Below are 57671 nucleotides of genomic sequence, written 5' to 3'. Positions count from 1 at the left end.
CAGCAGCGGCTGCACCACATCGACCGCCTGCAGGCGGTCCAGACGGGCCTGCCGATGCTGCTTCATGAGGATGCCCTTGCGCTCCTCCACCGCAGTATCCGACAACCGATACTCATTCACCCGCCACTGCGCGTACCCCATCGCAATCACGATGCCAATGAGGAGCAACACCCCCACCGCAACCCACAGGATCGAGCCCCAGATATAGGACACCGTGTCCTTCACCGCATCCGAGCCACCCAGCCACTCCGGCAAGATGTTGTACGCAGCAATCGCCACCACGGCACCCATCACAGCCCAGCCACCCAGCAACGGCGACACAGGATGCAAACGCGTCCACTCCCGAGGGGCCCGGAACACCAACCCCGGCTGCGGATTCACCACAAAAGGATCGTTCATAGTCCAGCCAACTGCGCTTCGCCACGGCTCGACAACCGGTCACGCAAACGCGCCGCTTCCTCCGCCGGAACCCCCGCAATAGCCGCATCAGTACCCGGCGACGCCGTGTGCAGCTGGACCGTCGCAATGCCAAACGCACGCGCCAACGGGCCCGCCGACACCTCCACATACTGCATGCGCCCATAAGGCACCACCGTGACCGACCGCCACAAGCGACCCTTCTTCACTACCAGGTCGTCTTCGCGCTCCATCCACGCATGCGCCGTCACCTGACGCACCACCACCCACGAGCCCCACAACCCCACGAGCAGCAACACCGCCAACCCCGCAAACACCCACGGAGACGTCAACGCACCCACGACCACAAGCGCAATCGCAGGAACCGCAATCCAGATCCACAACGTGATGATGCGCGCCGGAATCAACGAACGCGACACATACGTCCAGTCAGTGCTGTCAGGGTGATACCAGGTCATGGCACAAGTCTGCCAGGTGGCGCCGACGCCGCAGGCGCGCTAGGCGGGACTTGCTTCCTTGCGGTCATCGTCCTCGTCGCTATGACGGCACCACCGCTCCGCCACCACCCCGGCAGCCATCAACACCAACGCGGACCCCGCCGCAATCAACGCTGACACAATCACCTCGCGGCGAGGAGTATGCGACCAGCCGTCCAACAAGCCCAACGCAAAACCGCCATAGCCACCGGCCAACACCACACCCACCAGGGCACACGCTTGCGCATACACCGCAGTCCGGGCAGCCCTCAACGGCGACAGATCCGGGCGCTTACCCTTCAAGAAACGTCGCACCTGCCACCCCAACCACAAAGCGACACCGCCAGCAACCAACGCGATCACCGACGCACTCCACGGCACATGAGGCGGCGTGCTACCTGAAGAATCCCACAAACGGATCCCCAGCCACACCAGCGCAAGCGACACCAACCCCACCAACGTGAGGCGCTGCCACGTCAACACCTGCATGCCGCAGTCCTACTGCGCAGGAGGAGCCGATGCGGCCGACGGGGCGGTCGGGTCGGCCTGCGGGCGCGGCCACCGGTCATCGACCAACGCCACACCCTCCGTACCGGCCGTCCGCGCCAGATCCGCCACACGACCGTGCGGAGTCAACACAGCATCGGGCTCCATCGCCGACCATGGCAACAACACAAACGGGCGCTGATGGGCACGCGGATGGGGCAACACCAAATCCCACGTAGTCGCCACAAGATCCCCATACGCCACGATGTCGATATCAAGAGTGCGGTTACCCGTAGGGTCCGTGCGGTCCCGACCATGCACCATCTCAATGCCCTGGCATGCGGCCAACAGTTCGCGCGGAGACATCGACGTCTCAATGCGCACCACCGCGTTCAAATAATCCGGCTGATCAGCCCCACCCTCAGGAGTCGACCGCACCAACGGAGACGCGGACTTGACCTCAACACCAGTCACCCGATGCAAATCGCTGACAGCCTGACGCAGCGTCGGCTCCACATCCCCCAAGTTGCCGCCCAACGCGAGCAGCACCTTCGCGGGCTGAAGCGGACGGCGATCCAACTCATCACGCACAGGACCCGCACCCGGATCGAACGGATCATCCGAAGCACCCGCCGACGAACCAATGCGCTTGTCCGCCCACAACCCGCCATCACGCAGATCACGACGGATCGTGACGGCCACATCCTTAAACTCCACATGCAACGGCGCCTGCGGCTTGTGGACCGTCACATCAGCGCAATACACGCCATCAAACTCCAGAGCCACGCGCGCAATCCGCTCCGCCACCGACTCAATCAACAGCGCCGGCTGCCCCGCCAAAACCTCAGCCACGGCATCGGCCAAATCCGAGTAGTTCACCGTGGCCGTCAAGTCATCGTTGGCGCCAGCCGTGCGGGCATTCACATGCACCACGACATCGGCCATAAACACCTGACCAGTCTCACGTTCCGCGTCAAACACTCCGTGATGACCGGTGACGCGGATCCCCTCCACCGCGATCTGGTCCAGCTCGATGCCGTCTTTCACATACGGGCGCACTTGCACTGTCATGGTCGTTACTCTTCCGTGTCAAAGGCGTTCTGCCAAGCAGACACGACCGCAATTGCGTCAGCCGCCGCCTGAGCATCGTGAACTCGAACCCCCCACACACCACGGTCCGCACACAAAGTCGTCACCGCAGTCGTCGCATGATCGCGACCCTCCGGCTCCGGGTGTGCCAAACCCGGCACCGCAATCGCGGCCCCCAGAAACCGCTTGCGCGACGCACCGATCAGCACCCTGGCATCCCCCGCCCACGCGCCGATGTTCGCCAACAGCGGCCAGTTCGACTCACCGACCTTGGAGAAACCAAGACCGGGATCAAGAATGATCCGCTGCGCGTCAATACCCGCCGCGGTCAGCGCGTCAAGCCGCGCGGCCAGTTCATCACGGACCTCCGCCACGACATCGACATACGAGTCGCGCGCATCCATGAGGGCTGACGGGGCCCGCCAATGCATCGCCACAAAGTCACAGCCCGCATCCGCGACCGTGGACGCCATCACCGGATCGGCTAGACCCCCCGACACATCGTTGACGAGCGAAGCGCCAGCAGCCACGGCAGCCTGAGCAGTTGACGCCCACATGGTGTCGATCGACACCGTCAGACCTTCAGCCGTCAGAGCCTCAACGACCGGCACGACCCGCGCGTGTTCCTCGGCACGGTCTACCGGCGCCGCGCCCGGACGGGTTGACTCGCCGCCCACATCGATGATGTCCGCACCCTGCCGGGCGAGCCGAAGGCCCTGCTCAATCGCGGCATCGGCCGACGCCCACCGTCCCCCATCGCTGAAACTATCCGGGGTGACGTTGACGATGCCCATGACGAGCGTCACGACCGCCTACTTTCCGACGATGAGACTCATGGCCTCCGCACGGGTGGCGGCGTCTCGCATAATGCCGCGCACCGCACTGGTCACCGTGCGCGAACCCGGCTTGCGGATCCCACGCATCGACATGCACAGGTGCTCGGCCTCCACGACCACAATCACGCCGCGGGCACCAAGGTGCTTGACCAGCGCATCCGCCACCTGCGTGGTGAGACGTTCCTGGACTTGGGGGCGGCGCGCATACAACTCAACCAAGCGAGCCAACTTACTCAAACCAGTGATGCGACCGTCATCGCCCGGAATGTACGCGACATGCGCGACCCCGTGGAAAGGCACCAAATGATGCTCACACATCGAGTACAACTCAATGTCCTTCACCAAGATCATCTCTTCATGACCCAGCTCAAACACCGTGCTCAAGACCTCACCCGGATCCTGATGCAAGCCCGCGAAGAACTCCTCATACGCCCGTGCCACGCGCGCAGGAGTGTCCTTCAAACCGTCACGCTCAGGGTCCTCCCCAATCGCGAGCAGCAACTCGCGCACCGCAGCCTGGGCACGCGCATGATCCACACCATGCGCAGACGAGACCACCGGATCAGCATCCACCGGCACCCGGGACTCACCACTAGCGGCACCACCGTTCGCCGTCGTCGGCTCCGTCATGACGTCGCGTCCTTGCCCGACGCTTCGCCACCATCCTGAGCCGCGCCATCCTGCACCGGGCGGTCCTGCACCGGGCGGTCCTGGCTGGCATCGTCCGCCACGGACGTCGCAGACGCATCCCCAGCATCGGCCCGTACTGCCGAGGCCTCAACAGCGTCCACCGGCTCCTCCGTGCCCACCGTGTCCTTCGGCTCTTCCTTGGGCGGTGCGGGAGCAGTCACCGGCCTCTTGCGCGGCGCCGTCTTGGGGGCCCAGTCACCCGACACCCAGTGCTTACGCTTCGCGATCTTCTTGACGTCCTTGAAGAGCTCCGCAAGCTCCTTCTCATTCAAGGTCTCCTTCTCCAGGAGTTCCTTGGCAAGCACGTCCAAAATGCCACGGTTGGCCTGCAACGCCTTCGTGGCCTCAGCCATCGCGTTGTCCATCAAGGTGCGAACCTCGCGGTCCACGATCGCCGCGCTCGACTCCGAGTAGTCCCGGCCATGACCCATGTCACGACCCAAGAACACCTCGCCAGAGCTTCCCGCCAGACGCACCGAACCAATGTCAGTCGACATGCCGTACTCCGTCACCATCTGACGTGCAGTGTCCGTCGCCTGAGAAATGTCGTTGCTCGCACCGGTGCTCGGGTCGCCAAACACGAGTTCCTCCGCGACACGGCCACCCATCGCGTACGCCAAGTTATCGAGCAACTGGTTACGCGTCTTGGAATAGCGGTCCTCCTGCGGCATCACCATCGTGTAGCCCAAAGCACGACCACGCGGCAGAATCGTCACCTTCGTGACCGGATCCGTGAAGTTCATGGCTGCCGCCACCAACGCGTGACCGCCCTCGTGATACGCCGTCACCGTCTTGTCATGATCGTTCATCACACGGGTCCGCTTCTGCGGCCCAGCGATGACACGGTCAATGGCCTCATCCAACTCGTGAGGCCCAATCAGCTGCGCATCCTTACGGGCCGTCAACAGCGCCGCCTCGTTCAGCACGTTCGCCAAGTCCGCACCCGTGAACCCAGGCGTACGGCGCGCAATCGCGTCCAAGTCCACCTCTGGGGACATCGGCTTGCCCTTGGAGTGCACCTCCAAGACCTTCAAACGACCCTTCAAGTCAGGGCCATCAACGCCCACCTGACGGTCAAAACGACCGGGACGCAGCAACGCCGGGTCCAGAATGTCGGGACGGTTCGTTGCCGCAATGATGATGACGTTCGTCGTGGAGTCGAAGCCATCCATCTCCACCAGCATCTGGTTCAGGGTCTGCTCACGCTCATCGTGGCCACCGCCCATGCCCGCGCCTCGATGACGACCCACCGCGTCGATCTCATCGACAAAGATGATCGCCGGAGCGTTCTTCTTGGCCTGCTCAAACAGGTCGCGAACGCGGCTCGCGCCCACACCCACAAACATCTCGACAAAGTCAGAACCAGAAATGTGGAAGAACGGCACGCCCGCCTCACCCGCAACAGCGCGGGCCAGCAGAGTCTTACCCGTTCCGGGCGGGCCATACAGCAGCACACCCTTGGGGATCTTGGCGCCCACCGCCTGGAACTTCGCGGGGCTTTCCAAGAACTCCTGAATCTCACGCAGCTCGTCGACAGCCTCGTCAACACCAGCCACGTCATCAAACTTCACAGTCGGGGTGTCGGGGCTCACCATGGAAGCCTTCGACTTACCGAACTGCATGATCTTTCCGCCGCCACCCTGCATCGACGACATCAAGAACCAGAACAGACCCACCAGCAGCAAGATCGGCAGGAACGTGAACAGCAGCGTGCTCCAGATCGAGGTCTGCGGCACCTCCGAGTCATACCCCTGCGGCGGATCAGCAGACGCGACCGTGTCAACAATCTGCTCACCCTGCGGCGCCACATAAAAGAACTCAACCTTGGCCGGGTAGTCAGCCCACTCCTCGGGCGCGTCCTCGGGCAAGTTGTCCGCCCACGACTCGCTCAGGACCAGTTCAACGCGCTGATCGCGATCGACAATCTTGGCTTGGTCCACCAAGCCCGTCTCCAGGACCGCGAGGCCCTGAGACGTGTCGATGCGCTGCACTTGGGGCGCAAAGAGGCCAGAAATCAGCCAACCCAAGAGGACAGCAAGCAGGATCAGCGGAATGAGACGACGCAGACTGAAGGCATTCTTCATGGTGGTCCGAGCCTACGCGAGTGTGACGGGGCGCTGTCCAACGTTTCGCTCAGGGCGTTCGTGTCAGCCCCGAGTGAGAGTCGGTTTGACACAGAGGTGATGCGCAGGTGACGCATGTGGCAATCGAGACTCCCCCATGCGGCACACCTGAACCATCAGTCACAGGCGTGTGCCAAAGCGACTTGAGATCGCCTCTACACACAAGACGGATTGCACCTCGTGGACCGATGCACGCGTGTGGTGGACAGCATCGGCGTACGTGAAGCGCAGCACGCGATATCCGAGTGCCGACAGCGCCCGGTCCCGACGGCGGTCCAGGCTGAACTGACGCTCGTCGGAGTGATAGCGGCGTCCGTCACACTCAACAATCAGTCTGCGGTTCACAAGGAAATCGACACGGCCAACACCGCGAAAGCTCACCTGCGGCTCCACATGCAGCCCTGCCGCCCGCATCCCGACCCTCATGAAAGTCTCCGGTAGCGACCCTGCCGTGGGCGTCGAATGCTCCCTGAGATACGCGACTCTGCCGGCGTCAGAGACCTCCATCGCCTCCAGATCGCTTGGCGCGATCTTGTTCAAACGCAAGGCCGCGTCAACCATCGCCAAGTGTTCCACTGTGCCCGCGCATCGGCCCGCAACGTCGAGCGCACGCAGTGGCGACACCAACCACGGACCCGGCGTGTGACTCGCAAGCCTGTGCATTGTGGTCGCATCCCGCGCCGCGGATGGGGCATAACGTCCTCCCCGGTCCGAGTTCACTTCAAGATGCACGTGAGACGGCACGCTTACCAGGGGAAGTTCATGACGTAGGGCCGCCGATACGCACGTCATACGAGCACGGAAATAGCAGGCGAGCACACGGTCTGACGGCGTTCCCGGGAGCATGAAAACGCCGCGATGCGGGCGGACCACGGCTCCGCACTGCATCGCATCGGCAATAGCATCAGCGGCCACACCACGCCTTTCCAGCGTCGCCCGATGCGCAACTCCCCCGAAGGATTGAAGCACGCTCACGATCTTCACCCGGCAAGGCTGGATCACGCCGCTAGCCGCGGCGGCACAATCCCGCCGATTCGTGGACAGGCCGGTACCGGGCTTGCGCCTGTGCACAACGGGGCCTGCGGCGGGGCGATACCTGGACTCAACTTCCAGCGATCTCACGTGCCCACAGAGTCGGTTTGACACATACGTGTGGCGGGTGTGGCACGTGTGCGTGGTGTGCCTTGCACACCCGGCACTCGGCTCACACCAGTCACAGTCGTGTGCCAAACCGACTTGACGGCAAGTAGCACTACACCAGGCAGTTAGTCGCCCTGGTAGACCTCGGGCTTGAGGATGGCGACGAACGGCAGCGTGCGGTACTTCTCCGCAAAGTCCAAGCCATAACCGACCACGAAGTCGGATGGGATGTCGAAGCCCACGTATTTGACGTCGAGCTCGACCTGGACGGCATCCGGCTTGCGCAGCAGCGACATCACCTCAACGGACGCAGCTCCGCGTGACCGCAGGTTGCCCAACAACCAATGCAGAGTGATGCCGGAGTCGATCACGTCTTCCACGATCAAGACGTCACGGCCGGTGAGGTCCGTGTCGAGGTCCTTGAGGATACGGACCACGCCAGAGGACTTGGTGCCCGAGCCATAGGAAGACACCGCCATCCAGTCCATCTGGAACGACGGGGGCATACGGCGAGCAAGGTCCGCCATCACCATGACGGCGCCCTTCAGGACACCTACGAGCAGGACGTCACGGCCTTCGTAGTCAGCACGGATCTGCTCACCGAGTTCGTCGAGTTTGCGGGAGATCTCGTTTTCGCTGACGATCACCTTGGTGAAGTCGTCCATGTCGTAGTGGGCATCCACGGGGTTTTCCTCCATGCGGTGAGGGTGGGCTACACGGGCCGATGCGGTTACGGGCGGTCGTTTGAGCGCCGCGACGGGTGGGAGATGACAAGCCTGCCATACTCGCGCCGCGCTTCGAATCCTCCGGGGAGGGAAACGGCGCCTTGGCCGCGGTATCCGATGACGAGTTGGTCGATGGCTCCCACGTGGGCGGCGGTGAGCGGCCCGACGCCGCGTCCTTCCACCATCATCTTGATCATGCGGGAGCGGATCGCGTCGGGTAGGGCCGCGAGGGAGTCGCAGGTCCATTCGTCTGGACCGGTGCTGCCGGCGCCGAGCGCGGACCGGGTTTGCCGGTCGAGTTCGTCGGCGTCGGCTTGAAGCAACGCTGCGGAGCGTGCGAGTCCAGACACGACTCCGGGGCCGAGCACGTCTACGAGGGCGGGCATGACTTTGGTGCGCAACGCGGACCGGCGGGGCCCGTCGGTGGCGACGTTCGTGGGGTCATGCCAGGGGTCGAGCCCGAGCGCCTGGCAGGCGGCGATGGTGTCTTTGCGGCGCAGCGACAAAAACGGACGGACGATGCGGCCACGGCGGGCGGGGATGCCGGCGAGGGCGCGTGCTCCGGAACCACGGGCAAGGGCAAGCAGCACCGTTTCGGCTTGGTCGTCCATGGTGTGACCGGTGAGGAGTTGTGGGTTGAGTCCACCTTCGGCGTCGATCCGGTCGTTAAGCGCCTGATACCGCGCGTTGCGTGCTGCGGATTCGAGCCCGCCTTCGCGTCCGACTGTGACGCGTTCGATGAACACGGTGTGGACCCCTGCGCGGCGGACTTGGGCGGCGGCACGCTCGGCGACTTGAGCGGAGTCCGGCTGGAGCCCGTGGTCGACGATGATGGCTCCAGTGAGGTAGCCATCTTTGCGTCCCGCGAAGCCTGCGGCGGCAGCGAGGGCGAGCGAGTCAGGCCCACCGGAGCATGCCACCCAGATGCGGGTGCCGATGTCGCACACGTCGAGTGATTCGCGTACGGCGTTGCGAATAGCGGCGACTGAGGGGTGTGGTCCCGTCATGCGTCGCCTCGAGCGTTGAGCGCCCCCTTAACCTTCACACCCACATTGTGCCAAAGCCACTAGGAACTCGTCCAAAGCAGCCTTGGGCCGGTCCTGTCCGTAAGGCATTCCGTCCATGAGGGTGGCGAAGGCGAGCCAGCGACCGTCTGCTGTTTGGATGGCGCCGGCGAGGGTGGTGACCCCGGTCAGTGAGCCGGTCTTGGCGCGGACTTGGCCGGCGGCGGAAGTGTCGATCATGCGGGCGTCGAGGGTGCCGGTGAGGGCGGAGATGGGTAGCCAGTCCAGGATGTCGGCGGTCGCGTCGTGCGCGTACGCCAGGCGGACGGTGTCGGCTAAATGCAGGGGTGAGATGCGGTTGTTTTCGGAGAACCCGGCGCCGTCGTAGAGCTTGAGTCCGCTGACGTTGACGCCCATGTTCTTGAGCGCGGCGATGGTGGCGGCTGCCGCACCTTCGGCGGTGGTGGGTTTGCCCACTTCAAGCGCGTGGACGAGTGAGACGATCTCGGACACGGTGTTGTCGGATTCTTCGAGCAGTAGTTGGGAGACGAGCCACAGGGGTGCACCTTCGACACTTGCGATGGCCGATGCGGTGGTGGGCTCTTCGGCCCGAGAAGCAGCACCTGCGTCAATGCCACGTTCCGTGAGGCGTCCGACGAACACGTCTCCGGCGGCCAGTGAGGGGTCTTCGAAGCGTGGTGCGTAGTGTTCGTCGGTCTTGCGTGCCACGTTGACGGCGAGCCCGGAGGCGGGAGCGACGTAGCCCACGTCGAGTGCGTACTGGGGCCATTCGGGGTTGATGGCGGGCGCTTCGAACACGGAGTCGTCGACCTCAACACGGATGGCGCCTGACGTGAGGACGTCCTCGCCCACAGCGCTCACGACTGCGTCGGTGAGGTCGCCCATGCCGGCCCATCCGTTGGGTGACGCTTCCGCTCCCCCGTGCCCGGCATCGGCCGCCAGCATCATGTCGCCGCCGGCGATGAGGGTGAGGGTGCGGGTGGTGGCGTCCCAGGCGACGGAGGTGGTCATCGTGTAGTCGGGCCCAAGTTCCGCGACGGCGGCGACTGCGGTGAGCAGTTTGGTGGTGGAGGCCGGGACTTGGGTGTCGGTGGCGTCCAGGTCCACGATGGTTTCGCCGGTGAGGAGGTCGATGACGGAGACGTTCGTCGATTCTCCGGTGCGGGCGTCGTCGCGCAACGCTTGAGCAAGTTCTTGGACGGCCGATGCGTCAGGCATCGGAGCGGTGTCGCTGACCTCTGTCACGGCAGACGCTTGCGGCGATGCGGCGGTGACGGGTTGGGCGCTCAGGAAAGGCGCGGGAGACGGCGGAATGGGTGCCGCGGTGACCCATCCGGGCACGATGTCGTAGGCGTCCGCAACCGCATAGCCTCCAACACCAACGACCACTAAAGCCGGGACCAAGATCCCAACTGTCACCTTTGTGCGCACACATCACCCTTCTTCATGGGCCACACTAGTACCCAGCACACTCATCGACGACGCTTAGGAATGCTATGGAATTCGATGTCACTATCGAGATCCCTAAGGGATCGCGAAACAAGTACGAGGTTGACCACCACACCGGTCGAATCCGACTTGATCGCATGCTCTTCACCTCGACTCGTTACCCCGACGACTATGGGTTCATTGACGGCACCCTCGGTGAAGACGGCGACCCCTTGGACGCCCTGGTACTTCTTGAAGAGCCCACCTTCCCCGGCTGCCAGATTCGGTGCCGCGCGTTAGGTATGTTCCGCATGCGCGACGAGGCCGGCGGTGACGACAAGGTGCTGTGCGTGCCGGTGGGTGACCAGCGCCAGACGTGGCGTCGCGAGCTGGACGATGTGTCGGACTTCCACCGCCTGGAAGTGCAGCACTTCTTCGAGGTCTACAAGGACCTGGAGCCCGGCAAGTCCGTGGAGGGCGCACACTGGGTGTCCCGCGAGGAGGCCGAGCAGGAGATCCGCGGCTCATTCGAACGTGCCGCTGGCACCGAGTTTGCGCACATGAACCCGCTGTACCCGCCGCAGCACTAGGGACCCCACTCCCCGAGCATCTTTTTCACGCCAAATGGCACCATCTCGCTGTTACGTAGAGCGATAACAGCGAAATGGTGCCATTTCGCGTTGCGGGGGCGGGGTGGTGACCCGTGCGCTTAGGGCCGGCCCACGTACGGCATCATGTCGCCCACAGCCCAGTTGTACATGGAACGAACCTTGGCGGTGTTGCCTGGTGTGGTTGCTTCCATGACCTTGCCACCACCGATGTAGATCGCGACGTGGTAGATCCGGGACGCATTCTTTCCTGATCCCCAGAACACGAGGTCTCCGGGACGGATTTGGGAGTACGACACGTGGTTCACGGCTTGGTACTGCGAACGCGATGACCGGGTGATGTAGTGCCCGGCTTGGCTCCACGCGGCCATGGTCAGACCTGAACAGTCGTATGCAGGGCCGTTGCCGCCCAGTTGGTAGGGCGCACCCACCTTGGTTTGCGCCCAGGCCGCGGCCGATGCGCCTTGCGAGGCGGAGGACGACCAGCCGGGTGCAGGTTCGGGGTCAGTGGTGGGTTCCGGGTCCGGAGTTTTGGTCGCGGTGGGCTTGGGTTCGGGAGTCTTGGTCTCCGTGGGCTGCGGGTCCGGAGTTTGAGTTTCAGTGGGCTCCGGTTCGGGGGTCTTGGTCTCCGTAGGTTCCGGTTTCGACGTGGAGGTGGCGGTGGGCTTGGGGGTCGATGTTGCGGTCGGCTTGGGAGTCGACGTGGACCCTGTGTTGCCTGAGTTGTTCGACCCACCTGCATTGTTTGACGTTTCGGAGGCGTTGTTTTCGGCCTCTTTTTCCAACCGCTCTTGCTCGGCTTCGAACTCGGCTTGAGCCCGTGCGGCCCGCTCTGCTGCCAGTCCGTCTTGGCGTTCTTGTTCCAGTTCCTCGGTGACACCACGGAGTTGCGCAAGGCGGGTGATTGCGGCGGATTGTGCCGCAGCGGCATCGGAGACGGCTTGGTCGGCTGCGGAGCGGGTGGCTTCGGCGTCCTGTGCGGCAGTTGCGGCAGCTTCTTCAGCGTCCTTGGCTTTGGTGGCTGCGGACTCGGCGCGCTTGCGCATTGTTTCGGAGACGAGCTCTGCGGCACGTACTTCTTGGACCGTGACGTCGGCTTCGGCGCTTGCGCGGTCGATTGCTTCGTGGCGGGTGATGACCTCGTCAAAGCCGTTTGCTTGGGTGATGGCTTCGAGTTGGTTCATCGAACCTGCGTTGCGGTAGGACGCCATCGCTGCGCCGGCGAGGCCTTGCCGTGCGAGTGCGAGGGCAGCATCGGCGTCGTCTGCGGCTTTTTGTGCGGCAGCGAGTTCTTCTTGGGCGACTGTGGAGGCTTCTTGGGCGACGATGAAGTCTTCTTGGGCAATGAGGGCCGCGACTTGCGCGTCCGCTAGTGCGGCTTCGAGGCCGGCGACCGCTGCGTCGAGGTCGGCGACGGTGGCGGCGGCGTCCGATGCTGCGGCGCGTGCCGCGGCGATGTCGTCTTCACCTGGGTAGTCCGAGGCCAGGGCCGGGGTGCTGGGGATGGCTGTGAGTGTGCCAACGGCAAAGGCGGTGACGAGAGTGGGCACGGCAACGCGCGCGATCATGCGGTGGGTGCGGTCTCGAAATGCCATATTGCTCGCCTTCAGGGGCCCCTCAGCCCAGTCGTCACAGTTGTCACACCTGTCACATGCGACTCATCTGTCAAATGATAAACACGACAGGGCCGGATTCGCTACCCCTCTGTGAGCCTTCGCACAGGCCAAGCCTGACCCAGCATCGGGCCGCCTCCGTCACTTACCCGCAACCAGGAAGGCTACGGACACCGGCCCACGTGCCCTAGTGTGGTTTCCGGTATGGATGACGACGGCATCGAATCAGACGCATGGGCGGCGGATCAGGGGCCCGGCCCCGGCGCGCCCATTCCCGCATCGGCAGCATGGCGCGAAGGCGACCATCCAGGCCGCCGACAGTTCTTCGCACTAGGCGACCTCCCGCTTGAGGCAGACCCCATGGGCGTCCTTCCCAACGTCACCGTGGCATACGAGACGTGGGGCGAACTCAACGCCGCCAAAGACAACGCCGTCTACATTGCACACGCACTGACCGGCGACAGCCATGTGTGGGGACCCGCGGAACCCGGCCACCACACCGGCGGCTGGTGGAACGCCATGGTGGGGCCAGGCAAGCCCATCGACCCCGCACGCCACTTCATCGTGTCCGCCAACGTCGTTGGCGGCTGCCAGGGCACCACCGGCCCCGCTTCCGCACACCCCGAAGACGGCAAGCCGTGGGGCTCCCGCTTCCCCTACGTCACCATGCGCGACATGGTCTCCGCAGAGATCCGCCTCGCAGACCACCTCGGCATTGACCGCTGGCGCCTCATCGCCGGCCCCTCCATGGGTGGCATGCGCGCCATCGAATGGACTGTGATGGCTCCCGGCCGCGTGGGTGCCATCGCACCTGTGGGCTCCACCGCTGCCACGAGCGCCGACCAAATCGCATGGTCCACAGCGCAGGTGGCAGCCATCATGGCCGACCCGAAGTTCCGCAGCGGCGACTACTACGGAGCCGCTGACGGCGACGGACCACACGTGGGAATCGGCATTGCGCGCATGATCGCGCACACCACCTACCGTTCCGAAAGCGAACTCCAGGAGCGGTTTGGGCGCAACTACCAAGAAGGCGGCGACCCCCTGGGCAAGGGTGGACTGTTCGCCATCCAAAGCTACTTGCAGCACCACGCCAGAAAGCTCGCGCGGCGCTTCGACGCCAACACCTATGTGCGGTTGGCACAGTCAATTCAGTCCCACGACGTGGGCCGCGACCGCGGCGGCGTCGAGACCGCGCTCGCGCGGTACACAGATCCCGCACTCGTCATCGCGGTGGACTCCGACCGCCTGTACCCGCTCAAGAACTCCCAGCGCCTCGACGCCGCAATGTCAGGATCGCTGGGCGTGAAGGTCGTGCACTCCCCTGTGGGCCACGACGGGTTCCTGGTGGAATCCGGGCAACTCAACGCGTTCATGGAAGAGTTCGAGCGCGGACTGTAGGTTCCGCCGCGGCTAGACGACCGTGACCGTCTGCACTTCCTCGGTGGTGGTGTAGTAGGTGGTACCCGTCTCCGGGTCCGTGACAGTGGCCGTCACCGTGACCACAAACGTGTAGTCCCCCGGCGGCACGTCAGTGAGTTCAAACTCGTGGTTCGCGCTCGTGCCCGCGTTGGGGAGGTACTCAGTGCCTCCCGCGGAGAGAGAAACGTCAGGGTCGTCATTCTTGGTTGCCGTGACATTCCACGTGCACTGCGCCAGTTCACCTTCGGGGAAGCCATCCGTCCAGTCCACACGGTAGGAAAAGTTGCCGCCAATAGCGCCATTGTTCTCCGGGTAAAGCGTCACATTGTTGAAGATCAGGACGTCGTCGACATACACGTTGTCGCCAGACGCTGCACGCGCGGGCACGCCCGTCGCCACCACGATGGCCGGCGCGGCCCACAGGGCAGCACCCAGCACCGAACGGCGCGACATGCGCATCGGTTCGTCGTGACTCACAGGGGCCTCCTCAACTGGCAGGTACCCTTCAGGTTACGACGAGCACCCTGGAAAGTCCCCCAGACGTGAGTCCCACGCCCGGTGTGAGCATTCTCACCACGGTCAGGTGTTGTCGGGCGAAACCGCGACGAGGCCCGCATCACTGCTGGTGTCCCCGCTTTCGTGAATGGCGCTGACGTTACCGGAGACGTTCTCGCCCACGACTTCAGGGCCCGACACCTGCACCCACACCGTGGGCTGATCACCTTGATACGCCGCCAGTGATCCCGTCCAGTGGAAAGTGAAATGGGCGTATCCACCAGAGATCGTGGGCCCACTGACACCCGCTGGAAGACTCCAACCGGTTTGGTCGACGCCTTCATGCCGATCCGAGTTCAAGCCCCACGCGGGATCCGTCAGCGTGCCAACGGGCATCGATACCGTGAGCACCATGGAGTTCACGGGCGACGCGTCCACGGGGTAGACCTGCTGATTCTGGATGTTGACCTGGGCGGACACCGCGTGGATGGTCTCGCCAGAGGTGGAGTTGCTGAACGCGTCCACGTATACCGCTGAGGCGCTCAAGAACTCGACGCCACTACCGCCAGTGAGGGACGCTGCTGCTGCAGGCGCGGCCGATGCGAAGACAATCGCGGGTGTAGCCCAAGCGATGCCGCGAACGACGTTGCGGCGTGACACCTGAAAAGAAGAAGCGTTCGGCGAGGCAGACATGGTCAACATTCCCTGACATGAGTTGTTGGCGCAGCCCCACAGGAGGCCGCGCCCCCTTGCTTGAGTCAGTCCATTTTAACCCGGAATGTTGAGGTAGGAAACAGAGTCCGACATGCGGTCAGAGCACACCCCGCTAGGCAATCACCCCGGGCGTCACCAACGTGGCACCATTCGCATCAATGGCATACGCATTGAGGCGCACACGAGTTGCCGCACTCGACACCCGCACCCACAAGTTGTCAAGGTTCCCACCCGACCACGGCGGGATGGGATACGTCACGGTGCCGCCCACAAAGCCCAAGGTGGCAGTAAACACGCCATTCACCAGCTGAGGAGTCCCCCGAACCTGCCAGGCGTAGGTGGACGGGATCCCTACAGCATTGTTGATGCCCCACATCAGCGGACTGGTGACGTTGTTGACCTCGATCGTCACCCACACGTCCACCAGACTCGCGGCGGGGGGGTTTTCCTGGAGCGGCTTGTACTGCAGATATGTACTGAGCGTTTGAGCCCTGACAGACCCCACGCCATCGACGCTGTAGCTCTTGCGGTCATGACCGCGCACATTGTTCACCAGCGTGCCTTGTGGCGAAGGCGCTTCTGAGGCGGCGAACGCCGGCGCAGCAGACGCCGCCACGATAGTGGGGGCCAGCCAGGCCGCTCCCACCAAAACACGGCGTCGAGAAAGTCCACCTGCGTGTGCGGGCGCAGGCGCATCAAAATCAAGTGCGGTTGCCATCGTCCTCAGCGTTCCCTCATATCCGGCCTTGCGACCGGGTCACAGCGTGCGACGGACAGGCGCACGCTGGTGCGAAAAGTTCTCGCGGTTGCTCATCTTAAGCAATGAGAGGTGTGAGAAAACTCACTATGACGCGATTCGGCGTTTCCAATCGTGAGAACGGATAAAACGGGCACCACTCATCGACCGGATGAATGCACCATCAACCCCTGGTCGACCAACGGCGCAAGAATCGCCATCAGCACCTCATGAATATTGCCCGTACTGGGCTTACCAAAAACTTCCACCAACGCCACCTGAAGCTCTGCAACGGGCACCCCACCCCACGCCACACGCATCGCTTCCGCCGCCACCGGCGACAGCAGGTACACATGAGAACCCGCCAACACCAGCATCTCGCCGTCCCGTTCCAAGAAGTCGTCAGCCCGCGACGTCACCACGGCATCGGCCGGCAAGGACAACGGGGGCTGCGGAGGAGGTGGCTTCATCGCCCCCCACCTCCCTGCTCGCCCGCCACAAGCGCAGGAACCACGCCCACCACATCGGCAGCATCGGCGTAAGTCAGCCGCACCAGACCCCCCACCGCCTCGGCAAGATCCGCGAGATCATGCAACTTCCCGGGTAGACGCGGCAAATACGACACCTGAGACGCAACCTCTGCGAGGCCCCGAAGCAACGGAATGCCTTCAAACCGCGGCGGCCCCACCCGGCCAGGGATGCGTTCCAACAACACCAACCGCGTCAACCGGACCTGCGCAGGAGCAGGCAGAAGATCCAACGAGTCCGCCGACCACTGCTCCTTCATCCCCAACTCCGGGTCCGTAATGATCGACAACGGCTTGGGGTACGGGAACACCCGCTGCCGGAAGTCAACAGCCAAGGTTTCATCCGTGACATAACCAAAGTGTGCGCCCAAGACACGAGCCAGGGTGGTCTTGCCAGTCCCCGACGGCGCCACGAACCCCACCGCACGCCCATCCGGCAATGCCACGGCCGCCGCATGCAGCATCACCAGTTGCCCCGCCCGCGCATCAATCGCCCGCACCGTCACAGTCGACGTCAGATGGTGGAGAGCCTCGTCTATCGTCGCGTACGCCAGATGCCCCGCACGACGTGCCCCCACACGGTCCTCATGGCGGTCAAGAACCGACACATGAACCGTGACCTCAGGCTCACGAGGGTCCTGGCGGACCAGCCGGCTCCACACCAGACCCACCGCCCGCGCTAGGCGCTCAGGATCGTCCCCGTCACACACCAGCCGCACCGCCACACCAAAGGCATCGATGTCGACCGTCGTGGACCGCGCAGAGCCCGTCCCCGATGCCGCACCGGCTCCGGGGACGATCGCGGCCCACACATCGGCCAGCCAGTCGCACGCGAAGGCAATGCGTTCGAAGAGCCGGCGCTCCTGCTCGTCGTCGTAGGCCTCGTCATCAAGGTCGAAGTCCGGGTCCACGGCCACAGCAGAACGCCTCCGACTCAACAACCCAGGGTGTTCTGCGAGCGGCGCCATCTCTGCGACCTCGCTGTAGAGATGCCCAATCTCCGAAATGGTGAAAGTGCGGGACTCCGCACTGGGGAACTGCTCGACCACATCGTCGTGAACGTCCATACGGGCAGTGATGATCATGTCCGCACGATCAACCAACGCGCGGTTCAGTGTGCGCGCCACATAGCCATCAGGGTTGCCGCCGTGACGCGTAATTGCCTCGGCGCTCCGCACCTCCATGGGTTTTCCATCACACACCTCCACACCAGCACTGACAACGCGGATGGCGTTCAGGGGAATGGCACGTTCAGCGAGCTGAAGTCGCATCAACCGTTCAGCGACGGGAGCCATGAACACACCCGTGCGACCCACCATCAGCACACGAAACGGGGCATGCGCAGCGGTGGACATGGCTACCGTCCCGCGCCCGGCGCCTTAGACCGCTTGACTCGCGGCCTGCCCGGCTTTCCCGCGTCGGCATACTCATAGGAGTAGCCGTAATAGTGCGAATCAGGCCCCTTGCGAGACATCCCGGTGAGGATGACGCCCAGGGCGCGACCCTTCACCTTGTCGATGCTCTGGAGCGACCTATCGAGGATGTCAACGGTGGTCTTGCCTGCCCGCGCCACCACCAAAGCGCCATCGGTACGTGCCGTCAGGATCGCCGCGTCGGTGACGGGGATCAGAGGCGGGGCGTCGATCAGGATGATGGCGCTCGAGTCCAGGCTCCGCAACGTGTCCTGCATGAGGGTTGACCCCAGCAGCTCAGACGGGTTCGGCGGCGTAGAACCGGAGCCGAGGACCCACAAGTCTCCGGACGTGCCGTAAGGCTGCAACACATCATCGAGCGTGGCGCGGCCAACCAACACATCCGTGAGGCCAGCCCCCTTCACCAAGCCCAAATAGTCCACCACTCGCGAGCGCCGCAGATCACCATCCACGATGATCACCTTCTGCCCCGACTCTGAGATCGCCTGAGCGAGCTTGATGGTGATCGTGGACTTGCCGTCTCCGGGAAGCGGGCTCGTCACCACAATGAGGCGCGGCGGATTGTCCACATCCATGAACTGCAAGTTGGTCCGCAGTTCGCGGATCGACTCCTCCGTCGCAAAGTCCGGGCTCGCCTTCACAATGCCGTTCTTCGCGATGTCCGCATCAAACGGCACCGCGCCAAGCACCGGCAGCGTGAACTCCTTGGTCACCGACTCAGGAGTGCGCAGTCTGCGGTCCAGCGCCGCACGGATCAAGGCGTAGGTCACACCCGCCGCGAATCCCAGCACCAGTCCCAACGCCACGGCAAAGCGGACGTTTGGCGAACTCGGAGATCCGGGCAGTGTCGCCGAATCCAAAGTCTGCAGACGCACCACGCTCGCGTCGTTTGCTGGAAGATCGGCGGGGTCGGTCACGCCGTTCTCCAACATGGCCACGGCCTGACTCATCCCCGCCACCCACGACTCGGCCAACTCTTGCGCTTCTTCCGGCGAGGCCCCAGTCGCACTGACTTGAAGAACAGCAGAGTCATCCGGATTGCTGACTGACACCCGGCCCACAAGCGAATCCGAAGATGACGTCAGCCCCAAATCGTCGATGACGTACTCCGCCACAGCTCGCGATTGACCAATGTCGAGGTACGACTGCACTCGCGACTTTGCGTAGTTGTCACCAATCAGCGCTTGGTTGATGTCCTCACTGACACCTGTAGTGATGATGGCGGAAGCGTTCGCGGTGTAAACCTTCGGCTGCGTGAGCGTGTAGCCATATGCGAGTGCCCCGCCCAACAGCGTGGCAAGTACGATCGCGACCCAATAGGCGCGGAACACCTTGCCAAAGTCACTCAGTTCCATGGCCACTCCAATCGCAACCTGCTACTTGCCAGGCTACTTGAGAGTGCGCCTATTCCAGGAAACCGCGCTGACGCAGCCCTTCAACAAAGGCCAGCACATCGGTCCGGATTCTCGCGTCAAGGTCCGCATTTCCCGTCAGCAACGACTCCCCAATCTCCGTCACCGATCGGACGCCGTCAACTCTGGCCCAGATGTCCTGAGCGCTGCCCTCCAACACGGTCGGTGTCTGGTCATCATCGAGCCTGCTCAGTGCCAGCAGGTACACAGCGCCACCTAGCGAGACCTCGGCTAGGTCCGGAGCCTTGCGCAGGGCACTCATGAACGACGCCCTGACCGTGCCGCCCACGCCGCCTTGAGCGCACGCGGAAGCTGCCACACCCCACGGCCCCACCGACGGACCCGTGCAGCCACGAGCGCACGGCTGGAGTCACCCAATCCGGGGTCCACAGCCCGCAACTCCGCAGCGCTGGGCCACAAAGCCAACCGCCACAGACGGCAGCGTTCAGACCACGGCTTCCCGCGCATGCCTGACACTAGGTTTCCTGCGAACACGGGGCCTGCGAGTCTGCGCGCATTCCACGCGCGCAACTGCGGACTGTCAGGCACGTCGACCGCTACCCCCGCGCGCGAGAACGTCTCCACCAGCGGGCCTACCGCTCCCGTCTGGAATGCCAAGTCAACCAGTGCGTCGCGCTCGTCAGGCTCCAACTCCGCGATGACGTCAACAATCATGTCGAGTTCAGTGTCCATGCGGGGGCCGGCGTCGACAGTGCGTAGGGCATGCAAGGCTCCCACTTGGATGGCTCCGGCACGGTTGGGGATCCAGACATCACGGCCCGCGACTTCGACATGTTCCCTGAGTGCCCACAGCGCTTCAAAGGTCGCCTGAGGATCCTCCAAGAAACCCGGAAAGCGTCGGTGCAAGTCAATGTCACACGGCCACTGTGCATGGATCAATGACTCCGAATGCGGGTCAAGGTTGGCCGACACCGCATACATGGGGCGAGGCGCCCACCCCGCCTGGGCGAGGGACTCAAGGAGAGTGTCGTAACCGGCGGGGTCAACTAAGACGTCAACGTCAGCGCTCACGCGGGGTTGACGAAGGCCATGGACTTCTGCGGAGATTCCTTTGATGACGAGGGCACGCACGCCCACGGATTCGGCCCGATGCATCACTAACGCAGTCGCGAGCGGCACCGCAGCGCGCAACGGGAGCGCGTCACCTACTGGTCCCGACACGAGCGAGTCCACCCTTCCGTCGGCGGCACCGCCGACTTGCACGGCTAGTGTACGAGTATGCGTCTAAGGTGGCAGTTTGCCTGGCTCAGCACCGGCCGGGTGCTGACTGCCGGAGTGCAAGCTGTCACTATCGCGCTCGTGGCACGCCACTCGAGCTTGGCGGAGATGGCGCTACTCACTTCGCTGTTGGGCATCACGATGGTGGTGCAAGCTGCGGGCGACTTTGGACTTGGCGGCTTGCTGATTCGCACGTCAGCCACGACCACCAACCCCACACTCGCGCGTGCCGTGGCGACCGCGGCTGATCTCAGTTCAGTCCTCATCGCTGTCGTCTACGGCGCCGTCATGGCTGTCCTGGCCGCAACGACCGCTGTTCCCGCGTGGGCGGTGGTGCTTGCCGTAATGGCAGGGGCGGAAAAGAACATGATTGTGCGGTTGGGGGTGTCGACGGCGCATGGCCGTGCGGACCAGGCTGCACGGGTGTACCTCCTGCGCCGAGTGACAACGTTTGCTGGCTTCGGCATCGCCATTCTGTTCAGCGCGGGCAGCATGGCGGCATATGTCCTCGCCGACCTCGTGGCAGTCTCCGTCGGTCTTGGAGTCGCACATCATCTCTCCGGCACTCACCTCAGCCCCCGAGCCCGTCCCACCCGAGAGTCGCTGACCGTAGCCGTGGTTTCTGGGCGCCCCTTCTGGGTGAACACCCTCTCCGCCCAAGTTCGCAACCTTGACGCTGCCATCGCATCCACCGTTGGTGGCGCGACCGCAGGGGCCTACTACGGACTCACCAGCCGACTCATCGGCCCCCTACGCCTCCTGCCCGACGCGCTGGCCGGCGTACTCATGCCCGCCGTCGCGCGTCCTGAGGGCACCTCACCACGCCGGGCAGTGCGCATCATGTGGCTCGTCTCAGCGGTAAGCGTGGCGGGCTACGGCGCCGCCGCACTCGTCACGCCCTGGGTGGTGCCATGGCTGCTGGGGGCCCAGTATGAACCCGCAGTCCTCACCATCCAAATCGCGATGCTGGGACTGCCTCTGGCCACCTGTTCACAGTTGTGTGGCGCGATCCTCCAGGGCGCCGGACACCCGCGCGCAGTTGCAACCGCGGCGTTGGTGGGATCGATGACATGCGTGATCGGCGTAGCCGCAGGAACCGCACTAGGCGGCGCACCCGCAGCAGCTGTAGCGCTCGGCGCCTCCTACGCAGTCCAAGCAGCACTCCTCCTTGCCAGCATTCGTCGGACCCGCATCACGCGTTAGCGCACCGTTCAGCGTCGCCACCGGCACAACAGATAGTCTGGGAAAGCCTGGACACGACCAGACACGAGAGCACGCTCGTGCGGTCCTTTGCGAAGCGGAGAGGTGGGCAACGTGTCGCACTACAAACGCGTAGCCCCTCACCGCGCGAAGGCTACGCTCGTAGACCCTTGGTGGGGCATGGCGGTCGTGACGCTATTTGGTGCGATGACACTAGCCGCCATTTTCCGTTTCACACCAGCAAGCGCGAACTCGATTGCGGAACTGCTCCTGTCACTCGTAATCATCGTCTCGAGTGTCGAGTACGCGCGGCTCCTGTCGGCGCGCAAGGTGCGGCTGTATCAGATGACGACATGGATGTTCATCTACCTGTTCCTAGGCGTCGCACCACTCGTCCAGCTGCGAGTCGGGCACGTCGGCAACATCCCTACCCTGCCCGTGCAGTACTTCGATGAAGCGGCTGCGCTCGTATTGCTCTCAATGCTCGGCCTGCTCGTGGGTTCCCGCCTTGTGCGAGACAATCCCGCCGGTGCAGTCGCCGGGCCTGCACAGCGAGTCCGAGCGATATCTGGGCGCCGGACCACGGTCGCAGTAGTTGCTTGTCTCGCAGTTGCGGCAGCTTACGTCGCCATTGTTTCGCCAAGGGCATTCCTGCAATCTCGAGAGGACTCGGGCGACCTCAAGTCCGAGGCGCTTGGCGACTCCGCGGTCAATGTCATCTTCGCTGACGTTGCGACGCTAGGGCTCATGGCCGCGGTGGTGTGTGGCCTGGTTGCGCGGAGGGCAGCACTGCGGCAGGGCTCTGCGGTCAATCCCCTGCTTTTGTGGACTGGTGTAGCAGCGGTGCTCTTCGTTATCAACCCGATCAGTTCGTCCCGTTACTCCTTCGGCACGGCGGCCTTGGCACTACTTGCTGCCGTGGGTGCTTTCAGCACAGTCCACCGGTTTCGCCTGGCCGCATTCACGGCTCCCATCGCCATGGTGGTACTTTTCCCGATCCTCGATACGTTCCGGCACACTCTCGACACTTCGGTCGAACGCGAAGGCGTTTCGGACGCACTCACGTCTGGCGACTTTGACGCGTTTGCACAGCTGGCGAACACAGTCGGGTATGTCAGTTCGGAGGGCCTCACCTGGGGCTATCAACTTCTTGGAAGCGTCATGTTCTTCGTGCCTCGAGCCTTGTGGCCGAGCAAGCCGCTCGACACAGGAGTCTTGCTCGCCGAACACGAGGGGTATAACTTCACCAACCTCTCAGCCCCCCTGCAGGCCGAGGCCTACATCAACTTCGGGATCGCTGGCGTAGCCTGCACCTTCGGAGTACTTGGCTACGTGTTTGAGAAGCTCGATCGTGCATCTCACGCCAGTATTGCGATAGGCGGACTGCCGACTCCACTCGCCTGCGTGCTGCCCTTCTACACGATCATTCTCATGCGTGGATCGCTACTTCAAGCAATGGCAGGTTTCGCCGTCATTGTCGCCGTCGTTTGGTGGAGCAGCACTCGCTCCCTGCCCGGAAATCACAAACCTCCCGTTCAGCGTGCATCGAGCTACGCGCGGGCGCACTCCAACCGGGTAGTCACTACGGGCGCAACGACCCAACTCTCAGCACACAGTTCACGAAGTTCTGCGCTACGTCATCAACGTCGTAAAGCAGCTCAGGCTCGCCCCGAAGCGGACTCTCCATGAGTGTCAGCGCCGCGGAGGCAAAGGCCTGAGGGTCATCGGGAAGTTTCTGTAGCCACGGCTCTCGGAGAAACTCAATCTCTGGAGCGTGGAATGCGTAGTCTGTCGTGTAGAGCGGCAAACCCAAAGCAACCGCATCGACCGCTACGAGTCCCACGCGTCCAGGAACCCAGATGGCGGACGCGCTCGCAGACACGGCACCGAGTTGACTCCTGCCAACGCGTCCAACGAAATGCACGTCGCCGGCCGCGGCGGCTTCTTCCACACGCGCACGTTCGACTCCGTCCCCACACACGATCAATCGAGAGCCATCATTAAGTCCTCGTAGGGCTTGTGCTGCCGCGATCAAGAAGTCAATGCGCTTCGAGGCGTCAAGGCCACCCACGTAAAGCGCGTGGGGTCCGCCGCCCAAGCGTTGACGCAAGTCGTCGCCTTCACCGCTACTAGCCGCTTCCATCCGCGCGCGACGCGCCACGTGGGTATCCACAGCATTTCCGATTGCGACAACAGAATCGGGATCGCCACCCAAGGATCTGACCACATGGTCACGGCCGCCCTCCGTGTACGTCATCACGCCGGCCACGCGCGATACGAGTAGTCGCTTCAGCTGTTCGTTCACACGATTGGTGCGCGTCACGTACGGCTTGCCGTGCCCCCACAGCACGACTTTGCGCGCACCATGAGGAGGAACGCCCCACGCAAGCATGTTCTTTGCATCAAACTCGGTGACGAGGACGTCCGCTCCCTTGAGGTCGCGAGGCAACGTGCGGCATCGCACAAGCCTGCCGCCTAGGTTCAGGGCCCGGGAAGGAACGTCCCGGTGCCAGGGGCCACCCCTAGATTCGTCACCTCGCTGCGCTTGAAGTCGCGAAGGCTTCCCCGCGGCAACAACGAACTCTGCCCCTGCATCCGAGAGACGCGTAGCGATGGCATTGAACAGCGGGATCCTGTACTCGGGGACATACGACTGCGTCAGGACTACCTTCATTAGCCCCACTTCCCATACACGGACTCCAGTCGGTCCACAATGTGCCCCATCGAGAACTCTCGTGCCACCAGTGCTGTCGCGTTCGCCCCGCGCTGCACTCGCGCACGCAGGCTGTCAGCGAGTGTCTCCATCGCTTCTGGAAGATCAGACAGATCGTCGCGTACCACGATCCCAGCGTCGGCGCTGCGGACCGCTGTGGACAACCCGCACGACTCTGCGACGATGACCGGCAACCCGACCGACATCGCTTCCAAGACCGCCATGGGGAAGGGTTCGTCCCTCGACGGCAGCACAAAGACGTCTGCATTCAGGAGTCGCTGGCTGACCTCGTCGCTCGCCAGTGCCGGCTCTCGGCTCAACCACATGGGGTACTCGTCAACCAAACGCTGAACGCGCGGTCCTTCACCCTCGTCCGGCCCAGCAACCACGCCGACGACCGAGTGGCCCTGCTTCCGTAGTGCGACCACGCCTTCGAGCAACGCTGTAGGCCGCTTCCGGTGATGGAGTCGACTGATGAAGATGAACTCCGTTGACGCAACGTCAGACCACTGCTTTTGGCTGGCTACGCGAGGCACGCCGTTGGTAAGCCGCTGAAGTTGAACTCCCGAACCGGCCACCTCAACGAGCTCCTGTGCTTCGCGATCCGTGAGATAGCAAACTGCAGCGGCACGCCGCAGGTGACGCCGAGTGAACCCTGCATCAAGAAGCTTGCCCAAAACCCGAGTCGTGGGGTCAACCATGCCGTGACATTGAAGGACCACCTTCACGTCTACCCCGCGAAACACCGTAGCTGCAGGCACAGCAACCAGGTCGCGAGCGTAGTGAATGTGAACGACGTCGAAGTCACGACGGTGCCGTCGAAGCCACTTCATCATCGAGGGGGACGCTACTCCGGCGAAGCCCAACCCTGGCAACACCTGCCGCGCGGGGAAGGCCGTGATGGTGACGTCGTCGACCTCATGCGGCGGATTCTCGTAACCTCGGTAACTCGCGACTAGTTCAACCTCATGACCTCTGGCCCTGAGCTCCCGTACCTGGTTGACCGCTACACGCAACGGTCCGCCGTACGCGGAGTCGGGTGAGACAAGCGTCACGACTTGCAGGATTCTCATGCTCAAGGCCTCTCCGTCGGGAAGCGCTTGCCCACTACCTTCATTGGATTCCCCTGAACCACCAGTCCATCAGCGACGTTGCCATGCACCACCGTCATGGGACGGACTAGAACTGAACGTCCGACCTGAGCACCACCCAAGATCATGCACCGGCTCGTCACCCAAACCCCGTCGTCGACCGTAATAGGTTTGACCACAAGCCCCATATCCGTAGCGTGACGATGAGAACCTGTGGTGAGGAATGAACCCTGGGAGATCACGACATCACGACCGATGCGTATGTTGCCCTGGTTGTGGAACCACACTCCGTCCCCGATCCAGCAGTCGTTTCCTATCTCAAGGTTCCACGGCGAGTGAACTCGGGTCCGCGGGCGAAAAACCACCCCCGTCCCAATGGACGCACCAAACATCCTCAGCACACTCACACGAATCCGAGATGACACTTGCATTGGATTTGTGACGAACAGAAGCTCAGCGATCCCCCACAGAATCATCACTGCGGTAGACCTGCCCCAAGACTCGCGTGACCCCGGTGCGCGCCCTAAAGGCACAACAGGTATATCTGACGGTACGTCACGCTCTGACATGCGTCACCTCTCCAAACAGATTGGGAAGTAGTGTGAGGGTGTGCGAGTCACTATTTTAGGTCTCAACTTTGCGCCGGAAACGACGGGGATCGCCCCGTATACGTCCGCTCTCGCGTCCGATCTAGCGCGCACAGAAAATGACGTCAGGGTTGTCACCACGTACCCACACTATCCAGCATGGCGCCGCGACAAGCAGGCAGACCTCCATGCGGGAACACCGCAGAACCCGCGCCTCTCGGTCAAGCGTTGCGCCCATTACGTTCCCAACCCTCCCCGCGGCCTCCGCCGGGTGCTGTCCGAGGTCTCGTACGGACTGCGAGCCGTGTTGTCCGGGTGGCACCGCCCCGACACGATCCTCATTGTGTCGCCGGCCCTTTTCGCGAGCGCCATCGTGGCTCTTCGTGCCTTGTTGTATCGCCGCGCTCATCGCGTCGCATGGGTCCAAGACCTCTACACCGTCGGCCTTGCCGAGACATCCGGAGCCAGTCGGCGAACGATACGCATCATGGCTTTCATCGAGGGATGGACCCTGCGCAGGTGCCACACGGTCGTCACGATAGATGAGGCAATGTCGAGACAGATCGTCGCGCAGCTGCGCATGCCTGAATCACGTGTCCAAGTCATCAAGAACTGGACGCACATCACGACGAGATCGACGAGCCAAGAGGAAGCCCGCCGCACTTTGGGCTGGCCAACCAACGCTTTTATCGGTTTGCACGCAGGCAACATGGGCGTCAAGCAAGGCCTTCGGACTGTCCTCGATTCTGCCGAGATCGCGGCTCAGTCCGCTCCTTCGCTGGCGTTTTACTTCGTAGGCGATGGTGCTGAGCGGCACTCGCTAGAAGAGCAAGCACACGACGCGACGAACGTTTCGTTCGTGGACCCGCTGCCGGAGGACACTTTTCCCCTGGCCCTTGTCGCCGCCGATGCCCTACTCGTGAACGAACTTCCAGGAGTACGTGAGATGGCCACGCCCAGCAAACTCACCAGTTACCTGGTGGCCGGACGCCCTGTAGTGGCTTGCGTGGACCCCAACGGGATCGTTGCACGCATCATTGGAGAGTCACGCGCGGGACTCGTCGTTCCCTCTGGCGATGGCGCAGCGTTGGCGTCCGCTCTCGACGATCTGCGGCGAGATCCAGACCGCGCCAAGGCACTCGGCTTGAACGCTGCACGCTATGCACAACACAAGTTCGGTGCCCGTGACGCGCTTGCGCAATGGTCGGAGGCGCTCAAGCGCGACGTCACGAGAGTCTGAGATCCAGGGAGCGCTCAATGGAGTTCTTGACACACGCAGTTCGGACTGCGATGAGGCTGACTCCGGCAAGGCCACGCGTGTGTGTTGTGGGGCACCCAGCAACAGATGAGAATGCGATTGTCGCAGCCATAGCTGTTGCGAGGCGGACGGAATCGCCTGTCGACCTGTTGACCTCCGACACCGCGCTGACCGGGCGCCATCTTGAGACAGTCAACTCGTGGCTGGGACACGCGATCCTCCCGGAGAACATCACAGTGGAACGGAGGCAGCGGAGAAGCGACCTTCGTCACGTGATCCAGGACAGCCTTGTCCTCTACACACACGGATTTGCGACATCACCGCGCCCGGCTGGCAGACGCATGCATGTCAACCTCTGGCATGGCTACGGGCCCAAGCGAACCGCAAACCAGGAGTTTCGCAACCGCATCGGGGCGAACGCGATCGCTTCGAACGCCACCTCATGGATTCCGCAGATCATCGAGGACCTATCGATGCGGGATCCACGTGTTATCCCAGGGAATCCTCGTGAGGCCCTCATGAGCCCTGAGCAGACCGGACTTGCCGCAGAACGACTCAACATTTCTGCCCCCTACGTCCTATGGCTTCCGACCTACAGGGAGTCCACGGCTACCCATCACGCGGCCCTCCACGATGGCACCCCGTTCTCAGCCGTCACACATAGTGAAGTGATGGAGACGTTGCGACGGGCTGCCGAAGACAACGGAGTCACCATCGTCGTCAAGCCGCACCCACTGGATTCGTTCGACTGGAGCCAGATGGGCATGCGCATCATCACTGATGCCGAGCTGGCTGCAGCTCGTGTCCCCTTCTACGGACTCATCGGCGCTGCGAATGGAATGGTGAGCGACTACTCGAGTGTTTGGGTTGAATTTATGCACCTCAACAAGCCGATCCTGCTTGTTCTGCCGGATCTTGCTGCCTTCAAGTCCACTCGGGGCCTCAACCAGCCAAACTTCGCCGACTTCATGCAGCCTTGGATTGCGGCCTCACATGACCAAGTTGCGCGATTCATGCAACAGTGCCGCGATGGCGACACTGTCACCTACGACGGTCCTCGAGAGGTGCTCGGGCTCCGCACTTATGACAGCATTCTTAAAGAGTTCGGCGATGCAGTTGCAACACTTGCAACCGAGCGTCGTACTCCTGCGATCTTGAGGAGGGCAGGCGAATGAGCAAAACCGCATTCATCACCGGAATTACCGGCCAGGATGGCTCCTACCTTGCTGAGTTGTTGCTTCGCAAAGGCTACGAGGTCCACGGGCTGATTCGGCGCGCCTCCACCTTCAACACCAGCCGCATCGACCACCTCTATGAAGACCCGCACGACAAGGGCGTGCGCCTGCATTTGCACTACGGCGACTTGTCCGATGGCTCCCGCTTGGTGAGTTTGTTGTCGGACATCAACCCTGACGAGGTCTACAACCTTGCTGCCCAATCGCATGTGCGCGTCAGCTTCGATGAGCCGCAGCACACTGGCGACGTCACCGGCTTGGGCACTACCCGCATGTTGGAGGCGGTGCGCAAAGCGGGAATCGACACCAGGATCTATCAAGCCTCGACGTCGGAAATGTTTGGTGCAACGCCCCCGCCCCAGGGTGAGGACACCCCGTTTTATCCACGCAGCCCGTACGGTGCAGCCAAGGTCTACTCGTACTGGATGACCCGGAACTACCGCGAGGCTTACGACATGTACGCCGTGAACGGGATCCTGTTCAATCACGAGTCTCCGCGCCGCGGCGAGACCTTTGTGACACGCAAGATCACCCGCGCGGTGGCGCGCATTCAGGCCGGCCTGCAAGAGAGCCTGTATCTGGGCAACTTGGACGCGATCAGAGACTGGGGCTACGCACCCGAGTACGTCGAGGGAATGTGGCGCACTTTGCAGGCCGATGCTCCTACGGACTATGTACTCGCGACGGGCGTGGGTATCACCGTGGAACAGTTCTTGGAAGGCGCGTTTGACGCTGCCGGCCTGCAGTGGCGCGACCACGTGAAGTTCGACGAACGCTACCTACGCCCCACCGAGGTCGATGCGCTCATCGGAGACGCCAGCAAAGCCGAGCGCGAACTGGGCTGGAAGGCGACCGTGCATGGGCCCGAACTCGCGCGGCTCATGGTGGAAGCGGACATGCAGGAACTTGCCCACCAAGGAACTCCCTGGATCGACCGTGTTGACCTCCCCAGTTGGGATGCGTAACCGTGGGCTCGACCGCGTTCACCCCCGGCCCGCTTGACCGGGACTCCACGTTCTACGTCGCGGGGCATCGAGGTCTCGTGGGCTCGGCGGTCTGGCGTCACCTTGAAACCCAAGGCTTCACCCACCTGCGCGGCGCGGCTTCCACCGAGCTTGACCTCAAAGACCGTGACGCGACCTTTGCGTACATGCGAAGCGCCCAGCCCCGCTACGTGATGCTGGCCGCCGCGAAAGTGGGCGGCATCCTTGCCAACAACACGTACCCGGTGGACTTCCTGTCAGACAACATCAGGATCCAGACCAACGTGATTGACGCCGCGCTCGACGTGGGCGTGGAACGCCTCCTGTTCCTTGGATCGAGCTGCATCTACCCCAAACTTGCAGCACAACCCATACGGGAAGACTCGCTCCTGACGGGACACCTGGAACCCACCAACGACGCCTACGCCATCGCGAAGATTGCAGGAATCCTGCACGTTCAGGCAGCGCGGCGTCAGTACGGCGTGCCGTGGATCTCCGCGATGCCCACCAACCTGTACGGGCCGAACGACAATTTCTCCCCGCAAGGTTCCCACGTACTCCCCGCGCTCATCCGCCGCTACGACGAAGCCGTCAGGGCTGGGGCAAGCACCGTCACCAACTGGGGCACCGGCTCGCCCCGGCGCGAGTTCATGCACGCGGACGACATGGCCGCCGCGTGCCTGCACCTCCTGGAACACTATGACGGCCCCACCCAAGTGAATGTCGGCACGGGCACAGACGTCACCATCAAGGAGATCGCCCACACCATCGCGGAAGTGACGGGCTTCAACGGCACCACCGCATGGGACACCTCCAAACCCGACGGAACCCCCCAAAAGCTCTTGGACATCTCCACGCTGCGTGACAGCGGGTGGGAAGCCGGCATCGGCCTCACCGAAGGCATGGAACGCACCGTTGCGTGGTACCGCAAACACCGCGACAGTTTGCGCGGATAGACAGCAGCGCTAGTACGCGCCCTTGCCTGCGATCACGGCCCAGACGGTACGCAACACAATCACGGTGTCCCCACCGATCGACCAGTTCTCCGCGTAGTACAGGTCAAGCCGGACACTCTGCTCCCAGTCCAGGTCAGACCGTCCCGACACCTGCCACAGACCAGTAAGTCCCGGCTTCACCAACTGACGCCGCGCCACATCGTGGCCCCACTGCTCCACCTCACTCGGCAGAGGCGGACGCGGCCCCACGATCGCCATGTCTCCCCGAACCACGTTGATCAGTTGGGGCAGCTCATCAAGCGAGAAACGCCGCAGGAACCTCCCCACAGAGGTCACCCGCGGATCGTCACGCATCTTGAACAGCACTTCGTTCCCAGGATCGTCCTCACGGCGTTCCAGCTCGGCCGCGCGCTGGTCCGCATCCGTGTACATGGAACGGAACTTCAGCATGGTGAACTCACGGTGGTTGAGACCCACCCTGGTTTGTCTAAAGAACACCGGTCCCGGACTCGTGGCCTTCACCGCTATGGCGATCACAAGCATCGGCACTGCAGCAAGGATCAGTCCCAAGACCCCCCACACGCGGTCCACGGTGTACTTCAGGACAAACTTGCCGCCACGGAACTGAGGCTCATCCACGTGAAGCAGCGGCAAACCCTCGACGGGACTGACAACGACACGGGGACCCGTGACCTCGGCCATCGCGGGCGCGATGATGAGCCCCACACCGCTGCCTTCGAGCGCCCACCCCAACCGGCGCGCTTCCGTGGTCGACATCTCGTCCGTGCCCGACAAGATCAGAAACTCCGCGTCCACCTGTTTGGCAATCTCCGGAGCATCCAGGATCGAACCGAGAACCGGCACGTCAGCAACATCGTCGGCAAGTTCACCCCGGCTGGTGGGAGGCAGACACACGCCGATGACGTTGTATCCCGCACGTCGCGCGCGCCTGAGGCGTCGAATCATTTCTTCAGACTGCTTGAGCGGGCCAACCACGATCGCCTGCGCCAGCAGATAGCCACGGTCCCGCTGGTGGTGGACCTTGAGACGCCACAAGGCCCGTCCACCCATCAAGGCGAGAGTTCCTAGTGGTAGCGCGAACAGCAGGTACCCGCGACTGATTTCCCACTGCGTCAGAAAGCCCACAATCGCGATAGCAGCGAAGGTCCGGAAGGCAGCACGCAGAATGCGTTGAAACTCTTGTGGACCATGGCCCAGCACGCGGACCTCGTACGCTTTGGCTCCCACCATCTGGACTGCCCACAGCACAGAGATCGCCAAGGTGACAAACCAGTAGGCGGGCGCGGACGGGCCCGCGACTGGCTCAAAGAAATCTGGACCAAAACGCACCAGGTGAGCCACAAGCATGATGGCAGCGATGACGATGACGTCCGTCACTAGTAGGCGGCGGCGGTACTTGCGGGCCCAGCCGTGCCCCCCGCCCATGCGCTCCGTCGACGCAGCCCCGGGGGTGTTGCCTGCGTCAGTCACGGATACCCCCCGGAAGTTCAGGCCTCTTGTTCGCGCCGGCGGCGGCGCACCGCGATGATCACGACGAACGTTCCTGCCGCAACCAGCACCACGGATCCGACGATCAGCGGGGCACTGTTGGACGCACCGGTCGCGGGCAGGTTGTTGCTCGCCTCCGACCCGGTTCCGTCTTCTGCGCCGCTGTCAACGCCAGCGTCAATCACCATCACGGTCGCCGTGGTGTCGATAGCAACCTCAGCGGTGTAGCCCACAATCGTGATGGGGCCGGTGACGTCAGGGGCGTGCACCGTCCAGGTGGCCTTACCATCCACGATGGTTTTGACCTCGGAGACCTGCGCGCCAGCGATCGTGGCATCGGCACCATCAAACTCTGTCTGGATCTGTGCGTCGTCGCCCTCTTCGCCGAACACCGTGCAGGTGAAGTCGGTGACGACAGGCGTCTGCTGCGTCGAGCACTCGAGGTCTGCTTCGGGAGCGGGGTACTCGTCAGCAACCGCGGCTACGGGGACACCCAGAGTCAATGCCACGGCGGCACCAAGAGCTGCAATACGACGGATCATGTTTCCTCAACCTGCTTGAACTACTGTGCGCGGAATGGTCTCCACCGCACACAATTCTAACAATCCGGCGCGCTGACAAGCTCCTGTGTGACGAACATCCCACTCGTGGGACCAGGGGTGATGACAGTAGGGGGCACGGCAACACCCCATGCAGTGGAGGACAGCTCGTAAGTCACGACAGTCGAATCCCCCGGTGACAGCACCACGCGCGATGCGCCCAACGCTCGCCCATGGTGATGTTCAGGATGGAAGGTGGCGGTTTCGCCATCGACAGTGACGCCGTCGATCCCCATGCCCACCGGCGGGTAGACCAGGACATTGGCGTGGAACTCCGACTCTGGGACGTACACCCCGCCTCCCGAGATATACCAGGGAAGATCGGAACTCGATTCTGCATCGAGTCCGTGTCTCAACTCGATGCTCACCGAGGCCCGCACCACATCCCCGTTGGAGCACTGTTCCACCACGGTCTCCACTTCATCGTCGATGTAGTAGCCGATCTTCGACCCCGAACCGTCATTGAGGAACACACCCAGGGCATCGTCACGCTTCATGAAGTCGCCGTCGATTCCTGTGGTCGCAAGCAGCGCTTGTTCGTCGGCGTCTGCGGACCACAGCGCCAGACGCCCTTCGGCAGCAGCCCGCTCAAGCCCAGGCGCCAGTGCCGAGTTCTGGGACGACAACAGGTCTCCAAACAAGGTGCTGGCGGCGAGCGCGAAAAACGCATCCGACTGGTCGGGGTCCTCGAACTCGAAATACACCTGGTTGAGCATGATCTGAGCCACGTTGTCGCCTGTAATGGTGACGCCCGCAACATCAGTTGGCTCCATGCCGGCCAGCATGTATTGCAGCGCCACCGGGTCCACGGACAGCACACCATCGGGCGCGTCGCCGAACTCGCGTTCCCAAAACGCGCTCATCAACTCGGCCGCGCGGGGGAACTCGGGAGTGAAGTTCACGTCCTGCGGATACCAGGCCATACGTTCGGTGAAGATGCGCTGTTCGTCCTCCGTTAGTTCCGCGACAGCATCCTGCGGGGTAGCCATGGCGGCAGCAGACTCGTACTGCACCAACGTCATCAGTCCGTCGTCGATGGACATCTCCAGGATGGCGCCGGGGATGCCGCCGGAGGTTCGGGGCTCGGCATTGTTCTGCACCATGACTGCGTAGGTTCGCTCGCCGTCGGCACCGAGCATTGCGGGCAGCAGTTCCGCGGCCACGTGGGCGCCTTGGATCAGGTAGCCCACCTGCTCCATCTCGCTCGTGAGGCGTGTGACTTGGTCGGCGACCAAGCCGATGGTGCGGGAGGTGTCTAGACCGTCCAGGGCCGCCAGCTCCGTCTCGATGGTGGTTGCCGCGCCCGCCAACGTCTCCCGGTAGGGCTCTAGCACGTATGGGTCGATCCGGCCGTTGTCGATGGGCGGGACTTCCAGGACGGACAGGTCATCGATCTGGGCCAGCGGTTCGAGCGCACCGTCAGCGAGCGCCCCCACGGATGCGCCCGCTTGCTGCACCGGCACCGTCTGATCTTTGACCCATGGAATCCAGGACGCCACTGCCCAGTGCGGCCCGGAGGCGTGGGCAGCGAAGTCGTCGGCAGCGTGCTGGACGTCAAGAACGTGGGCGCTCAACGCATCGGCGTCTCTGTTGCGAACCGCTTCTTGCGCGGCGGAAGCGTGTGCTTCGAGGTCGGTGGCCGCGCCTTGGAGTTTCCAGGCATCCCACCCCAGGAGCCCCACCCACACCAGCACGAGTGTGACGAACCCCATGGTCACCCACGGCCACACACGGCGGCGCTTGTTCGTTGGAGGGGTGGACTCCTGTGCGCCTGGGGGCGGCGACGGTACCGTGGGACTTCCCTGGTGTCCGGACATTCGGAGGGGTCTCCTTTGCGACGAGAGACGGAGTCACTGTGACCAAGATCCTGACCGTATGCACGGGCAACATCTGCCGGTCGCCTGCGGCTGCGGTCCTGCTACGAGCGTACCTGGGGGATGTGGTGCGTCCGGCGAGCGCAGGCACCCATGCCGTGCCAGACGGGCAAGTCCCAGAGCCGATGCTTGCTCACCTTGATGCCAGCGGCTTCGACGCACGCTGCCACCGCGCTCACCAGTTGACGCCCGCCACGGTCAGGGAAGCCGAGGTCATTGCGACGATGACGGTGGCGCACCGCACGGAGGTCGTCAAGATGGCGCCAACGGCGATGAAGAAGACGTTTGCCTTGGGAGAGTTGGCGACGGCGGCACGCCTAGGAGTTCCGCTTGAGGGGGCCGATGTGAAGGCCCGGATCAGCGCATTGCCGGCGGCATTACAGCCTCTCCGGGGCCATCTGACGGCTGCGGGGATTCGCGACATTCCAGATCCGTACCGCAAGAATGCGGCCGCCTACGCGAAGGCCTATTCCATGATCGATGAGGACTGCCAGACCATCGCACGGTGGCTCATGACTGAGCCGCGCTGACGGCTACCGGGGTTCTTGCGCCAAGAATGAGCAGGTGACGATCGCCGTTGCTGCCACGCAGGACACGGCGCCGACGGTGAACCCTTCGTCAAGGATGTTGGCACGGTGGCCCGCGGACTCCATCCAACGCTCCACGACTTCCGCGGGGGTGGCGTCGAGTCGGCTGAGGTTTTCGCCGGTCCGCGCGCCGTCCCCACATCCCACCAGGAGCGCTTCGTGTTGCAGGTCGTCTGCGCCTGCAGCGGTTGCGGCTCGGGGTGCTGCCGCGTCTTTCAAGCATTCGTCCCAGGTAAGCGCCTCGAGGGAGCCCGCTTTCCGCTCGGTGTTGACGGCATCGAACACCTCCAGTGCGTACGCCGCGGTGTCGCGGGATTCTGCGGGCGTCGTCGCCGGCCTCGGGGTACCGCCGCTTTGGCACGCGGCGAGTATGAGCGTGACACCGATGACCCCCGTCACGGCGATACGGCCTGGGCGGCTCACGGGGTGTATCCCTGGAAGATCATCGAGCAGGCCATCCCGCCTACCGAGTCGTCTCCAGTGGCAATCTCGGAATTGTCCGCGGCGGATACCGGCACGCAACCTACCCCTGCGATCTCGAAGGCGGGGTCCACCAGGTTCGGGTACTGCGTGGAGTTCGACGCCCATTGGTCGACCACATCAACGGGGATCTGGTCGGAGCGAGACACGTTCTCCCCTGCATAGTCGTAGTCGCCACAGTCGGCGGGGAGGTCTTCGCGCGGCACCTCGACGGCACCGGGTAGCTGGGCGGCGCGGTCGCGCGCGTGGCCGGATAGACACTCGGATGTCTGGAGGACTGCAACGCCTTCCTCCACCCGCAGGGCGTTCACTGCCCCCAACAGTTCCGTCTCGTAGTCGGCAGCGGAAGGCAGGTCCACGCTGGACGATGACTGGGTGCAGCCCGCGAGCAACAGGGCACCCACCGCCACAAGCGCCACAGTGCGCCGTCGCATCGGCCCGGCGCTCATTCGCCCGCTCCCGCTGTGCGGCGCTCGACGCGCTGTGCCAAGAGTTCGGCGACGTGCATGCCGCGCGTACCGTGCAGGTCTTCTGCCTGGGTACGGCAACTCACGCCGTCTGCCAGGTAGATCGCGTCCTCGGGGGCGCTCCGTAGCGCGGGCAGGAGCGAGTTCTCTGCGACCGCCACGGAGGTGTCGTAGTGGCCCTTCTCGGTGCCCCAGTTACCGGCTAGTCCGCAGCATCCGGAGGTTTCGGTGATGGTCGCTCCGGCAGCTTTGAGGAGTTCCCGGTCTGCGGTGAATCCGGTTACGGAGTATTGGTGGCAGTGAGGTTGGACAACCGCGGTGACGTCGTCGAGTCGCGGTAGTTCCCAGGTGGCGCGCGGCTTGACGGGGGCGCGTCCGGTGAGGACTTCGGCGAGGGTGTAGATCCCGTTGGCGACGGCGTGGGCGCGCGGGTCATTGGGCAAGAGCTCGACCAGGTCTCCACGCAGCACCGCCGTGCACGACGGTTCGATGCCGATGATGGGGATGGAGTTCACCGCCACCGGGCCCAGGACTTCGAGGAGCCTGGTGAGCTGCTTGCGTGCGCCGTCGAGTTGGCCCGTGGAGATCCATGTGACTCCACAGCACGCAGACTGGTCGGGGATCACGACTTCGAAGCCCGCGTCTTCCAACACCGTGACGATCGCTTCCGGCACTTGGGCGTCGAGCCCGTCGGTGAACGAGTCTGCCCACAACACTACGCGGCGTTCGGTAGCGGACTCGGCCCGTGTCGAGGAGGAGCGGGCCGATGCCCGGCGGGCCTTGGCTGCCGCGCTCTTCCGGAACGGGGTCGTGGCGAACGTGGGCAGGTGGCGGCGGCTGTCCATGCCTGCGGTGGAGACGGCGAGCCTCTGGATCCAGCGCGGTTTGAGGATCGCGTTGATCAGTCGCGGGGCGACGCCAACGACCTTGAGCCACCGGGGAAGCCAGCCGATGCTGTAGTGGGTGACGGGCCGCAGCTTGCCTTGGTAGGTGCGGTGGAGCGCCTCCGACTTGTAGGCGGCCATGTCGATTCCGGAGGGGCAGTCGGAAGAGCAGGCCTTGCACGACAGGCAGAGGTCGAGGCTCTCGCGGACCTCGGGTGCCGCGAGTCCGCCGATGAGCTGGCCGTTGATCGCTTCTTGCAGGACCCGGGCACGACCACGCGTCACGTCCTTCTCATCCTTGGTCGCTTGATACGAGGGACACATGAAGCCTGATCCGGAACCGATCGCATCGGCCCTGCACTTGCCCACGCCGGTGCAGCGGTGCAGCGCTTCTGACAGGTCGCCGTGATCGTGGGCGAACGCGAAACCGTCCGTGGCGGGGGTCCGGGGTGCCGTGGGGCGCCGCAAGTCCTGGTCGAGCGGAGCCGGGTCCACCATAATGCCGGGATTGAGGTGTCCTGCTGGGTCGAACAACGCCTTGACCTGGCCAAACAACGCGAGCGCTTCGGGCGAGTACATGTGGTGGAGGAGTTCTCCGCGCGCGCGACCGTCTCCGTGTTCTCCGGACAGGGAACCACCGTGACTGGTGACCAGCGCCGCGGCGTCCTCCATGAAGGCGCGTAACGGCTGACCGCTGTCCTGCAAGGGAATGTCGAGACGCACGTGGATGCAGCCGTCACCGAAGTGGCCGAAGGGCTGCCCGGTGACCTCGTGGCGGGCCATCAGCTCGTCGAAGTCGCGCAGGTACTGCCCCAGGCGCTCCGGCGGCACGGCCGCATCTTCCCAGCCGGGCCAGCATTCCTTGTTGTCCACGCTGCGGCCTGCGAGTCCGGCGCCGTCCGCACGGATCGCCCACAACCGTGCGGCCTCCCCCGCATCGGTGAAGACGGCGACGGAACTGGTCCCGGCATCGGCCTTAATCGCGGCCAAGATCTCTTGAGCTTGGTCTTCTGTGTCAGCACCGACTTCCACGAACAACCACCCTGCACCCGGCGGCAGAGCGGGGATTGCTTGGTCGCCCTTGGCGGCACGGATGCGGTCGATGAGTCGCGCGTCAAGACCTTCGACGGCGTGGGGCTTGTGGGCCATGATCGGCATGACGGCGTCTGCGGCGGCGGGCATGTCGTCGTAACCGAAGGCTGCGGTGATCCGCACGGGAGCGATCGGCACCAGGGCAACGGTGGCTTCGAGCGTCGTCGCGAGGGTGCCTTCCGTTCCCACGAGGAACTTGGCGAGATCTCCACCCAGTTCTGGGAGCAGGTGCTGAAGCGAGTAGCCGCTGACTTGGCGGTCGAAACGACCGAACTCGGTACGGATGAGGCTCAGGTTGGCGTTGACGAGGTCTTTCAGCCCCGGAACGGTGTCGACGCCCTTACGTTGTGCGGTGATGCGTTGGCCGCTTCCGAGCACCGCGTCCAGTTCGATGACGTTGTCCGACGTCTTGCCGTAGGCCACGGCGTGAGGGCCACAGGCATTGTTGCCGATCAGCCCGCCCAGGGTGGCCCTAGTGGTAGTAGAGGGGTCCGGCCCAAAGCGCAGACCCTGGGGCGCGGCGGCCTTCTGGAGTTCGCTCAACACCAGTCCTGGTTGCACGCGCGCGGTGCGCGCTTCCGTGTCGATGCTGAGGACACGGTTCATGTAGCGGCTGGTGTCGATCACCACGGAAGGGCCGATGCTGTTGCCAGCAACGCTGGTACCTCCGCCTCGCATGGTGACGGGGGCGCGGGCAACGCGGGCAGCTTCAAGCGCGGCCAACAGATCGCTGGCATCGCGGGGGAAGACGACGACCTGGGGTGGGACTCGATAGTTGGACGCGTCCGTGGAGTATTCAGCTCGCCTGCGGGCGGAGTCGTCGACTTCTCCGTCGACGGCGGCACGCAAGAGCGCCGTCAAGTCCGTGTGCTCAGGTGCGATCGTCACGGGGTCATTGTTCCACTTGTTGTCCGCGGCAAGGTTTGGCGCAGCTGGCGGCCCTGGAGAGGGCTGCGAGACTGACGCACTGGCCCGCGAATCCCTGCTTGCTCGTTCCCAATAGTGAGAGTGATGTGGATAACCCTGCTCGATTCGTGTGACTTTTGCCACATCATCACTCAGTTGTCACTCCAGTCACATCAGCAACACCCGCAAGTTGATTCTGTGAAATATGTCACTGTTGTCTGGTCCAGCCCTGGCGCTGAGGGGGAGTCACACGGACACCCAGCCACGGCATGGAGGAATCAATGAAACTTCGCAGACGAGCGATCGCGCTGGCAAGCGCCATCGCCCTCGCCGTGGTCGGACTCGCAGCACCTGCGGCTCACGCCGGCGGATCCAAGGGAGGCGACAACGACCAGTCGTCCGGCACCACCACCCAGTGGGTCACGTGGGAAATCCCAGCGCCCGGATGCCCCAAGTTTGACGCCGACGGCGGCAATGATGCGTGGACCACAGGGAAAGCCACCGACCACGTCAATTGGGACGTCTACGGATCCACGGCCTGCAACGACTCCCCCGCCACCACGATGTGGCCCCAGACGTTGGTAGGCAAGAACTCTCACGACAAGGTCGACGGCCTCCAAGAGTGCACGTGGTACCAGGTCGACAAGATGGTCGGCAAGACGAGCAAGATCAATGCCGTCGTGGCCGACAACCAGCTGGACCACGGCGAAGACTGGGGCCTCACCAAGGAGTGGTACTTCCACTACACCGGTGGCAGCAACTGCGGCGGCCCCTCCGGCGAGCCTGCCGAGATCGACCTGTCGCTCTCTTACGTGCCCGCATGCGAGCCCGACGACACCAACACGTGGACCGTCACCAACACCAGCACCCGCGACGTGGAGTTCACCCTCTTCTATAAGAAGGGCGGCTCTTGGAAGCGCGTGCTCACTGACACCGCAACCGCCGACGGTCAAACCGTGGTCGAGACCGAACGCAAGGACGTCAAAGCAAAGATCATCTGGGGTGGAGACGACCTCATCGCCAGCGGCAAGGACACCGCGAAGTCCGGAGCGGACTACAACGGTGCGGACTGCCTCGAAACCGTCGTGGTGCCCACGCCCGTGTGGGTCGAAGACTGCGAAGCCGAGGACGGCGCGTGGACCTACGACGACGAAGCCGAAGGAATCGACTGGGCCCTCTCCGCTGTCTACGGCGGCCAGTACGTCATCGAGGCATTCCCCCAGCCGGGCTACCAGTTCCCTGCAGACGCCGTCACGATGTGGACGGCATACGACACCAACCGCAGTTGCGCGGACGACCAGACCCCTCCCGCACCGCCAGCGGGCGAAGAGCCCCCTGCTGAGGAAGAGCCCCCCAGTGAAGAACCTCCCGCGGAGGAAGAGCCCCCGGCCGAGGAATCGCCTCAGCCTGAGGCTCCTGCGGAAGACAGCGGTAACGCGTCAGAGGACGAGGACCCCATCGTGACCGCCAGCGGCGTGCTCAGTGCCGGCGCCGTCACCAGCACTGGAGCCGCACCTGCCGCCACCCCTGTGCGAGGCACCGTGACCTACACCGGGTAATACGCGGGTGCTCATCACACCTCAATGAGCACTCCGGCACCTTCGGGCCCCACTGCTACGGCAGTGGGGCCCGAACTGTTTCCCGGGCAGGCTGAGTAACGCTTTAGTGTCGCTACCACGGACTAAGGTCACGATTGTGGAAATAATCGTGTGATTTTTGCCACACGAGCCACTTGCTGTCACATGCGTCACTTCCGTCACATGCTCACGTTGCGCATGTGAGAAATCTCACTAGCGTTGAAGGCATGTTGAGGTGACCTGGGGTGCCATTTGGGGGACACCCAGCCTCGACGGGGAGGCAAGAGAATAATGAAGCTGAGGGTAAAGATCGCAGCAGTATTGTCTGCGACAGCGCTAGCAATCGTGGGGTGGGCCATTCCCGCCAACGCGGCAGATCTTGGAACAGGGCTGAAGGTGTTCCAAGCACTCCATAAAGAAGCCACCGCTGATCCGTCAGCGACACCCACCGATGACGGTGGAGGCGGCGATGACGGCGGAGGTGGCAGCACTGAACAGCCTCCTGCCACCTCTGAAGAGTCCACAGATACTGGCGATGACGCCGGTACGGAAGAAGAGGCACCCGCCGAAAGCACAGAGGACGGGACTGGTAGCGACGAGTCGACCGAGGAAGACCGCGCTCCTCCTGCCGAGGACTCAGCCACGGAAGACAGCACCGAAAGCGAAGAGCCTCCCGCTACCGAAGAAAAGAGCCCCGAAGCCCCGAGCGCCAAGTCGCTCGCCCCTGAAAGCACAGACGACGAGAGCAGCGAGCGTGTCCGTGTTTACCACGAGTGGTACACCTGGAAGATCAACGGCGAGTGCGACAAGTTCAATGCGACGACAGCGGGTGTTTACGGCCAGAACGCCGGCACCTACTCCTGCAACGACAACCCCGGCAACCAGACACTCGTCGGCAAAGGTGAGGCTACCGATCGCCGCCTCAGGGACAAGATCGAGGAATGCACCTGGTATCAGGTAGACAAGTACCTCGGAACTCGTGAAGCGATCGACGCAGTGATCGAGGACGGGATCCTCACCCACAATGGCGGAGACTCATGGGAAGACGACGCACTGACAGTCGCCTCTGGCCAGTGGTATTTCTACTACGGCGGTGACGACGAGAACGGATGCGAAGAGCCGACATACGTCGACATCTGCAAGAAGGTTCAGGGCAAGTGGACCGTCGTCAGTGTCACGGAAGAACAAGCCAACGACGAGTACAAGGACAACCCCCGACCCGTCGCAGGCGACAAGCCCTGCGGTGAAGCCACCGGCAAAGTCACGATCTGCCACGCAAACAACGGAGCTAAGGAGTATGTGGAAATCACGATCTCGTGGCACGCGATCGGCAACAAGCTCCAAACCGGCGGCGACAACCTCGACCCAATCGAGTTCGACGACGAAACCTCTGGGAATGGTCACGGCTCGCAAAAGGGCGTCCACATCGACGACATCATCCCAGCGTTCACTGTTCACGACGCAGGCGGAGGAGTCCTGTACAACTTCGCCGGTTACAACTTGGAAGACGGTGGACAGGCGATCCTAGACAGCGGGTGTCAGCCACCGGAGGACGTGTGTGAACTGATCAACGACAACGTCGACGTCGACCAGTCAGCAACCACCTTCCGCCACGGACGACGATGACGACAACGACGACTACGACCGCAGCAAGTGCAAGGTCGAAGTCGACCTGTGCCACTGGGACAACAGGAAGGACAAGTTCTCGTCGACCTCGGACTGGGTGACCGTCAAGAAGAACGACGGTGGCTACTACTTCGAGTTCAAGGACCACGGGGACCACGACAAGGACATCGTTCCTCCATTCGAGGTCAAGCACGGCACCACCTACGAATCCACCACCACCGCCTACCCAGGAAAGAACTGGGACGACTACGGCCAGTGGATCTTCGCCAACGGCTGTGAACTGCCCGAGGACATCTGCGAACTGATCAACGACAACGTCGACGTCGACCAGTCAGCAACCACCTTCCGCCACGGCGGCGACGACGATGACGACAACGACGACTACGACCGCAGCAAGTGCAAGGTCGAAGTCGACCTGTGCCACTGGGACAACAGGAAGGACAAGTTCTCGTCGACCTCGGACTGGGTGACCGTCAAGAAGAACGACGGTGGCTACTACTTCGAGTTCAAGGACCACGGGGACCACGACAAGGACATCGTTCCTCCATTCGAGGTCAAGCACGGCACCACCTACGAATCCACCACCACCGCCTACCCAGGAAAGAACTGGGACGACTACGGCCAGTGGATCTTCGCCAACGGCTGTGAACTGCCCGAGGACATCTGCGAACTGATCAACGACAACGTCGACGTCGACCAGTCAGCAACCACCTTCCGCCACGGCGGCGGCGACGATGACGACAACGACGACTACGACCGCAGCAAGTGCAAGGTCGAAGTCGACCTGTGCCACAAGGACAAGAACTCCAACGAGTACACCCTGACTTCGGACTGGGTGACCGTGAAGAAGAACGACGGTGGTTACTACTTCGAGTTCAAGGACCACAACGGCTACTGGCACAAGGACGACATCGTTCCGCCGTTCGAGGTCAAGCACGGCACCACGTACGAGTCCACCACCACCGCCTACCCAGGAAAGAACTGGGACGGAAACGAAGAGTTCTTCGCGAACGGCTGTGAGTACGACCTCGAGATCTGCAAGAAGGTCTGGGACAAGGGTGGCTGGACCTGGGCTCCCATGGGAGTCCGGGAAGCGGACTACAACCCTGAGATCCACAAGTTGTGGGACGAAGAGCTGGGTGCCGCAGCCTGTGAGTACACCGAGGTGGTCTGCTGGGAGATGCCTTCCGGCATGGACTTCACCAAGGCGAACTGGCACCTCGGAACACCCGGCCTGAACAAGATGCCCGACATCAATGCCAACGCCTTCCCGCAACAGCGGGTGGACTGCGAGTACGAGCCGCCATGTGGCGTCTGGGTCCAGAAGGACTGGTACAAGATCAACACCGACGCCAAGGAAGAGGTGTACGAGAACCTGGGTGACACCCTCGAATGGGACGGTGGCCCTGAGGACTCTGCGATCGTGGTGAACTGGAAGTTCTACTACAGCGGAGACTGCGAAGCCTCCGGTGAGGTTCCGGTCTGCTTGCCGTCAGATCAGACAGCATCAGGCTTCACTCCCGGAGTGATCGAGTGGACCTACCTGAAGAACTACAAGGGCGAAGAGTCACACACCGTGACCCCAGACCCGATCCCCGCAGGGACCATCCACCCGGCATTCGACGTGCTCGACCACCTGAATGCCACCTACAAGTCCTACTCCGCTAGCAACTGGGGCGGATGGAACGACTACAAGTTCAACAAGTACTTGAAGAACGGGTGCCAGAACAACGTCGACATCTGCGTAGAGAAGGGCAGCAACGGAGAAGGTCCCCAGACCGCGTTCTCCAGCGGACCCGGCTCACAAGGCGGCTGGTGGTTCAAGAAGTCAGTCACCGAGCAGGAGTACGCAGACTTCTACTCCGACGCACCGCTTCCCGTGAACGGCAAGTGCAAGGTCACTAAGGATGACATCAAGATCTGCCACGCGAAGGACAATGGCAAGCTCTACCCGACAACGGTCGCGTGGATGACGGTCGGCAACAAGTCCTGGTTCACCCAGGGCGGCTCCGACCTGAACTTCTACCACGGTGACCACGACGAGGACATCATCCCGCCGTTCAACTTCGGTTCTGGTGACTACGAGTTCACCTACGCCGGAATGAACTGGGACGACTGGAGCTACGGGGAGTTCAAGGACTTCCTGAGGAACGGTTGCGAGTACCCCGACGAGTACTGCCCCACAGAACTCGACGGCAACGCCTCCGACTGGGAGCCCCTGGCCCTCTACCCCTGGGAGAAGAAGCGGTTCGTGAAGTACACCGACTGGACCGGCGATCCCAACGACTGCTTCAAGCCTGGCGGTCAGGTCGAGGTCTGCGTCCCGAACAATGAAGAGGAAGACGGTTGGTCCCTCGAGACCCTGTACTGGAAGGCAAACTGGAACAGCGAGGACTGGAAGTTCTGGCAGACAGTGTTCGGGTTCCCCTGGGCACCCTTCAACGCTGCAGATGAACTGGTCGCCGGATGGTCAGTCGAGAGTTGGAACTACATCGTTCCGCCGATCGACGAGGAGTGGTACGGCGTGCCAGTGGCACACCCCGGTGTGAACTGGACACCGCTCAACGCAGCCATCTGGGGAACCGGATGTGACCCGGTCGAGCAGGAGATCGAAGTGACCTCCACCCCTGTGACCTGTGAGGACCCCGACGGTGGCACCATCAGCGCCGCCTACCGGGCAGCCACAGGAGCAGGCGACGTCAAGCTCCGCCTGTACAAGTTGGTGCAGAACGGAGAAGGCTTCGACAAGGTCTACCTCGACGCATCGGGCCTGCCCGCCGCGGAAGGAGTCATCCCGGTCCTGCTCGAAGTCCTCGAAGGTGGAGGACTCCACGATCTGGACCTGAGTGGCTTGGGACACGGCACCTACGGGTTCGAGACTGTCGACGAAATCCACCGGGCTATCTACAACAAGGAGTTCACCATTGAACGCCCCGACGTGGAGTGCGCGGAGATTGACCCCGACGTCCTGAGCGGCGTGTGTGTCGACGGTGTTCCGTACCTGAACTACACCATCTCCGTGAAGGACGACTTCGATGAAGTTGACTTCAACGATGGCGCACGGTTCACGTTCATCGACGATGCCGACCCGGCGCTGATGCACGAGCTTGAGCCCGTGGCTCTGGCCCTGGCATCACAAGACGGAATCGAGTACAGCTACGACAGTGACACCAAGACGCACACCTGGAAGGGTCAGATGCTGTGGCCCGGAGCGTCGGAGTCACCTCAGAACTGGCCCGGATACGTCCTGGAAGAATCCGGCGAGTACACCAACGTGGGTAACGACAACTTCGGTTGGACCCGCGACGGCATGAAGGTGACGCTCGACATCAACCCCTCCGTGGAGTTCGACGTCGCAGCGTACCCCTCAGAAGATCCCGCCTGTGACGGACCAGAGTCCGATCTGGGAGCCTCGTTCATCAGCACCGAATGTGTGGCCGACGCCCCGTGGATCGACTACAGCATCGTGCTGACAGACCCCGCTGGAAGCTACGAAGGTGACGGCACCGTCAAGGTGACGCTGATCGGCACCAACGGAGAAACCTACGAGGTCCCCGAGCCCATCATGCTTGGCGAAGACGGAACCGTGAGCGGTCGAGTCCTCTGGCCAGGAGCATCCGTGGAGCCTGCCGAGGGCTACACAGAAGTCGACCCCTATGACGCGAACTCGTTCGTTCCCACCGGCTGGCCGGGATGGGCACTCGAGGACGGCGAGTGGGTCACGGTTGGCACTGACAACTTCGGTTGGACCCGACTGGGAATGACCATCAAGGTCGAAGTGAACCCCGAACTTGAGATCGAGGCGAACTACCCACCGGCCACCCCGGAGTGCAACGCCAACCCGGTACAGACCGTGAGCGCCGTCGCATCCGCGGCCACGCCCGTTGGAGCAACGGTGATCACCTACACCGGCTGATTCCCCCCTCAGCCGCATCACAGGCGCCCTCCCCGCGAACCTCAGTTTCGCGGGGAGGGCGTCCTCACGTGAGCACACAGATTCGCCACATCGCACGGCATCCACGCAACAGTCACTGCGGAAAAGCCCTCAACGTGACGTGAAATGCGCTCTCAAAGCCTTACAGAGAACTCCAGGCCGCTCACAGCAGCGCAGATACGACGTTTCTAGACGTCTTCGACGGGAGCGGCATCCTCAGAGATGTACACGGGAGTGCCGAGAGGAAGGCCAACCTCGGTCACGAGCTCCGTCACCGCGTCATTGGACATGCGGATGCAGCCGGATGACACGTACTCACCAATCGAGTCAGGTTCGTTAGTGCCATGCATGCCGATGATGGCTTCCCCGCCATTGAAAGAGTCGAGTACAGGCGAGTACCCGGACAAGCCGTACGCATAAGGCCCATACGGACCGTCGTCGGTGTCGGGCTGCAAGAGCTCGCGAATGTAGTAGACACCGCCAGGCGTAGGCCGATCGGACGTGCCCACACCAATCGGCGTCGACAACACGGCATCGGAGCCCTGATATACGGTGAGAGTGAAGTCCTCGAGGCCGATCTCCACGCGGAAGTCTGTGCTCGACACAGACACGTCAGCAGCCTGAATCCAGCCGGTTGACCCATTCGGGCGCACCGGGAGATACACCTCAAGCCACTCACCCTGTGAACGCTTCACCAAGAAAGTCAATGGGGTCGCGTCAGGCACCGTCAGCACGTCCTCTGCTGCAATCAGTTCCTGCTCTTCCCCGTCGGGCGAGTCATACACCGTGACCTCGCCCGACGTGGCGGTAGCAATGTCAGCGGCGGTCGCCACGTTGGGGATCAACGGAGACGCGGAGATGCTGACATCTGGTGCGGGAATCGCGCTTTGCGTGGTGGCGCCGCTGGACGTCACCGCAGGCTCCGGATCCGACGTGCAGGCCGCCAACGCAAGTGCCAACACTCCCACGCCCGCGCATGCCCGCGCAGGCCCAACCCAAGCCCCCATAGTGTGCCCTCATCCCTCCGCCAATGGTCATTCGATTCTAGTGACGAATGTCACAGAAAGCGAGAAAAAGACAGCCGTTGTCCACAGCCGTACTATGAGCGCATCGCTAGAGGGAGAACTAGATGTCGCCGGACCGCAGCAAGGCTGAAGACGCACTGATCGCGCGCATGCGCAAAGGTTCAGCCGCCATCGCCAACCCGGCATCCCTCAAGGGCCTGATAGCGACCATCACTGGCGCCATCATTCTGCTGTTGCCGGACCTCGCGACCCTGGCCCTGAGCACCATCGCATTCGTAGCGATCGCCCTCAATGGAGTCCTCGACATCGTCTTCGCGCTGCGCGGGAAAGCGCGGCAACGCAAGTCACGCAACCGGTTCTGGTCCCTGCTACGCGGCCTCATCAGCCTTGTGTTTGCTACGTTTCTGGCGATCGTGACCCTGGTGGAACCCACGGGCGCAGGACTCAGCCTGGCAATCATCGTGGGGTTCTTGGGCATCTACTTGGCGATCCGGGGCGCCGTAGTGGTCGTCCGTGCACTCACCAACCGCGATATCGATCACAAGGGCGTGCGCATCACTGGTGGCATCACCGCCATCGCGATTGGCGTCCTTGCGGAACGGGCCCCGTTCCAAGTGACCAATGCGCTGATCTCCGGGGTGGCAGTCGCGGCAATCGTGCTGGGGCTACTGCTCGTCACACGGGGCTTGCGCCGTGCGGAAGGCGACGTTCCCACCACCGCGGACCCGTCCACCGACGACATCCCCACGGTGCTGTGGGACTGGATCAAGAACTCGGACATCGGCCAAGAACACCGCCGGGAGCTTGCGCAAACGTTGTATTACGAGTCCCCTGGCCGCCTGTCCAAGCGGTCCGCCTGGTGGGTCATGTTGGTGCTGTCCGTCGCGATTGCGACGTTCGCGGTCTTGGCCGATTCCACCGCAGTGGTGATTGGCGCCATGCTGGTCGCGCCCCTGATGAGCCCCATCCTGGGACTCGCAGGCGCCATTGTGAACGGGTGGAAGCGCCGCGCGCTGGATTCTGCGCTCCTCGTAGGGCTAGGTGTGGCGGTCTCGATCGCGCTTTCGTATGGGCTTGCGGCGTGGGCTCCGGTCGCCGTGGCGATCGACACGAACACGCAGATCGTGTCCCGTGTGAACCCGGCCATTGTGGACATGTTGATCGCGCTGGCAGCGGGCGCAGCAGGCGCCTTCGCCACCGTCGACAAACGGGTGTCTGGCTCCATTGCAGGTGTCGCGATCGCGGTGGCGTTGGTGCCGCCGCTATCTGTGGTGGGTGTCTGCCTGGGCGCTGGCCGAATCGAGGACGCCTCTGGCGCGTTCCTGCTGTTCCTCACCAACTTTGTGGCCATCGTGTTGGCCGCCTGTGCCGTGTTTGTGCTGACGGGGTTCGCACGTCCGGCAGCGCTCCAGCACCGCGCATCGGGCATCCTCACCACCGTCATTCCGTTTGTCGCGCTGGCCGCTGTGATTCTGGTGCCCCTGATGTTCACGTCGCAGGGCCTGTTGAAGACAGCCTCCCTGCAAACAGTGTCGCAACGCGTGGTCGATGAGTGGCTTGGCGAGGATTCCGGGTTGGTGGTGCAGAACATCACCGTGGAAGCCGACCACGTCACCGTCGCACTGATCGGCACCGGCACTGCGCCCGCACCCCAAGGTTTGCAGCAGAGCTTCAAGAAGGAGCTTGACTCGGATGTGGCCATCACCGTGCAGGTGATCCCCGTAGAGGAGACCACAGTCACGGTCCCTGCAGACAGCGAGTAGCACCACACTCGGGCGGCTACACTCTTCTGGTCGCGGACTCGGACCGCGCACAGACTGCACAGGAGGTGCCCGATGAACGGCCACGACGCCGTCCTCGCGGACCTCTCACTCGAGATCTCCGCTACGGATCTTCCGCTCGTGCCCACCATCGCCGCGCACGTGCAGCCCGGGACACGTATCCACGTGACCGCGCTCGGCACGGAGTCCCCGGACTCGCGGCGCGCCACCGCCTCGGAACTCGTTGCACACGGCCTCACGCCGGTCCCCCACCTGGCCGCCCGCCGCTTCACCAGCCCCACGGAACTGGAAGACGCCGTCAGCGGCCTGGCCCACGCATCGGCCCAACGCTCGGTGTTCGTGATCGGTGGCGATCCGCGCCGTCCCGCCGGGCCCTACAGCAGCGCGCGCGACCTCATCGAATCGGGCGTGCTGGCACGCCACCATGTGGCCGATGCTGGCGTGGGCGGCTATCCCGAAGGCCACCCTGACATTCCGGACGAGGTGCTATGGGCTGAGTTGGCGGCCAAGGTGTCAGCGCTGGAGGTTCAGGGAATCTCGCCGTCGATCTCCACCCAGGTGTGTTTCGATGCGGACGTGCTGCTGGCGTGGGTGGCAGAGCTGCGCCAACGCCACATCTGGGCTCCGGTGCGGGTAGGAGCGCCCGGCCCTATGGGCGTGGCGCGCCTGTTGGGCTTTGCCAAGCGGGTGGGGATTGGCTCCAGCGCGGGCCTAGCCCGGAAGTACGGCACGTCCATCGGGTCGATGCTGGGCACGGCTGGACCCGACGAGTTCCTCAGCGCGGTGCAGGACGGACTCGATCCCCGCGTTCACGGCGACGTGTCCATGCACCTGTTCACGTTTGGCGGGGTGCGCGCCACGCTGGATTGGCTGGCCGCGCGCCCATAGGAAGTTGCCGCGGCTCAATGCCAGTTGCGGCGCCCAAACACCACATGCAGCAGGGGCACGACGGAGCCCACCATCAGGGTGACCCCCAGGCCCGGACTCATGCCATGGACCAGCGCTCCGGAAACCAGCAGGGCGCCAAAGATCATGGCCGAAATGAGCCGGCGTCCCGTGTGCTCGAGCCGGTTCATCGCGCTTTCTACCTTGGGGGCGACGACGCCGATGCGGCCGTCTTCCACGGTCTGCAGCACCGCGTCGATACGGCCGGGGAGGCGCCACGCAATGCTGGCCATCTCCCCCACATCCTTCACCAGGTCTCCGGCAAGTTTGCCGCTTTCCTCACGGAGGAGTTGCGCGGCGTACGGTTCGAGCGTGTCCCACGCGTTGTAGACCGCATCAAGCGCGGTGGCCACGCCGGACGTGAGCGACACTGCACGAATCAACAGCAGGTAGTCCTCCGGAAGTTGGAAAGGCATCTGGACAAGGACGTCGCCAAACTCCATCGCGAAGTCGCGGAACTGGCGCGGGTCAAGCTCCCTCAGTTCGGCGACCCCCATACCGCCGAACCGTGCGAACACTTGCGTCATGACACGTTCGAGTTCGTGGACATCGGCGTTGGGTAGCAACACTCCGGCCTGCTCAAATGCCTTGACCATGCCGCGGCCGTCACGCGCCGCCGAAGCGATGATGAGGGCGCGCATCGCGGACCGCAGGTGGTCGGGGATTTCGCCCATCATCCCGAAGTCCACAAACGTCAGTTCCCACCCCAGTTCACCCTCGCCGGGCGTGGGCCGCACGAACATGTTGCCGGGGTGGGGGTCGGCGTGGAAGAACCCGTGCTCGAAGAACTGGTCGAACATGACGGCAGCGAACACGTGCGCCACCTGTGAAGGGTCGATGCCGGCGGCACGGAGTCCGTGACGGTCAGTGATTTTGATGGCGCTCACGTCTTCCAGGGTGAGCACGCTGCGTGTGGAACGTTCCCACGCAATGCCGGGCACTCGCACACGCGGATCGTTGGCGAAGTTGTCGGCAAAGCGTTCAGCGTTGGAAGCCTCGTTGAGATAGTCGATCTCTTTGAGACTGGTGACGGCGAACTCTTCCACTAGCCCCGGCGCATTGACGCGGCGGTAGACCGCGCGGACACGGTTCAGCCACCGGCCCACGACACGGAGGGCAGCGAGGTCGACCTCGACGATCTCGCTGATGCCGGGGCGTTGAATCTTAACCACGACGCCGGCGAACCCGGCGTCTGCGGCATCGGCGTCCGTGAGACGTGCACGGTAAGCCTGTCCCAACGATGCGGCGGCCACGGGCTCGGGGTCAAAGGTCGCGAAGACGGACTCCAAGGGCATGCCGAGTTGCCGCTCCGCGACGGCGCGCATCTGTTCAAAAGGCACCGCCGGAACCTCGTCCTGGAGACCTTCCAGCTCCTTGGTCATCTCTGGCGGCAGGACGTCCAGGCGGGAAGACATGAACTGCCCCACCTTGATCATCAGGCCGCCCAGGTCCACCGCGAGCGCCCGGAACTTGCGTGCAAAGTTCTGGAAGCGCTTGGTGCGGTTGCGGTCGCCAATGGAGCCCAGGCCGATGCTGGGCAACATGATGTCGAACCACCACGTCGCCACCAGGTGACGGGCGGCGAACCGCAGAATGCGCCGGTAGCGAGCCTTGTTGGCGTGGGGCATCAACTCTCCTTAACCCCGCCGCCGGGCATCCGGTCAGCCCTGGGCAAGGATGGAGTAAATCTTACGTCGTGCCTCGTCGAGCGCCTCGATAGTGGCCTTCTGCTGCTCCGCGGACCCGATGCGTGCGACCTCTGCGGTGGCCTGGGCCAGGTCCAGTCCGGCTTTGGAGAGCGCTCCGAAGGGGCGGCCTTCCGTTTCCTCGTCATCCTTGATCCAGGGAGCCGATGCTGCAGCGGCTTCCGCCTCATCCTGAGCGTCCGCGGTAAGGGAGTAGGTCTTGCGGTCCTGGCTGAGTTCAGCGGTCACGAGGCCTTCGTCAGCGAGCAGCTGAAGCGTGGGGTACACGGAACCGGCGGACGGCTTCCAGCGTCCTTCCGTGCGCTCCTGGATCTCGCGGATGATCTGATACCCGTGCATCGGCTCTTCAAGGAGCAGGGCTAGGACGGCGGCGCGTACGTCTCCGCGCCCCATCCGTGTGCCCACTTTCTTGTCAAAGCCAGCACGGAGTGAGTCCATGGCGTCCCACATGGCGTCGGTGGCGTGGGTGAAGCTTTCGCGGGCGGAGCGTCCGCTGGCGGAGCGGTGGGTGTCATTCATGATGTCCTCCTGGAGTCCGTGATGACCATCGTCTACGTCATAACGTTCGCCTCTCAGCGACTGTGAACGATATATCGTCATCGTCACATGCTCACGGCCGGTGTGCAACCCCCTTCGCACAAAAGTGGCGGCCCCGTCACCATCGCAACGGGGCCGCCTGTGGCGCTGCCCTCCCGAACGAGCGCCGATCCGGGGAAGTCTTAGACGAGGAACACCAGGCCTGCTGTCACCAGGGGCAGTGTGAACAACACCCAGTCATTGATGATGTGTGCGCCGGCGGAGACCCACAGGTTCTTGGTCTTGAGGTACGCGAGCGACAAAATCAGGCGGGCCACTCCGATGACCGCGAAGCACTGGATGACATTCCAGCCATAGGTGGGCAGGTGCATCGCAGCAAACGTTGTGGCAGTCACCAGCCACGCCACCGTCACAGCGGCACCCCGCGACCAGCGGAAGGAGCGCACCAGGATCGACACAATCGCCAACAGCGGCAGGATCGTCACCAGTTCCTCACCAATCAGCTGGGGGATGGACGCGGCATACGCCGACACCCGCTCGCCAGCAGTGAGCGCAGCAAGCGTGTCTCCGATGGGGTTAGTTTCGAGTTCGATGAACCGGCCCAGAACCGCAGCAATGCCCAACGTCGCCACCAGATTGATCGCCGCGAAGCCGAACATCGCACCCACATCACGCGGGCGCACCCTACGGAAGATCGCCGTCCACCCCGCGGGCGCCGCCCAGGCCAGCGCGATCAACGGAATGACGGGGAACAGGATCGCGTGCGCCCAGTTCTGAAAGGCCGCCGAGCCTGGAAGCGGCACCGCGACCAACTGCACATACGACAGCGCGCATGCCGCCACCACCACGAGCCACTTGCCCGTACTGATCGCCACAGGGCTGGCGTTGTAGAACGGCAGGTCAGGCTTGGCTGCGGCCACATTCTTAGGGGCCGATGCGGCGGGTGCGGTACCCATGATTCTCTCCTTGAGTCTGGACTACTCGCCTGTACGGCGATGACTCAAGTCTTCTCTTTCCAGGCACGATGCACATCGTCCAGACGCAGACACTTGTGCGTACTGCGTTCGCAGTACGTGCCCTACTCGGCGTTCACTCCACCTGCCTGATACGCGGCCACGACGAGTTGCGCGCGGTCCCTGGCACCCACCTTCATCATGGCGCGGTTCACGTGTGTCTTTGCCGTGAGCGGACTCACAAACAGCTGCTCAGCGATCTGGTCATTGCTGAGGCCCTGCGCCACCAGCAACACCACTTCGCGTTCGCGCTCCGTCAAGTCCTTGAAGACGTCGCCCGCCACCGACGGCGCACGCCCAGGCGCGGTGACCTGCGCGATCACGCTGCGCGTCGCACGCGGCGACAACAACTGGTCACCTGCCGCGACCGTCCGCACCGCATCAACCAACTCCGCAGGCTTCACGCCCTTGCCTAGGAAACCACTGGCCCCCGCCTGCAAAGCACGCAACACGTACGCGTCCTCTTCGAACGTGGTCAACACCAGGACCCGTACCGCAGCAAGGTCCGGATCCTTCCCGATGAGCTCAGTAGCTTCCAGGCCATCCATGCCAGGCATCCGAACATCCATCACCACAACATCGGGCTTCAGTTCGCGCGCCGCGTCCACAGCAGCCTGACCATCAGCCGCCTCCCCCACCACGTCAATGTCTTCGCTGGAGTCCAAGATCGCGACAAAACCACCACGAATCAGGTCCTGGTCGTCAGCCACCACCACCCGCACAGTCACGCTGTCTCACCCTCACTCAACGGTGCCGTCCTCACCGGCAGCACCGCTCTCACCACAAACTCCTCGCCGTCACGCCCCACCTCTACGCTGCCATCAGCCGCCCCCACACGTTCCCGCATCCCCACCAAGCCCCAACCTGCACCCGAGCCGTCGCGAGCATCGGCCCGCTGCGCGACGTGGTTACGCACCTCCACCACCACAGCCCCGTCCTCCATCGCAACCCTCAACGCGGCCGCCCCCACGCCATACTTGCGCGCATTCGTGAGGGCCTCCTGCACAACTCGGTACGCGGCCATATCCGTCGCCGTCGAGAGACCAGGCAGAGACTCGGGCTCGTAGGTCACGTCCAGCCCGGCCTGACGCGCATCCGCCACCAGATCAGGCACCAGCGCCACCCCGGGGGCGGGGCGGGAGTCCTCGTCACCGTCCTGACGCAGAACGCGCAACATCACCGGAAGTTCGTCCATCACCCGCGCGCCCGCCTCATGCACCCGCTCCAAAGCCTCGCCGGCCTTGTCCGGATCGGAACCGAGCAGATGCTGAGCAAGCCCCGCCTGCACCGTCATCACCGCCACATGGTGACCCACCGCGTCATGAAGATCCCGCGCAATGCGCAACCGCTCCTGCGCCACGCGCTGCTGCGCGAGCGCATCCTGGGCCTCTTCCGCCCGGAGCGCACGCTCGCGTTCCTTCTCCACCCCAGCCCGGTACAACTGCGCCGCGACACCAATCGCACCCGCAGCACCCAGCCAGGCACCAGCGGAAATCACCAACTCGCTCGTGGCCACCGACCCCCAGGCCACTGCCACCACGCTCAGCGCCCACGCCGCCAGTACCGACTCAAGAGCGATGCGCACCGACCGCGTCCACGCCGCCGCGGAGTACACCGCAACCACCAACGGCACAAACGCCAGCGACACCGACTCGCTTAACGCCGTTGCCACCGCGAACAACGCCACAGCGCCCGCCAGCACCCACACTGGAGCGTCACGTCGCCACGCCAGCGCCCCGCTAGCCAGAACCGCCGCCGCGAAATCCGCGGTCGCGAGCGCCTCAGCACTGTCCGTAGACAACACCACCGTGACGATGGCCACCACCAGGAGGACGGCACCCCACGCGTCCCGACCGCGCACCGTCTCCGTCAACGGCAACTTCCGCCACAGGGCTCGCATAGCAGCCAACCTACCGGGAAGGACGCCCACTCAATGCGACCAACTCCGCAAGATCGCCATGGACCTCCAAACCTGCCGCCTCCCCCGTGCCGGCGAACAACTCCGTGCCGTCCGCGCCAACGAGTTCCACATGCACCCGCGCGTCAAGCGTCTCCTCCACCCGCCGGTGCATCTGCGTGCGCACCGGCGCATGCAACAACCCACCCCGCCGCCGCTCCGCCCACAGTCGGAGCCGGTCACCGGACTTGGCCTTCATCTCCCACCGCACGGACGCATCGTCAATCTCCACGACAGTGGTGCGGGCGCCCGTGTAGGTCGCGAACTTGTGCAAGGTGTCCTGGGCGGAGTTAGCTATCCGGAGTCCCACAATGAAGCCCTGGAAACGACTCCGGCCCCACGGAATGGTCGCGATCGAAGCAGACAGGCTCACACCCGGCGTATCGAAATGATGGGTCTGCATCCACACATATCCCTGCGGGAACGCCCGCCCCCAGTCCTTCTCGATGTACCCGCGCCCACCCGTGAAGTCCAGTTCCTGGTCCCCGAGCGTCAACGTCCCCTCAAGCCCATGCCCAAAAGACACCAGCCCGTGATAGCACTCCATCACCGGCACCCACGCATAGCGCCCCATCACACCGGGTTCACTCATCGTCACCGGCCATGGATCAAGTGGACTGGTATAGCGAACCGACCCGCTGAGCTGAGGACCCGCGAGGTCAACAGACAGGCCACGCTCGTCGAAGCGCTGCACCGGGGTAGAGACTGCAGCGCCAGCGAGCGGCACATCCCCAGTGCCATGACCCTCACCGCCAGGCCCCCACAACGTGACGTCGAACACGCGCGGATCCGCACGGAACTGAGAGGCCGGGAACGTCTCATACCAAGACTCGCCCGTGATGCCATCAAGGACTTGAACGAAGGCTTCGTCCTGAGCTTCCTCGCCACGAGCGCCACGATCGCTAGCCTTGAAAATGCCCGGAATCAACGCAAGCCGCGCACTGCGGTCAGCGGACACGAGTTTCACGTACCAACCCTCGAAGAACCCGGCATCCCCCTGATAGTCACCGTGATACCCAGCCGGATACCGCGTGGCAGCAAACGTTCCCGCCGCTCGCCTCATCGTCTGCGACACCCTCCGTACGGAGCCTGGGACCATAAGGCCAGGGTATCCCCGGCATCGGTGCTCCTGCCTGGTAGCCGGTGTGCGCACTCCCTGTGCCGGTCATGACACTCCCTGTACCGGTGATCGCACGGCTGGGGCGAGAGTTGCCGCTGTGACTGATGGGCAACCCCACGAGCCCCACCCCCCACAGTGGCCCCAGGTGTGCGACAGGTGGTCCGCCGGATAGCATGCGGGCATGGCGAAATCTGCTCCGATCGACGACATCCCCACCGGAGGCGAAGGCATCCGGCTTGGCCAGTTCCTGCAACTCGCGGGCCTGGTCGACTCCGGCGGTGAGGCCAAGGAAGTCATCCGCGAGGGCCTTGTCCTGGTGAACGATGAGGTCGATGAGCGCCGCGGACGCCAACTCCACGACGGCGACGTCGTGACGTTCAACGGGCGCAAGGCCCGCGTCAGCAAGTAGCCTGACGTCCGCCGCGGCGCATCAGGACAACCATCGCTAATCTGAAGTCGATGCCCCCGTTGCATCGCTAGGAGGCGGGCCCGTGTTCTTCCCCACCGTTGTCGCGACCGCGACGGCAGAGCAGCCCCTGCTCGATTCCGGGCGCATCGCCGCATTGTGGCTCATCGCAGGGTTCACGATCACGTTTGCTGTCACCCGCTGGGTCACCGTCAAGATTCGACGGCGAGAAGTCGCCGGCACACCCACCGAGGGCGGGGCGATCAAGAACGTGCACATCGGCGGCGTGCACGTGCATCACCAAGTCTGGGGGATCCTTCTGGTCCTCATGACCGGTGTGCTGTCCTTCCGGTATCGACCAGACTCACCGTGGCTAGAAATCTTGGCCGTGCTGTTCGGTGCGGGGACCGCGCTTGCGCTGGACGAGTTTGCCCTGTGGCTCCACCTGGAAGATGTGTACTGGTCAGAGGAAGGCCGCAAATCCATCGATGCGGTACTGGTCGCACTCGTGGTCGGCACCGTGTTGATCCTGGGGTCGTCCCCGCTGGGAGTGGACTCCACCGACCTCAACGAACAAGGGTGGACCACGTTCGTCATCATCGTCGCAACCCACATCTTGACAGTCGTCCTGTGCCTCCTCAAGGGCAAACTCCTGATGGGGCTGTCCGGACTGCTCATCCCCGGTGTCGCGCTCGTAGGCACGCTGCGACTTGCCCGACCAGAGTCGTTCTGGGCACGCCGGTTCTACAAGGGACGCAAACGCGAACGCGCCAACGAACGTGGACAACGAGTGCAGGCGCGGCGCGACCGGCTCCGTGACCGTCTCGCCGGAAGCGGCCTCACCAGCACCAGCGACAAGAAACGCTCCGCGACCTGACCGCCCCCACCCACAGCAAAGCCCCCGGGAGCCGTGAGGCTACCGGGGGCTTTATCTGAGCCGCCTAAGGGAATCGAACCCTTGACCTATTCATTACGAGATGTTGGGGCGC

Annotated in this window: 51 protein-coding genes (1 of these 51 running past the window's edge); 16 read left to right on the top strand and 35 right to left on the bottom strand. The window is 63.4% G+C overall.

The features are described from left to right. The 11 genes from ON058_RS09650 to dacB form a co-directional block, all read right to left on the bottom strand. A protein-coding gene (locus ON058_RS09650) for a PH domain-containing protein (protein ID WP_274668843.1) crosses the window boundary here: on the bottom strand, positions 1-399 show its beginning. The gene continues 1290 nt to the left of window position 1, outside the view; only the first 399 of its 1689 coding nucleotides appear in the window; its start codon is at positions 397-399; the stop codon falls past the left edge of the window. After that, positions 396-875 carry a PH domain-containing protein gene (locus tag ON058_RS09645; RefSeq protein ID WP_274668842.1) on the bottom strand — a complete coding sequence of 160 codons (480 nt, stop codon included), beginning with the start codon at positions 873-875 and terminating at the stop codon, positions 396-398. Before ON058_RS09645 ends, ON058_RS09650 begins: the two co-directional genes overlap by 4 nt. Positions 876-914: 39 nt before the next feature. Then, positions 915-1382 (bottom strand): DUF3180 domain-containing protein, encoded by a 468-nt coding sequence (locus ON058_RS09640; RefSeq protein ID WP_274668841.1) that lies wholly within the window; start codon positions 1380-1382, stop codon positions 915-917. 9 nt (positions 1383-1391) lie between these two features. Continuing rightward, positions 1392-2450, bottom strand: a complete 1059-nt coding sequence (gene folK, locus ON058_RS09635; RefSeq protein ID WP_274668840.1) for a 2-amino-4-hydroxy-6-hydroxymethyldihydropteridine diphosphokinase — start codon at positions 2448-2450, stop codon at positions 1392-1394. A gap of 5 nt (positions 2451-2455) precedes the next feature. Next, a complete protein-coding gene (folP, locus tag ON058_RS09630) occupies positions 2456-3274 on the bottom strand; it encodes a dihydropteroate synthase (protein WP_274668839.1) in 819 nt (272 codons plus the stop codon). A 6-nt stretch (positions 3275-3280) separates the two neighbouring features. Continuing rightward, positions 3281-3934, bottom strand: coding sequence for a GTP cyclohydrolase I FolE (gene folE, locus ON058_RS09625; RefSeq protein WP_274668838.1), 654 nt, complete (start codon positions 3932-3934; stop codon positions 3281-3283). Next, a complete protein-coding gene (gene ftsH / locus ON058_RS09620; protein ID WP_274668837.1) occupies positions 3931-6078 on the bottom strand; it encodes an ATP-dependent zinc metalloprotease FtsH in 2148 nt (715 codons plus the stop codon). Before ftsH ends, folE begins: the two co-directional genes overlap by 4 nt. Before the next feature lie 159 nt (positions 6079-6237). Continuing rightward, the gene (locus ON058_RS09615) at positions 6238-6678 is read right to left on the bottom strand and encodes an endonuclease domain-containing protein (protein ID WP_274669093.1); all 441 of its coding nucleotides are present in this window, start codon (positions 6676-6678) and stop codon (positions 6238-6240) included. Positions 6679-7382: 704 nt separating this feature from the next. After that, positions 7383-7955 carry a hypoxanthine phosphoribosyltransferase gene (gene hpt / locus ON058_RS09610; protein ID WP_274668836.1) on the bottom strand — a complete coding sequence of 191 codons (573 nt, stop codon included), beginning with the start codon at positions 7953-7955 and terminating at the stop codon, positions 7383-7385. A gap of 32 nt (positions 7956-7987) precedes the next feature. Continuing rightward, positions 7988-8989, bottom strand: coding sequence for a tRNA lysidine(34) synthetase TilS (gene tilS / locus ON058_RS09605; protein WP_274668835.1), 1002 nt, complete (start codon positions 8987-8989; stop codon positions 7988-7990). Between the two features lie 27 nt (positions 8990-9016). Then, positions 9017-10426 (bottom strand): D-alanyl-D-alanine carboxypeptidase/D-alanyl-D-alanine-endopeptidase, encoded by a 1410-nt coding sequence (dacB, locus tag ON058_RS09600; RefSeq protein ID WP_274668834.1) that lies wholly within the window; start codon positions 10424-10426, stop codon positions 9017-9019. A 77-nt stretch (positions 10427-10503) separates the two neighbouring features. Between dacB and ON058_RS09595 the strand changes: the two genes are divergently transcribed. Next, positions 10504-11025, top strand: a complete 522-nt coding sequence (locus ON058_RS09595; RefSeq protein ID WP_274668833.1) for an inorganic diphosphatase — start codon at positions 10504-10506, stop codon at positions 11023-11025. 119 nt (positions 11026-11144) lie between these two features. On the opposite strand, the gene ON058_RS09590 is transcribed toward ON058_RS09595, so the two are convergent. Further along, positions 11145-12638, bottom strand: coding sequence for a C40 family peptidase (locus tag ON058_RS09590; RefSeq protein WP_274668832.1), 1494 nt, complete (start codon positions 12636-12638; stop codon positions 11145-11147). Between the two features lie 222 nt (positions 12639-12860). On the opposite strand from ON058_RS09590, the gene ON058_RS09585 reads away from it, so the two are divergent. Beyond that, on the top strand, positions 12861-14057 hold the full coding sequence (locus ON058_RS09585) for a homoserine O-acetyltransferase (protein ID WP_274668831.1): 1197 nt from the start codon (positions 12861-12863) through the stop codon (positions 14055-14057). 12 nt (positions 14058-14069) lie between these two features. Here ON058_RS09585 and ON058_RS09580 read toward each other — a convergent pair whose 3' ends face one another. The 8 genes from ON058_RS09580 to ON058_RS09545 form a co-directional block, all read right to left on the bottom strand. After that, positions 14070-14555, bottom strand: coding sequence for a hypothetical protein (locus ON058_RS09580; RefSeq protein ID WP_274668830.1), 486 nt, complete (start codon positions 14553-14555; stop codon positions 14070-14072). Between the two features lie 102 nt (positions 14556-14657). Continuing rightward, complete coding sequence (locus ON058_RS09575; RefSeq protein ID WP_274668829.1) at positions 14658-15266, bottom strand: hypothetical protein; 609 nt, start codon at positions 15264-15266, stop codon at positions 14658-14660. Positions 15267-15399: 133 nt separating this feature from the next. Then, positions 15400-16005, bottom strand: a complete 606-nt coding sequence (locus ON058_RS09570; protein ID WP_274668828.1) for a hypothetical protein — start codon at positions 16003-16005, stop codon at positions 15400-15402. A gap of 179 nt (positions 16006-16184) precedes the next feature. After that, positions 16185-16493, bottom strand: a complete 309-nt coding sequence (locus ON058_RS09565; protein WP_274668827.1) for a hypothetical protein — start codon at positions 16491-16493, stop codon at positions 16185-16187. Beyond that, positions 16490-17905, bottom strand: coding sequence for a hypothetical protein (locus ON058_RS09560; protein WP_274668826.1), 1416 nt, complete (start codon positions 17903-17905; stop codon positions 16490-16492). The genes ON058_RS09565 and ON058_RS09560 overlap by 4 nt, the downstream gene beginning before the upstream one ends. 2 nt (positions 17906-17907) lie before the next feature. After that, positions 17908-19338, bottom strand: a complete 1431-nt coding sequence (locus ON058_RS09555; protein ID WP_274668825.1) for a polysaccharide biosynthesis tyrosine autokinase — start codon at positions 19336-19338, stop codon at positions 17908-17910. A 49-nt stretch (positions 19339-19387) separates the two neighbouring features. Beyond that, positions 19388-19657: a PqqD family peptide modification chaperone gene (locus ON058_RS09550; protein ID WP_274668824.1), complete on the bottom strand. Its 270-nt coding sequence runs from the start codon at positions 19655-19657 to the stop codon at positions 19388-19390. After that, positions 19654-20577 carry a nucleotidyltransferase family protein gene (locus ON058_RS09545; RefSeq protein ID WP_274668823.1) on the bottom strand — a complete coding sequence of 308 codons (924 nt, stop codon included), beginning with the start codon at positions 20575-20577 and terminating at the stop codon, positions 19654-19656. The genes ON058_RS09550 and ON058_RS09545 overlap by 4 nt, the downstream gene beginning before the upstream one ends. Positions 20578-20634: 57 nt before the next feature. Between ON058_RS09545 and ON058_RS09540 the strand changes: the two genes are divergently transcribed. Beyond that, positions 20635-21837, top strand: a complete 1203-nt coding sequence (locus ON058_RS09540; RefSeq protein ID WP_274668822.1) for a lipopolysaccharide biosynthesis protein — start codon at positions 20635-20637, stop codon at positions 21835-21837. Between the two features lie 204 nt (positions 21838-22041). Continuing rightward, positions 22042-23523 carry an O-antigen polymerase gene (locus ON058_RS09535; protein ID WP_274668821.1) on the top strand — a complete coding sequence of 494 codons (1482 nt, stop codon included), beginning with the start codon at positions 22042-22044 and terminating at the stop codon, positions 23521-23523. Here ON058_RS09535 and ON058_RS09530 read toward each other — a convergent pair. Both ON058_RS09530 and ON058_RS09525 read right to left on the bottom strand, forming a co-directional pair. Beyond that, complete coding sequence (locus ON058_RS09530; RefSeq protein WP_274668820.1) at positions 23417-24508, bottom strand: glycosyltransferase family 4 protein; 1092 nt, start codon at positions 24506-24508, stop codon at positions 23417-23419. The genes ON058_RS09535 and ON058_RS09530 overlap by 107 nt on opposite strands. After that, a complete protein-coding gene (locus ON058_RS09525; protein ID WP_274668819.1) occupies positions 24508-25620 on the bottom strand; it encodes a glycosyltransferase in 1113 nt (370 codons plus the stop codon). Before ON058_RS09525 ends, ON058_RS09530 begins: the two co-directional genes overlap by 1 nt. Positions 25621-26247: 627 nt before the next feature. Here ON058_RS09525 and ON058_RS09515 point away from each other — a divergent pair. From ON058_RS09515 to ON058_RS09500, 4 genes are all read left to right on the top strand, one after another. Continuing rightward, entirely contained in the window at positions 26248-27465 is a 1218-nt protein-coding gene (locus ON058_RS09515; protein WP_274668818.1) for a glycosyltransferase family 4 protein, read from the top strand. 359 nt (positions 27466-27824) lie between these two features. After that, positions 27825-28658 carry a CDP-glycerol glycerophosphotransferase family protein gene (locus tag ON058_RS09510; RefSeq protein WP_342453046.1) on the top strand — a complete coding sequence of 278 codons (834 nt, stop codon included), beginning with the start codon at positions 27825-27827 and terminating at the stop codon, positions 28656-28658. Next, positions 28655-29683, top strand: coding sequence for a GDP-mannose 4,6-dehydratase (gene gmd, locus ON058_RS09505; protein WP_274668817.1), 1029 nt, complete (start codon positions 28655-28657; stop codon positions 29681-29683). The genes ON058_RS09510 and gmd overlap by 4 nt, the downstream gene beginning before the upstream one ends. A gap of 2 nt (positions 29684-29685) precedes the next feature. After that, the gene (locus ON058_RS09500) at positions 29686-30657 is read left to right on the top strand and encodes a GDP-L-fucose synthase (protein ID WP_274668816.1); all 972 of its coding nucleotides are present in this window, start codon (positions 29686-29688) and stop codon (positions 30655-30657) included. 9 nt (positions 30658-30666) lie between these two features. Here the strand turns inward: ON058_RS09500 and ON058_RS09495 are convergent, their stop codons facing one another. Genes ON058_RS09495 through ON058_RS09485 form a run of 3 tightly spaced genes read right to left on the bottom strand, consistent with a single transcriptional unit; the run spans position 30667 to position 34582 of the window. Next, entirely contained in the window at positions 30667-32148 is a 1482-nt protein-coding gene (locus ON058_RS09495) for a sugar transferase (RefSeq protein WP_274668815.1), read from the bottom strand. A 17-nt stretch (positions 32149-32165) separates the two neighbouring features. Beyond that, a complete protein-coding gene (locus tag ON058_RS09490) occupies positions 32166-32708 on the bottom strand; it encodes a hypothetical protein (protein ID WP_274668814.1) in 543 nt (180 codons plus the stop codon). Positions 32709-32764: 56 nt separating this feature from the next. After that, a complete protein-coding gene (locus ON058_RS09485) occupies positions 32765-34582 on the bottom strand; it encodes a DUF4012 domain-containing protein (RefSeq protein ID WP_274668813.1) in 1818 nt (605 codons plus the stop codon). A 38-nt stretch (positions 34583-34620) separates the two neighbouring features. Here ON058_RS09485 and ON058_RS09480 point away from each other — a divergent pair, with 38 nt between their 5' ends. Beyond that, entirely contained in the window at positions 34621-35169 is a 549-nt protein-coding gene (locus ON058_RS09480; RefSeq protein ID WP_274668812.1) for a hypothetical protein, read from the top strand. 3 nt (positions 35170-35172) lie between these two features. Here the strand turns inward: ON058_RS09480 and ON058_RS09475 are convergent, their stop codons facing one another. Genes ON058_RS09475 through ON058_RS09465 form a run of 3 tightly spaced genes read right to left on the bottom strand, consistent with a single transcriptional unit; the run spans position 35173 to position 39037 of the window. Then, the gene (locus ON058_RS09475; protein WP_274668811.1) at positions 35173-35649 is read right to left on the bottom strand and encodes a CAP domain-containing protein; all 477 of its coding nucleotides are present in this window, start codon (positions 35647-35649) and stop codon (positions 35173-35175) included. Further along, a complete protein-coding gene (locus tag ON058_RS09470; RefSeq protein WP_274668810.1) occupies positions 35646-36140 on the bottom strand; it encodes a CAP domain-containing protein in 495 nt (164 codons plus the stop codon). Before ON058_RS09470 ends, ON058_RS09475 begins: the two co-directional genes overlap by 4 nt. A gap of 11 nt (positions 36141-36151) precedes the next feature. Next, on the bottom strand, positions 36152-39037 hold the full coding sequence (locus tag ON058_RS09465; protein WP_274668809.1) for an FAD-binding and (Fe-S)-binding domain-containing protein: 2886 nt from the start codon (positions 39035-39037) through the stop codon (positions 36152-36154). Between the two features lie 299 nt (positions 39038-39336). On the opposite strand from ON058_RS09465, the gene ON058_RS09460 reads away from it, so the two are divergent. From ON058_RS09460 to ON058_RS09450, 3 genes are all read left to right on the top strand, one after another. Further along, positions 39337-40614, top strand: a complete 1278-nt coding sequence (locus tag ON058_RS09460) for a hypothetical protein (protein ID WP_274668808.1) — start codon at positions 39337-39339, stop codon at positions 40612-40614. Positions 40615-40923: 309 nt separating this feature from the next. Beyond that, a complete protein-coding gene (locus ON058_RS09455) occupies positions 40924-42258 on the top strand; it encodes a hypothetical protein (protein WP_274668807.1) in 1335 nt (444 codons plus the stop codon). A gap of 97 nt (positions 42259-42355) precedes the next feature. Then, on the top strand, positions 42356-46174 hold the full coding sequence (locus ON058_RS09450; protein ID WP_274668806.1) for a hypothetical protein: 3819 nt from the start codon (positions 42356-42358) through the stop codon (positions 46172-46174). A 206-nt stretch (positions 46175-46380) separates the two neighbouring features. On the opposite strand, the gene ON058_RS09445 is transcribed toward ON058_RS09450, so the two are convergent. Beyond that, a complete protein-coding gene (locus ON058_RS09445; RefSeq protein ID WP_274668805.1) occupies positions 46381-47160 on the bottom strand; it encodes a L,D-transpeptidase in 780 nt (259 codons plus the stop codon). A gap of 161 nt (positions 47161-47321) precedes the next feature. Here ON058_RS09445 and ON058_RS09440 point away from each other — a divergent pair, with 161 nt between their 5' ends. After that, positions 47322-48980, top strand: a complete 1659-nt coding sequence (locus ON058_RS09440) for a DUF389 domain-containing protein (RefSeq protein ID WP_274668804.1) — start codon at positions 47322-47324, stop codon at positions 48978-48980. Between the two features lie 72 nt (positions 48981-49052). Beyond that, positions 49053-49886: a methylenetetrahydrofolate reductase gene (locus ON058_RS09435; protein ID WP_274668803.1), complete on the top strand. Its 834-nt coding sequence runs from the start codon at positions 49053-49055 to the stop codon at positions 49884-49886. Between the two features lie 14 nt (positions 49887-49900). On the opposite strand, the gene ON058_RS09430 is transcribed toward ON058_RS09435, so the two are convergent. From ON058_RS09430 to ON058_RS09405, 6 genes are all read right to left on the bottom strand, one after another. Then, positions 49901-51571 carry an AarF/ABC1/UbiB kinase family protein gene (locus tag ON058_RS09430; protein WP_274668802.1) on the bottom strand — a complete coding sequence of 557 codons (1671 nt, stop codon included), beginning with the start codon at positions 51569-51571 and terminating at the stop codon, positions 49901-49903. 33 nt (positions 51572-51604) lie between these two features. Beyond that, on the bottom strand, positions 51605-52099 hold the full coding sequence (locus tag ON058_RS09425) for a PadR family transcriptional regulator (protein WP_274669090.1): 495 nt from the start codon (positions 52097-52099) through the stop codon (positions 51605-51607). Between the two features lie 269 nt (positions 52100-52368). After that, positions 52369-53142 carry a CPBP family intramembrane glutamic endopeptidase gene (locus tag ON058_RS09420; protein WP_274668801.1) on the bottom strand — a complete coding sequence of 258 codons (774 nt, stop codon included), beginning with the start codon at positions 53140-53142 and terminating at the stop codon, positions 52369-52371. A 122-nt stretch (positions 53143-53264) separates the two neighbouring features. Then, positions 53265-53927: a response regulator transcription factor gene (locus ON058_RS09415; RefSeq protein WP_274668800.1), complete on the bottom strand. Its 663-nt coding sequence runs from the start codon at positions 53925-53927 to the stop codon at positions 53265-53267. Continuing rightward, positions 53924-55099, bottom strand: a complete 1176-nt coding sequence (locus ON058_RS09410; protein WP_274668799.1) for a sensor histidine kinase — start codon at positions 55097-55099, stop codon at positions 53924-53926. The genes ON058_RS09415 and ON058_RS09410 overlap by 4 nt, the downstream gene beginning before the upstream one ends. Positions 55100-55109: 10 nt before the next feature. Continuing rightward, positions 55110-56255, bottom strand: a complete 1146-nt coding sequence (locus ON058_RS09405; protein WP_274668798.1) for a tocopherol cyclase family protein — start codon at positions 56253-56255, stop codon at positions 55110-55112. Between the two features lie 202 nt (positions 56256-56457). Here ON058_RS09405 and ON058_RS09400 point away from each other — a divergent pair, with 202 nt between their 5' ends. Together ON058_RS09400 and ON058_RS09395 are read left to right on the top strand one after the other, a co-directional pair. Then, the gene (locus ON058_RS09400) at positions 56458-56685 is read left to right on the top strand and encodes an RNA-binding S4 domain-containing protein (protein ID WP_274668797.1); all 228 of its coding nucleotides are present in this window, start codon (positions 56458-56460) and stop codon (positions 56683-56685) included. A gap of 82 nt (positions 56686-56767) precedes the next feature. Further along, complete coding sequence (locus ON058_RS09395) at positions 56768-57559, top strand: hypothetical protein (protein ID WP_274668796.1); 792 nt, start codon at positions 56768-56770, stop codon at positions 57557-57559. Positions 57560-57671 lie beyond the last annotated feature (112 nt).

The organism is Demequina sp. B12 (assembly GCF_028823635.1).
Classification (GTDB): domain Bacteria; phylum Actinomycetota; class Actinomycetes; order Actinomycetales; family Demequinaceae; genus Demequina.
Note: the sequence above shows the minus strand (reverse complement) of the source record. Positions and strands in the feature narration are given on the sequence as shown.

Excerpts from the sequence above, each read along its gene's own strand:
- ON058_RS09645 (WP_274668842.1), bottom strand. The coding sequence starts at position 875 with ATGACCTGGTATCACCCTGACAGCACTGACTGGACGTATGTGTCGCGT.
- ON058_RS09640 (WP_274668841.1), bottom strand. The coding sequence starts at position 1,382 with ATGCAGGTGTTGACGTGGCAGCGCCTCACGTTGGTGGGGTTGGTGTCG.
- folK (WP_274668840.1), bottom strand. The coding sequence starts at position 2,450 with ATGACAGTGCAAGTGCGCCCGTATGTGAAAGACGGCATCGAGCTGGAC.
- folE (WP_274668838.1), bottom strand. The coding sequence starts at position 3,934 with ATGACGGAGCCGACGACGGCGAACGGTGGTGCCGCTAGTGGTGAGTCC.
- ftsH (WP_274668837.1), bottom strand. The coding sequence starts at position 6,078 with ATGAAGAATGCCTTCAGTCTGCGTCGTCTCATTCCGCTGATCCTGCTT.
- ON058_RS09615 (WP_274669093.1), bottom strand. The coding sequence starts at position 6,678 with ATGGTTGACGCGGCCTTGCGTTTGAACAAGATCGCGCCAAGCGATCTG.
- hpt (WP_274668836.1), bottom strand. The coding sequence starts at position 7,955 with ATGGAGGAAAACCCCGTGGATGCCCACTACGACATGGACGACTTCACC.
- tilS (WP_274668835.1), bottom strand. The coding sequence starts at position 8,989 with ATGACGGGACCACACCCCTCAGTCGCCGCTATTCGCAACGCCGTACGC.
- ON058_RS09595 (WP_274668833.1), top strand. The coding sequence starts at position 10,504 with ATGGAATTCGATGTCACTATCGAGATCCCTAAGGGATCGCGAAACAAG.
- ON058_RS09590 (WP_274668832.1), bottom strand. The coding sequence starts at position 12,638 with ATGGCATTTCGAGACCGCACCCACCGCATGATCGCGCGCGTTGCCGTG.
- ON058_RS09585 (WP_274668831.1), top strand. The coding sequence starts at position 12,861 with ATGGATGACGACGGCATCGAATCAGACGCATGGGCGGCGGATCAGGGG.
- ON058_RS09575 (WP_274668829.1), bottom strand. The coding sequence starts at position 15,266 with ATGTCTGCCTCGCCGAACGCTTCTTCTTTTCAGGTGTCACGCCGCAAC.
- ON058_RS09570 (WP_274668828.1), bottom strand. The coding sequence starts at position 16,005 with ATGGCAACCGCACTTGATTTTGATGCGCCTGCGCCCGCACACGCAGGT.
- ON058_RS09565 (WP_274668827.1), bottom strand. The coding sequence starts at position 16,493 with ATGAAGCCACCTCCTCCGCAGCCCCCGTTGTCCTTGCCGGCCGATGCC.
- ON058_RS09560 (WP_274668826.1), bottom strand. The coding sequence starts at position 17,905 with ATGTCCACCGCTGCGCATGCCCCGTTTCGTGTGCTGATGGTGGGTCGC.
- ON058_RS09555 (WP_274668825.1), bottom strand. The coding sequence starts at position 19,338 with ATGGAACTGAGTGACTTTGGCAAGGTGTTCCGCGCCTATTGGGTCGCG.
- ON058_RS09550 (WP_274668824.1), bottom strand. The coding sequence starts at position 19,657 with ATGAGTGCCCTGCGCAAGGCTCCGGACCTAGCCGAGGTCTCGCTAGGT.
- ON058_RS09540 (WP_274668822.1), top strand. The coding sequence starts at position 20,635 with ATGCGTCTAAGGTGGCAGTTTGCCTGGCTCAGCACCGGCCGGGTGCTG.
- ON058_RS09535 (WP_274668821.1), top strand. The coding sequence starts at position 22,042 with ATGACACTAGCCGCCATTTTCCGTTTCACACCAGCAAGCGCGAACTCG.
- ON058_RS09530 (WP_274668820.1), bottom strand. The coding sequence starts at position 24,508 with ATGAAGGTAGTCCTGACGCAGTCGTATGTCCCCGAGTACAGGATCCCG.
- ON058_RS09525 (WP_274668819.1), bottom strand. The coding sequence starts at position 25,620 with ATGAGAATCCTGCAAGTCGTGACGCTTGTCTCACCCGACTCCGCGTAC.
- ON058_RS09510 (WP_342453046.1), top strand. The coding sequence starts at position 27,825 with ATGCATGTCAACCTCTGGCATGGCTACGGGCCCAAGCGAACCGCAAAC.
- gmd (WP_274668817.1), top strand. The coding sequence starts at position 28,655 with ATGAGCAAAACCGCATTCATCACCGGAATTACCGGCCAGGATGGCTCC.
- ON058_RS09490 (WP_274668814.1), bottom strand. The coding sequence starts at position 32,708 with ATGATCCGTCGTATTGCAGCTCTTGGTGCCGCCGTGGCATTGACTCTG.
- ON058_RS09485 (WP_274668813.1), bottom strand. The coding sequence starts at position 34,582 with ATGTCCGGACACCAGGGAAGTCCCACGGTACCGTCGCCGCCCCCAGGC.
- ON058_RS09470 (WP_274668810.1), bottom strand. The coding sequence starts at position 36,140 with ATGCGACGGCGCACTGTGGCGCTTGTGGCGGTGGGTGCCCTGTTGCTC.
- ON058_RS09460 (WP_274668808.1), top strand. The coding sequence starts at position 39,337 with ATGAAACTTCGCAGACGAGCGATCGCGCTGGCAAGCGCCATCGCCCTC.
- ON058_RS09455 (WP_274668807.1), top strand. The coding sequence starts at position 40,924 with ATGAAGCTGAGGGTAAAGATCGCAGCAGTATTGTCTGCGACAGCGCTA.
- ON058_RS09440 (WP_274668804.1), top strand. The coding sequence starts at position 47,322 with ATGTCGCCGGACCGCAGCAAGGCTGAAGACGCACTGATCGCGCGCATG.
- ON058_RS09435 (WP_274668803.1), top strand. The coding sequence starts at position 49,053 with ATGAACGGCCACGACGCCGTCCTCGCGGACCTCTCACTCGAGATCTCC.
- ON058_RS09430 (WP_274668802.1), bottom strand. The coding sequence starts at position 51,571 with ATGCCCCACGCCAACAAGGCTCGCTACCGGCGCATTCTGCGGTTCGCC.
- ON058_RS09425 (WP_274669090.1), bottom strand. The coding sequence starts at position 52,099 with ATGTGGGACGCCATGGACTCACTCCGTGCTGGCTTTGACAAGAAAGTG.
- ON058_RS09420 (WP_274668801.1), bottom strand. The coding sequence starts at position 53,142 with ATGGGTACCGCACCCGCCGCATCGGCCCCTAAGAATGTGGCCGCAGCC.
- ON058_RS09410 (WP_274668799.1), bottom strand. The coding sequence starts at position 55,099 with ATGCGAGCCCTGTGGCGGAAGTTGCCGTTGACGGAGACGGTGCGCGGT.
- ON058_RS09405 (WP_274668798.1), bottom strand. The coding sequence starts at position 56,255 with ATGGTCCCAGGCTCCGTACGGAGGGTGTCGCAGACGATGAGGCGAGCG.
- ON058_RS09400 (WP_274668797.1), top strand. The coding sequence starts at position 56,458 with ATGGCGAAATCTGCTCCGATCGACGACATCCCCACCGGAGGCGAAGGC.